General features: G+C 73.5%; 39 protein-coding genes and 1 pseudogene (1 of these 40 cut by a window edge). 17 read left to right on the plus strand and 23 right to left on the minus strand.

Annotated elements, in window-relative coordinates:
• The 4 genes from ACZ5D2_RS06260 to ACZ5D2_RS06275 form a co-directional block, all read right to left on the minus strand.
• Positions 1-125, minus strand: the 5' end (the start) of a protein-coding gene (locus ACZ5D2_RS06260) for a YlbL family protein (RefSeq protein WP_371676752.1). The gene continues 964 nt to the left of window position 1, outside the view; 125 of the gene's 1,089 nt are visible here — the first part of the coding sequence; the start codon lies at positions 123-125; its stop codon lies beyond the left edge, outside the window.
• A 199-nt stretch (positions 126-324) separates the two neighbouring features.
• Positions 325-531: a hypothetical protein gene (locus ACZ5D2_RS06265; RefSeq protein ID WP_266842160.1), complete on the minus strand. Its 207-nt coding sequence runs from the start codon at positions 529-531 to the stop codon at positions 325-327.
• A gap of 167 nt (positions 532-698) precedes the next feature.
• Positions 699-1,160 (minus strand): molybdenum cofactor biosynthesis protein MoaE, encoded by a 462-nt coding sequence (locus ACZ5D2_RS06270; protein WP_371676753.1) that lies wholly within the window; start codon positions 1,158-1,160, stop codon positions 699-701.
• 119 nt (positions 1,161-1,279) lie between these two features.
• Complete coding sequence (locus tag ACZ5D2_RS06275) at positions 1,280-2,446, minus strand: SDR family oxidoreductase (protein WP_356211373.1); 1,167 nt, start codon at positions 2,444-2,446, stop codon at positions 1,280-1,282.
• 192 nt (positions 2,447-2,638) lie between these two features.
• On the opposite strand from ACZ5D2_RS06275, the gene ACZ5D2_RS06280 reads away from it, so the two are divergent.
• Positions 2,639-4,039, plus strand: a complete 1,401-nt coding sequence (locus ACZ5D2_RS06280) for a zinc-dependent metalloprotease (RefSeq protein ID WP_468927514.1) — start codon at positions 2,639-2,641, stop codon at positions 4,037-4,039.
• Entirely contained in the window at positions 4,036-4,566 is a 531-nt protein-coding gene (locus ACZ5D2_RS06285) for an NUDIX hydrolase (protein WP_371676755.1), read from the plus strand. Before ACZ5D2_RS06280 ends, ACZ5D2_RS06285 begins: the two co-directional genes overlap by 4 nt.
• Positions 4,567-4,638: 72 nt before the next feature.
• On the opposite strand, the gene ACZ5D2_RS06290 is transcribed toward ACZ5D2_RS06285, so the two are convergent.
• The 4 genes from ACZ5D2_RS06290 to ACZ5D2_RS06305 form a co-directional block, all read right to left on the minus strand.
• Positions 4,639-5,394 carry an AIM24 family protein gene (locus tag ACZ5D2_RS06290; protein WP_468927518.1) on the minus strand — a complete coding sequence of 252 codons (756 nt, stop codon included), beginning with the start codon at positions 5,392-5,394 and terminating at the stop codon, positions 4,639-4,641.
• Between the two features lie 17 nt (positions 5,395-5,411).
• Positions 5,412-6,092 (minus strand): AIM24 family protein, encoded by a 681-nt coding sequence (locus ACZ5D2_RS06295; RefSeq protein WP_030225900.1) that lies wholly within the window; start codon positions 6,090-6,092, stop codon positions 5,412-5,414.
• Positions 6,093-6,121: 29 nt separating this feature from the next.
• Positions 6,122-7,828: a TerD family protein gene (locus tag ACZ5D2_RS06300; protein ID WP_468927521.1), complete on the minus strand. Its 1,707-nt coding sequence runs from the start codon at positions 7,826-7,828 to the stop codon at positions 6,122-6,124.
• A gap of 131 nt (positions 7,829-7,959) precedes the next feature.
• Positions 7,960-8,499 carry a M48 metallopeptidase family protein gene (locus ACZ5D2_RS06305; protein WP_468927524.1) on the minus strand — a complete coding sequence of 180 codons (540 nt, stop codon included), beginning with the start codon at positions 8,497-8,499 and terminating at the stop codon, positions 7,960-7,962.
• 285 nt (positions 8,500-8,784) lie between these two features.
• On the opposite strand from ACZ5D2_RS06305, the gene ACZ5D2_RS06310 reads away from it, so the two are divergent.
• On the plus strand, positions 8,785-9,891 hold the full coding sequence (locus ACZ5D2_RS06310) for a ThiF family adenylyltransferase (protein ID WP_468927527.1): 1,107 nt from the start codon (positions 8,785-8,787) through the stop codon (positions 9,889-9,891).
• A gap of 138 nt (positions 9,892-10,029) precedes the next feature.
• Complete coding sequence (locus tag ACZ5D2_RS06315; protein WP_373915905.1) at positions 10,030-11,358, plus strand: ABC1 kinase family protein; 1,329 nt, start codon at positions 10,030-10,032, stop codon at positions 11,356-11,358.
• Positions 11,359-11,389: 31 nt separating this feature from the next.
• On the opposite strand, the gene ACZ5D2_RS06320 is transcribed toward ACZ5D2_RS06315, so the two are convergent.
• The 5 genes from ACZ5D2_RS06320 to ACZ5D2_RS06340 all read right to left on the minus strand — a co-directional run bounded on the left by ACZ5D2_RS06320 (position 11,390) and on the right by ACZ5D2_RS06340 (position 15,256).
• On the minus strand, positions 11,390-11,596 hold the full coding sequence (locus tag ACZ5D2_RS06320; protein WP_371676759.1) for an ADP-ribosylation factor GTPase-activating family protein: 207 nt from the start codon (positions 11,594-11,596) through the stop codon (positions 11,390-11,392).
• 122 nt (positions 11,597-11,718) lie between these two features.
• The gene (locus ACZ5D2_RS06325) at positions 11,719-12,051 is read right to left on the minus strand and encodes a hypothetical protein (RefSeq protein ID WP_371676760.1); all 333 of its coding nucleotides are present in this window, start codon (positions 12,049-12,051) and stop codon (positions 11,719-11,721) included.
• Positions 12,048-12,419: a WhiB family transcriptional regulator gene (locus tag ACZ5D2_RS06330; protein ID WP_030225917.1), complete on the minus strand. Its 372-nt coding sequence runs from the start codon at positions 12,417-12,419 to the stop codon at positions 12,048-12,050. Before ACZ5D2_RS06330 ends, ACZ5D2_RS06325 begins: the two co-directional genes overlap by 4 nt.
• Before the next feature lie 183 nt (positions 12,420-12,602).
• Entirely contained in the window at positions 12,603-12,920 is a 318-nt protein-coding gene (locus tag ACZ5D2_RS06335; RefSeq protein WP_371676761.1) for a hypothetical protein, read from the minus strand.
• 167 nt (positions 12,921-13,087) lie between these two features.
• Positions 13,088-15,256, minus strand: coding sequence for an ATP-dependent DNA helicase UvrD2 (locus ACZ5D2_RS06340; RefSeq protein ID WP_371676762.1), 2,169 nt, complete (start codon positions 15,254-15,256; stop codon positions 13,088-13,090).
• 229 nt (positions 15,257-15,485) lie between these two features.
• Here ACZ5D2_RS06340 and ACZ5D2_RS06345 point away from each other — a divergent pair, with 229 nt between their 5' ends.
• From ACZ5D2_RS06345 to ACZ5D2_RS06390, 10 genes and pseudogenes are all read left to right on the plus strand, one after another.
• On the plus strand, positions 15,486-15,746 hold the full coding sequence (locus ACZ5D2_RS06345; protein WP_266842139.1) for a mycoredoxin: 261 nt from the start codon (positions 15,486-15,488) through the stop codon (positions 15,744-15,746).
• A gap of 194 nt (positions 15,747-15,940) precedes the next feature.
• On the plus strand, positions 15,941-16,147 hold the full coding sequence (locus ACZ5D2_RS06350; RefSeq protein WP_468927534.1) for a hypothetical protein: 207 nt from the start codon (positions 15,941-15,943) through the stop codon (positions 16,145-16,147).
• Entirely contained in the window at positions 16,131-16,628 is a 498-nt protein-coding gene (locus tag ACZ5D2_RS06355) for a DUF6879 family protein (RefSeq protein ID WP_468927537.1), read from the plus strand. Before ACZ5D2_RS06350 ends, ACZ5D2_RS06355 begins: the two co-directional genes overlap by 17 nt.
• Positions 16,625-17,455, plus strand: coding sequence for a helix-turn-helix domain-containing protein (locus tag ACZ5D2_RS06360; RefSeq protein ID WP_468927540.1), 831 nt, complete (start codon positions 16,625-16,627; stop codon positions 17,453-17,455). The genes ACZ5D2_RS06355 and ACZ5D2_RS06360 overlap by 4 nt, the downstream gene beginning before the upstream one ends.
• Positions 17,456-17,546: 91 nt before the next feature.
• Positions 17,547-17,777, plus strand: a complete 231-nt coding sequence (locus tag ACZ5D2_RS06365; protein ID WP_468927543.1) for a hypothetical protein — start codon at positions 17,547-17,549, stop codon at positions 17,775-17,777.
• Positions 17,774-18,043, plus strand: a complete 270-nt coding sequence (locus ACZ5D2_RS06370; RefSeq protein WP_468927545.1) for a DUF7848 domain-containing protein — start codon at positions 17,774-17,776, stop codon at positions 18,041-18,043. Before ACZ5D2_RS06365 ends, ACZ5D2_RS06370 begins: the two co-directional genes overlap by 4 nt.
• A complete protein-coding gene (locus ACZ5D2_RS06375; RefSeq protein ID WP_468927548.1) occupies positions 18,021-18,407 on the plus strand; it encodes a hypothetical protein in 387 nt (128 codons plus the stop codon). Before ACZ5D2_RS06370 ends, ACZ5D2_RS06375 begins: the two co-directional genes overlap by 23 nt.
• Positions 18,408-18,673: 266 nt before the next feature.
• Complete coding sequence (locus tag ACZ5D2_RS06380) at positions 18,674-19,219, plus strand: hypothetical protein (protein ID WP_468927551.1); 546 nt, start codon at positions 18,674-18,676, stop codon at positions 19,217-19,219.
• A 590-nt stretch (positions 19,220-19,809) separates the two neighbouring features.
• Positions 19,810-20,271, plus strand: a complete 462-nt coding sequence (locus tag ACZ5D2_RS06385) for a hypothetical protein (protein WP_468927554.1) — start codon at positions 19,810-19,812, stop codon at positions 20,269-20,271.
• Positions 20,272-20,292: 21 nt separating this feature from the next.
• Positions 20,293-20,391, plus strand: a pseudogene (locus ACZ5D2_RS06390) (NrdH-redoxin); the annotation flags it as partial.
• 82 nt (positions 20,392-20,473) lie between these two features.
• Here ACZ5D2_RS06390 and nudC read toward each other — a convergent pair.
• From nudC to ACZ5D2_RS06415, 5 genes are all read right to left on the minus strand, one after another.
• Complete coding sequence (gene nudC / locus ACZ5D2_RS06395) at positions 20,474-21,427, minus strand: NAD(+) diphosphatase (RefSeq protein ID WP_371676763.1); 954 nt, start codon at positions 21,425-21,427, stop codon at positions 20,474-20,476.
• A gap of 70 nt (positions 21,428-21,497) precedes the next feature.
• Positions 21,498-22,907: a dipeptidase gene (locus ACZ5D2_RS06400; RefSeq protein ID WP_468927557.1), complete on the minus strand. Its 1,410-nt coding sequence runs from the start codon at positions 22,905-22,907 to the stop codon at positions 21,498-21,500.
• A gap of 10 nt (positions 22,908-22,917) precedes the next feature.
• Positions 22,918-26,982: a UvrD-helicase domain-containing protein gene (locus ACZ5D2_RS06405; protein ID WP_468927560.1), complete on the minus strand. Its 4,065-nt coding sequence runs from the start codon at positions 26,980-26,982 to the stop codon at positions 22,918-22,920.
• A 43-nt stretch (positions 26,983-27,025) separates the two neighbouring features.
• Positions 27,026-30,748 (minus strand): ATP-dependent helicase, encoded by a 3,723-nt coding sequence (locus ACZ5D2_RS06410; RefSeq protein ID WP_468927593.1) that lies wholly within the window; start codon positions 30,746-30,748, stop codon positions 27,026-27,028.
• A 300-nt stretch (positions 30,749-31,048) separates the two neighbouring features.
• Positions 31,049-31,498, minus strand: coding sequence for an MGMT family protein (locus tag ACZ5D2_RS06415; RefSeq protein ID WP_371676767.1), 450 nt, complete (start codon positions 31,496-31,498; stop codon positions 31,049-31,051).
• 65 nt (positions 31,499-31,563) lie between these two features.
• Here ACZ5D2_RS06415 and ACZ5D2_RS06420 point away from each other — a divergent pair, with 65 nt between their 5' ends.
• The 3 genes from ACZ5D2_RS06420 (at position 31,564) to ACZ5D2_RS06430 (ending at position 37,681) form a co-directional block, all read left to right on the plus strand.
• Positions 31,564-34,470 (plus strand): lysylphosphatidylglycerol synthase transmembrane domain-containing protein, encoded by a 2,907-nt coding sequence (locus ACZ5D2_RS06420; RefSeq protein WP_468927565.1) that lies wholly within the window; start codon positions 31,564-31,566, stop codon positions 34,468-34,470.
• Positions 34,471-34,596: 126 nt separating this feature from the next.
• Entirely contained in the window at positions 34,597-36,006 is a 1,410-nt protein-coding gene (gene hemG / locus ACZ5D2_RS06425; RefSeq protein ID WP_468927568.1) for a protoporphyrinogen oxidase, read from the plus strand.
• Positions 36,007-36,091: 85 nt separating this feature from the next.
• Positions 36,092-37,681 (plus strand): alpha/beta hydrolase, encoded by a 1,590-nt coding sequence (locus ACZ5D2_RS06430; protein ID WP_371676770.1) that lies wholly within the window; start codon positions 36,092-36,094, stop codon positions 37,679-37,681.
• Positions 37,682-37,762: 81 nt separating this feature from the next.
• Here ACZ5D2_RS06430 and moeZ read toward each other — a convergent pair whose 3' ends face one another.
• From moeZ to ACZ5D2_RS06455, 5 genes are all read right to left on the minus strand, one after another.
• Positions 37,763-38,941, minus strand: coding sequence for an adenylyltransferase/sulfurtransferase MoeZ (moeZ, locus tag ACZ5D2_RS06435; protein ID WP_266574063.1), 1,179 nt, complete (start codon positions 38,939-38,941; stop codon positions 37,763-37,765).
• Positions 38,942-39,004: 63 nt separating this feature from the next.
• Positions 39,005-39,760, minus strand: a complete 756-nt coding sequence (locus ACZ5D2_RS06440) for a spherulation-specific family 4 protein (RefSeq protein WP_371676771.1) — start codon at positions 39,758-39,760, stop codon at positions 39,005-39,007.
• Positions 39,748-40,767 (minus strand): NAD-dependent epimerase/dehydratase, encoded by a 1,020-nt coding sequence (locus ACZ5D2_RS06445; protein WP_285535674.1) that lies wholly within the window; start codon positions 40,765-40,767, stop codon positions 39,748-39,750. The genes ACZ5D2_RS06440 and ACZ5D2_RS06445 overlap by 13 nt, the downstream gene beginning before the upstream one ends.
• Before the next feature lie 96 nt (positions 40,768-40,863).
• Positions 40,864-41,898, minus strand: coding sequence for a hypothetical protein (locus tag ACZ5D2_RS06450; RefSeq protein ID WP_468927575.1), 1,035 nt, complete (start codon positions 41,896-41,898; stop codon positions 40,864-40,866).
• Complete coding sequence (locus ACZ5D2_RS06455) at positions 41,895-43,493, minus strand: DUF3492 domain-containing protein (protein ID WP_468927578.1); 1,599 nt, start codon at positions 43,491-43,493, stop codon at positions 41,895-41,897. Before ACZ5D2_RS06455 ends, ACZ5D2_RS06450 begins: the two co-directional genes overlap by 4 nt.
• Positions 43,494-43,666 lie beyond the last annotated feature (173 nt).

Raw genomic sequence — 43,666 nt, forward strand, 5'->3', positions numbered from 1 at the left:
CCGAGCGTGTTCACGGTGGGGCCCGGGCTCATCTCCGAGTACGGGACCCTGACGAACACTCCTACGCAGAGCAGCGCGAACAGCACGAGGAAGGAGGCGAGCATCGTCGCGGTGCGGCGTGGCATGGCTCGACAGTACGTGACGGCCTCTGCGGGCGGCCCCCGGGGCCGGTCCGTACGGGGCCCCCGGGCGGAACTCTCAGGTGATTCTCAGCGGAGCCGAACCTTCCGGCGGAGGGGCTCGCGGTACCCCCGCGGTGCCTTCCCGCGGTGTCTCCCCGCGCAACCGTCCGGCGGTGCTTCCCGGCGGGACTCTCGGGACGCGTCAGACGGCGTCGGAACCGGAGTGCGCCTTTTCTTTCATACGGGCCCGATGGGCCCGGTCGACCTCGTCCATGACCTCGCGGAACCTCGCGTAGCCGGCGAGCTCGGATATGTCGCCTTGAGTGCGGTCGCGTGCCGCCCAGCTGCCCCATATCGCCGCCCCGATCGCGGCGAACAGCGGAATCAGCAACCACGCCAGTGACGCCATGGACGTGCCTCCCTGCCCCGAAAAGTACGTGTCGTCGATGGCTTCAACGCTCGTGCCCGGGAGGGGGTTACGCAAATCGAGGGCGTGTTGCGCGGCCGAACGGGTGTGAGGCTACTCCCCGGCGGGGAGACCCCGGCGCCCGGGGTACCCGTTCGCGGCCGTCCGCGTCAGCAGGCGCCGACCCACTCCTCCGTGCCGTTCGAGAACGTCTGGTGCTTCCAGATCGGGACCTCGTGCTTGAGGTCGTCGATCAGCATCCGGCAGGCCTCGAAGGCCTCGCCGCGGTGCGGGCAGGAGACGGCGACGATCACGGCGAGGTCGCCCACGGCCAGGTCGCCGACGCGGTGGACCGCGGCCAGCGCGCGGACCGGGTACTTCTCGATGACCCGGTCGGCGACGCGCCGCATCTCGGCCTCCGCCGTGGGATGGCAGGAGTAGCCGAGCGAGTCCACGTCGGCGCCGCCGTCGTGGTTGCGCACCGTGCCGACGAAGAGGGTCGTGCCGCCCGTCGCGTCGTCGCCGACGGCCCGGAAGACCTCGTCGATGGAGAGCGGGGCGTCACGGATCTCGAGCAGCCGGATCGGGTCCGGAGCGGCCTGCTCGCCGGGGTGGTCCAAGTGCGGTGCCATGTCTTCCATCGTGCCCTAGCGGCCGGGGTGGTGGAATAGCCGATTCGCCCGGGCCCGGCCCGCCCGGTTGGGAGCCTCCTACAGGTGCCCCGCCCCGCGGGGCGGGGCACCGGTCCGGTTCAGATGCCCCGGCGCCGGCGGGCCCGGCGGACCGCGGCGGCGGCGCCCAGCAGGGCCACCGTCGCACCCGCGGCGCCGGCGGCGGTGGCGGCGTCCTTGCGCCCCAGCCTGCGGCCCGCGACGGTGTGCCGGCCCGCCACCTCCTGAAGCAGCTCGGCGAGCACCTCCTCGTTGGTCCAGCGGGGCCGCCAGCCCGCCGCGTGCAGCCCGCTGACGCTGACCACCCACGGGTGCATCGTGTACGCGAGGTCCCCGGCCGGGGAGGGGGTCAGGCCGATCCGGTGCAGCCGCGCGGCCGCGCCCAGGGCGACAGCCGAGGGCAGCTCCATGCGGCGGATGCCGCTCAGCTCCTCGACCTCCTCCTGCTCCAGCCAGCCCTCGCAGCCGACGGCCAGCTCGCCCTCGGCCTTCTCCAGCGCCGCGTACTCCAGGGCGCTGACCAGGTCCTCCACGTGGCAGAACTGCCAGGTGGGCCGGGATCCGGCGACGACGAGCAGGCGCGGGGACTCGAAGTACCGGGTCAGGGCGGTGTCGGTGCCGCCGACCAGCACCGCCGGGCGGACCACCGTCACGTTCAGCCCGGGGTGCGCGCGCGGGGCCCGGCGGCCCAGGCGCTCGATCTCCAGCAGGTCGCCGACACCGGTCGCCTCGGCGGTGGCGCGCAGCTCGGAGTCCTCCGAGAGCGGGATGTCGTTGTCCGGGAGGGCCCCGTAGACCATCGCGGAGGTGCACAGCACGACCCGGTGCACGCCGGCCGCCGCGGCGGCGGTCAGGACGGTCTGGGTTCCGCGTACGTTGTACGCGGTACGGGCCGCGGGGTCGGTCTCCAGGTCGAGGTCCAGCGCGAGGTGGACCACGACGTCCGCGCCGCGCAGCTTCTCCGCGATCGCGGGGTCCCGTACGTCCAGCACGTGCCACTGCGCGGACGCGCAGTCCCCGCGCCGCTCGTCGATGGCGACGACCTGCTTGACCTCGTCGGACACGGCGAGCCGGGCGACCAGGGCCGCGCCGACCCCGGACGCGGCGCCGGTCACCGCGATCACGGGGCTGCGCCGTCGCGGTTCGGCCTGGTTTCGCGACTGGCGAACGCCGGGGGCGCTGTCGCCGTGCTCGGGGCGGATTTCGGCGTCGTGCGGCGCGCGAGCCTGCGGATCTGGGGAACTCACCGGGCGTCTCCAGCGGTTGTCTTCAGTGGGGACGCGTCGTGACGCGTACCCACCAGGTGATGTCCATCCTGCCGCAGCCCAGGAGTCGGCGGAGCACCGAGCCCGGAAGCGGGAGTGGTGTCTACGCTGGGTGGTGTTGTCGGACCATTGCCCGTCGGCTCCCGCCGACGGCCCTACGAGCCGAGGAAACCCGTGAGCGACACCCCATTCGGATTCGGCCTTCCGCCGGAGGAGCCGGAGAACGGCGACGAGGGCAAGAAGGGCGGGCAGGGCGGTCCCGCGAATCCGTTCGGGTTCGGCCCTGGCGGCCTCCCCGGCGGTGCGGACAACCCCTTCGCCGCGATGTTCGGCTCGATGAACCCGAACGACCTCGGCGCCGCCTTCCAACAGCTCGGCCAGATGCTGAGCTACGAGGGCGGTCCGGTCAACTGGGACATGGCCAAGGACATCGCCCGCCAGACCGTCGCCCAGGGCACCGCGGACGGCGTGAAGGACGTGAGCGTCGGCGTCGCCGAGAAGTCGGCCGTCGAGGAGGCCGTGCGCCTCGCCGACCTGTGGCTGGACGGGGTGACCTCCCTCCCGTCCGGCGCCAACGCGGCCGTGGCGTGGAGCCGCGCCGAGTGGGTCGAGGCGACCCTGCCCGTGTGGAAGGAGCTCGTCGACCCGGTCGCCGAGCGCGTCGGCACGGCCATGGGCAGCGTGCTGCCCGAGGAGATGCAGGCCATGGCGGGCCCGCTGCTCGGGATGATGCGCTCCATGGGCGGGGCCATGTTCGGCCAGCAGATCGGCCAGGCCGTGGGCACGCTCGCCGGCGAGGTCGTCGGATCCACCGACATCGGGCTGCCGCTCGGTCCGGCCGGGCGGGCGGCGCTGCTGCCGCTGAACATCGAGGCCTTCGGCAAGGACCTCGGCGTCCCCTCCGACGAGGTCCGGCTGTACCTGGCCCTGCGCGAGGCGGCCCACGCCCGGCTCTTCGCCCACGTGCCGTGGCTGCGCTCGCACCTGTTCGGCGCGGTCGAGGGCTACGCCCGCGGCATCAAGGTGGACACCTCGAAGCTGGAGGACGTGGTCGGCCAGCTCGACCCGTCGAACCCGGAGCAGCTGCAGGAGGCGCTCCAGGGCGGCATGTTCCAGCCGCAGGACACCCCGGAGCAGAAGGCCGCGCTGGCCCGCCTGGAGACGGCGCTCGCGCTGGTCGAGGGATGGGTGGACGCGGTCGTGCACGAGGCGGCCAAGCCCCGTCTGACCTCGGCCGACGCGATGCGCGAGACCATGCGCCGGCGCCGTGCCTCGGGCGGCCCGGCGGAGCAGACCTTCGCGACGCTGATCGGGCTGGAGCTGCGTCCGCGGCGGCTGCGCGACGCCTCGCGGCTGTGGGCCTCGCTCACGGACGCGCGCGGGGTGGACGGCCGCGACGGACTGTGGGAGCACCCGGACATGCTGCCGACCGCCTCCGACCTGGACGACCCGGACGGTTTCGTCCACCGCGAGCAGCTGGACTTCTCCGAGATCGACAAGATGCTCGGCGAGGCCGCCCGCAAGCGCGACGAGGACGGCCGCGGCGGCGACCAGGACGGCGACGAGAAGAAGTGAGCCTGCACGAAGACGCGGTCCTCGTCCTGAAGCGGTACGAGGACCAGCCCGAGCTCCGCGACCTGTACCTGGAGCACCTGGCCGCCCACCCGGACGGGGTCTACAAGCCCTGCGGGGCCGGTCACGTCACCGGCAGCGCGCTGGTCGTCGACCCGCAGCGCGGGCGCGTCCTGCTGACCCTGCACAAGAAGCTCGGCATGTGGCTCCAGATGGGCGGGCACTGCGAGCCGGGCGACGCCACGCTCGCCGGGGTGGCGCTGCGCGAGGCCGCCGAGGAGTCGGGGATCGCCTCCGGGCTGACCCTGCTGCCGGGCGGGCCGGTGCGCCTGGACCGGCATCCGATCCCGGCGCCCTGCAACTGGCACCTGGACGTGCAGTACGCGGCGCTGGCTCCGGCCGGTGCCGTGGCGGAGATCAGCGAGGAGTCGCTGGACCTGCGCTGGTTCCCGTACGAGGAGGTGGCGGCAGTGGCCGACACCTCGGTGGTGCGGCTGCTGGAGGCGACCCGGGCGCGCCTGGGCGCGTAGGGCCGCCGGTACGGCGGAGGGGGCCGGTCCGGGCGGACCGGCCCCCTCCGCCGTCGCGCGGGGTGCGATGGCTCAGTTCCAGGCGTTGTTCTGGTTCTGGGCGTGGGCGCCGTGCTGGCCCATGCCGTACTGGGCGGCCATGCCCTGTCCGAGCTGGGCGTTCTGCGGCGGGAGCAGCTCGCTGGGCTGGACCAGCGCGAAGCCGGTGCCGAGGAAGCTGAGCTCCCAGCCCTCTCCGGTGTTGCCGCGGCGCCGCCACACGCCGGTGGAGTGCGTCTGGGCCTGCATCTGCACGCGCAGGGAGGTGGACCAGGCGACGATGGCGTCGGCGTCGGCGTTGACGTACTTGTCGGGGGTGACCTGCATCATCAGCGGCTGGCCGGAGGTCATGAGCGCGACCTTGCCGCGGCCGCTGATGTTGAGCTGGTACTTGCCGGAGCCGGAGATGCCGTACTGGCTGTCGACGGCGATGGCCTCGGTGTGCAGGGTGGAGTCCAGGGCCAGCACGTAGCTGTTGTCGACGGTGAGGCCGTCCTGGTCCACGTCGACGACGTGGACGTGCTGGGCGAGGTTGGCCAGGTAGACGGTGCCCTGCCCGGAGCAGCGCATCAGGTCCAGGCCCTCGCCGGTGCGGGCGCGGGCGGTGCGCTGGGTGGTGCTCTGGTACTCGCCGTCGAAGTCGACGATGCCCTGGTAGGCCACCATCGCGCCCTTGCGGGCGAGGACGTCGTCGGAACCGGTCAGCGAGACCCGCAGGAGCTGCGGGTTCTGGACGGTGTACCGGTCCTGGGACTGCGCTTCCGCGTAGCCGAAAAGTGAGCTCTGCATGATGTGTCCGCTCCCCCTCAGCCCCGGGTCCGGAGCCGGTCGGTGCTGTCCTCGCTGGGCTGTACGACGACGATGCCCTGGCCCGAGAAGGCCATCTGGTAGGCCTCCCCGCTGCCCCGGCCGATCATCGACGAGGCCTTGAAGCTGCGCTTCCCCTTGACCTTGAGGTTCGGGGACCAGGCGACGAGCGCGTCCGGGTCCACGTAGGTCTCGTCCTCGCCGCGGCCGCAGTCGACGACGATCGGGGTGCCGCGGGAGGTGATGGCGACCCATCCGGTTCCGGACACCTGGACGTTGAACAGGCCCTGGCCAGCGAACTTCGCCATGCCCTTGACCCGCTCGACGCCCCACTGGAGGTGGGCGTCGAAGGCGAGGAGGTTGGTGCCGTTGACGGACAGGGCGTCGTTGTTGAGGTTGACGCAGACGACGTCGGCGCCGTAGTCGGCGAGGTAGAGCAGGCCGTCGCCGGTGCACTTCATCAGCGGGGCGCCCTCGCCGGTCAGCCACTGCGAGGCCATCTGGCGCACGGCCGGGGGGTTGGGCTCGTACTGGACGAAGCCCTCGTAGGCGACCATCGAGCCGGTGCGGGCGAAGAGGTCCTGGCCGCTCTGCATGGCGACCTTGAGCATGGCGCGGCCGTGGTTCTCCATGCGGGCCGTGACGGGGGTGGGGGCGTAGCCCGCGAGCTGCTGGTTCATTGCGTTCATGGCGTTCATGTGGGGCTCCCTCAGACCTCGTACGGCTGGACGACGATGAAGTTGCCGGGAGCGCCGCGGAACTGGAGGTTCACGGTCTCCCCGCTGTGGCCGGGGTAGGCGTTGCGCCGCAGGCGCACCTGGCTGGAAATGATCACCTGGGAGGCGGCCGACCACGCGACGATGGCGTTGCTGTCCGCGAAGGTGGTCGGGGTGACGGGGAGGACGACGGGGGCGCCGTGCGTCTTGACGATCACCGTGCCGGAGCCCTGGAAGAGCATCGTGAACAGGGCGCCGCCGGGGATGCCGTGGCCCTCGATCCGGCGGACCTCGTGCTGGAGGGACTCGTCGAAGGCGAGGACGCTCTCGGCGGAGACGCAGATGCCGTCGCCCTGGAGCTCGATGGCGTGCAGGTGGGCGCCGTTCTCGGCGAGGAAGACCTGGCCGCGGCCCGAGCAGCGCATCAGCTGCATCTCCTGGCCGGTGGCGTTGCCGACGATGCGGCCGGCGAAGCCCGCGCCCTTGTAGCTGAAGTCGACCTTGCCCTGGTAGAGGACCATGCTGCCCTGGCGGGCGAGGACGGGCTGGCCGCCCATCGACAGGTCGACCCGCATGAGCTGCTGGTTCTGCGGGGTCCAGCGGGCGCCGGTGGGGGCTTCCTTGTACGGCTGGAGGGCGGCGGCGAGGCCGTGGCCGGCGGCCTGCGGGGCCTGGCCGTAGGCGGGCGGGGGCTGCTGGCCGTAGGCCGGCTGCTGCTGGCCGTAGCCGGGCTGCTGACCGTACTGCCGGCCCGGGACCTGGCCGTACGAGGGCTGCGGCTGCTGGCCGTAGGGCGCGGGGGCCGGGGCCGGCGGCGGGACCTGGGCGCCGTACGAGGGCTGCGGCTGCTGCTGGCCGCCGTACGAGGGCGGGCCGGGCTGCTGCGGCGGGTGGGGCGGCTGGCCGTACGGGGCCGCGGGGGCGGGCGGGGCCAGCGGGGCGATCATGGTCGGCTGCGAGTGCACCGGCGCGGGGGCCGGGGGCTGCTGCTGCGGTGCCGCGTAGGGCGCGGGCTGCGGCGGCTGGGGCTGCTGCGGCGGCTGTTGCTGGGCGGGCGCGGCGAAGGCCGGGGCCGGGGCGGCCGTCTGCGGGGGCGGGGCGAAGCCGGGCGCGGCGGGCTGCGGCGGGGCCTGGGCCGGCACCTGCTGCTGCGCCGGCTGCTGCTCCTCCTCCTCGGCGACCTCGCCGCCGAAGTTCTTCAGCAGCGCGGCGAGTCCGCCGTCGAAGCCCTGGCCGACGGCGGCGAAGCGCCACGCGTCCTTGAAGTAGAGGTCGCCGATCATCAGCGCGCGTTCGGTGCTGAACTCGGAGCCGGTGAACGAGTACCGGACGACTTCCTCGCCGCCGGCCACGATGCGGATGTAGCCGGGGCCGATCTGCGACATCTGGCCGGCGCCGTCGAGGGTGGCGCTGAAGGACAGCTTCCGGACGGCCGTCGGCACGCGGTCGAGGGTCACCCGGAAGGATTCCGTGTCACCGGCCTGCGGGCCGAGCTGCTGGATGGACTCCTCGGGCGACTTCGGCTGGTTGTAGAAGACGAAGTAACGGTCGTCCGAGAGCTGCTCGTTGGCGTCGAGGCCGAAGCAGCTGATGTCGAAGGTGAGCCCGGGCCCGGCGATCTGGACGCCCACGTACAGATCGGTGCCCGCTGTCAGATCACTGATCTTGGCCTTGTGGCCGCGTTGGAATTCCCTGGCCATACGTCCGACCGTCCCCCATCCCGACTGTGAATGCGTACCGCTGAATGCGTGCCGCTCAGGCTAACGGCTCCTGCGGACATCCGGCCAAGCCGGTACCGACCCGGTACACAATCGCGTTCCGTGACAGAAGGTCATTCCTCGCGGGCGCCCGGAATCCGGGGGAGGCGTTCCGCGGCGACCACGCCCTCAAGGAATCCGCGGGCCCGCTCCGTCTTCGGGTAGGCGTCCAGCAGCTCCCAGAAGCGGGGGCCGTGGCCGGGCACCAGGAGGTGCGCCAGCTCGTGGAGCAGCACGTAGTCGACGACGTACTCCGGCATGCCCTGCAGGCGGTGCGAGAGGCGGATGCTGCCCTCGGCGGGGGTGCAGGAGCCCCAGCGGGTGTTCTGGTTGGTGACCCAGCGGACCGAGCGGGGGCGGGCGCGGCCGGCGAAGAACTGCTCCGACAGGTGTTCGGCGCGTTCGGTGAGTTCCGTGTCGCCGAGGGTGCGCTTGCTCTCCTGGGCGGCGAGCTTGTCCAGCATGACGCCCACCCAGCGCCGCTCCTCCGCCTCGGACATCCGGGCAGGGATCAGTACGACCGTCCGGTCACCCTCGCGGTAGGCGGATACGGTCCTGCGGCGGCGCGCGCTCCGGCGGACTTCCACGGCGCGCTGGGGTGGGTCGGCGGACACGCCTCGAAGGTACCCGGTCGTCGTGTCGGAAGTCCCGCGCGTCCGCCGTTCGAACAGGATCGAGGCGCGGGCGATGCCGGAGGGGGCCCGAACGGGGTGCCGGAGGGGGTCCGTTCTCCCTCTCACAGGCCACCGATATCCATCTCATATACCTAATACACCTCGCCTGTGGACAAACTCCCGCACGCCCGGCGGAAGACGGGCATGGTGTCGGAAGAAGAGAAGGCGCGGCGGAGGGACGGTGGTCCCCGGCCGCGCGTCGGGACGCACCACGAGGGGGAAGCCGTGTATCCGAAGGTGAAGCCGGCCCTGGCCCGGGCCTGGAGGGATCTGCAGACGGTCCAGTTCGGTGTGACGCCCGCGCACGCGGTGGTGCTCGGGCCGGTCGACACGGCCACGGGCTCTCTGATCGACCGGATCGACGGCACGCGGGGCATGGACCTACTGCGGACCGAGGCCCGGGGGATGGGGCTCCCGGACGGGCAGGTGGACGAGCTGGTGCGGCGGCTCGCGCGCGCCGGGCTGCTCGACGACGTCACCGCGGGAGGGCCGCGGGCCCAGGCGGTGCGGCGCCGCCCCGAGGCCCTGGAGCGGCTCGGGCCCGATCTGGGCTCGCTCTCACTGGTCCACCGTGAACCGGGCGGTGACTTACGGGGCCTCGCGGCACGCCGGGCGATACGGGTCCAGGTGCGCGGGAGCGGCCGGGTGGGGGCGGTGGTCGCCGCCGTCCTGGCGTCGGCGGGGGTCGGGGCGGTCGACGTGCTCGACGGGGGCCGGGTGACCGTGGCCGACGTGGCGCCCGGCGGGCTCGGTCCGGCCGATGTGGGCCGGCTGCGGGCCGAGGCCGCGAGGGCCCTGGTACGGGGGTCGGCGCCGGGGAGGCCTCCGCGCGCCGGGGATCCCGAAGGGCCGGAGCCCGGCCCGGCTCTGGTGGTGGTCGCGCCCCGGGACGGGCTGCAGGCGTGGGCCCCCGATCCGGCCGCCGCGGCCGACTGGGTCACCACGGGCACCCCGCACCTGTACGCGGGGGTGCTGGAGGGGACGGGGCTGGTCGGCCCGCTGGTGCTGCCGGGTGCCACGGCCTGCGCCGGATGCATGGAGCGCGACCGCGTCGACCGGGATCCGGCCTGGCCGAGGATGCTGGTCCAGTGGCGGTCGGCGCACCGCCGCCGGGATTCGGGGGCCTGCGACGTGGGGCTGTCCACGGCGGTGGCGGGGCTGGCCGCGGCACACGCCCTGGCCTTCCTCGACGGAGAGCTGCCCGCCTCCACCGCCGCCCGCTGGGAGGCCGCCCTTCCGGGGGCGCACTGGGAGCGGTCCCCGCTGCGCCCCCATCCGGACTGTCCCTGTGCGGCGGCGCCCGCCGTGGCCGCCCCGGCGGTGCGGTCGTGAACGGCCGGAGTCGCGGCGGACCGGGGGCGGGTGCCCGGGTCCGCGGGCGAGGGGGCTCGTGACAGGATGCGTCGGGGGCCGAGGGGCCGTCCCGGATCCGCCGCTCGCGGCGCAGCCGTCTGGGAACTGGAGGGGCATATGTCTGATCTTCCCCGGAAGGCGGTCACCCGTACCGTCAAGCTGGCCGCGCTGCCGCTCGGCATCGCCGGCCGGGCGACCTGGGGGCTGGGCAAGCGGATCGGCGGGAAGTCGGCCGAGATCGTCGCCCGGGAGCTCCAGCAGCGCACCGCCGAGCAGTTGTTCCGCACGCTCGGCGAGCTGAAGGGCGGTGCCATGAAGTTCGGGCAGGCCCTGTCGGTGTTCGAGTCGGCGCTTCCCGAGGAGGTCGCGGGCCCGTACCGGGCGGCGCTGACGAAGCTTCAGGAGGCGGCCCCGCCGCTGCCGACGGCGCGGGTGCACCAGGTGCTGGCGGAGCGGCTCGGCGAGGACTGGCGGGAGCTGTTCGAGGAGTTCGAGGACAAGCCCGCCGCGGCCGCCTCCATCGGGCAGGTGCACCGGGCGGTGTGGCACGACGGCCGGCAGGTGGCGGTCAAGGTCCAGTACCCGGGGGCCGGAGAGGCGCTGCTGTCGGACCTCAAGCAGCTGAGCCGCTTCGCCGGACTGCTCGGGCCGCTGATCCCGGGCATGGACGTGAAGCCGCTGATCACCGAGCTGCGCGACCGGGTCGCGGAGGAGCTGGACTACGAGCTGGAGGCCGAGGCGCAGCGCGCGCACGCGGACGCCTTCGACGCCGACCCGGACGTGGTGGTCCCGGACGTGGTGCACCAGGGCGACCAGGTGCTGGTGACGGAGTGGATGGAGGGCACCCCGCTGTCGGAGGTGATCGCCGACGGCACGCGGGAGGAGCGTGACCGAGCAGGGCAGTTGCTGGCCCGGTTCCTCTTCTCGGGGCCCGCGCGCACGGGGCTGCTGCACGCCGATCCGCATCCGGGCAACTTCCGGCTGATCGAGGGGGCGGACGGCCGGATGCGGCTGGGCGTGCTCGACTTCGGCACGGTCGACCGGCTGCCGGGCGGCTGGCCCAAGCCCATAGGCCGGTCGCTGCGGTTGACCCTGGACGGGGACGCCGAAGGGGTCTACGGCCACCTGTGCGCCGAGGGGTTCGTGAAGGAGTCCATCGAACTCGACCCGGACGCGGTGCTCGACTACCTCAAGCCGATCATCGAGCCCGCCGAGGCGGACGAGTTCACCTTCACCCGGCCGTGGCTGCGCGGGCAGGCGGCGCGGATCGCCGATCCCCGCTCCCCCGCACACCAGTTGGGGCGGCAGATCAACCTGCCGCCCTCGTACCTGCTGATCCACCGGGTGACGCTGAGCACCATCGGGGTGCTGTGTCAGCTGGGTTCGACGGTGCGGCTGCGCGACGAACTGGAGTCCTGGCTGCCGGGGTTCCTGCCCGAGGACTGAGTCCCCGGGGCCGGCCCGGTGGCGGCCGGGGTCACCACCAGGAGGAGTCGAGGCGGCCCTCGATGGCCCGGAGGTTGGCCCGCGCGCAGTCGACGCAGAAGTACTGTCTGGTGCCGTTCTCCACCGAACAGGTCCAGGTGGGCGGGGCTCCGTCCGGGGAGCGGGCGCCGCAGCGCGCGCAGACGACGGGCTGGGCCCCGGGTCCCGGAGGGTCGGGGTGGGGAGTCTGCTGGTCCACCTCCAGACGATATCCCCGCGGAGGGCGTCCGGGGCCCGCAACGCACCGGGGGGACCGGTCCGTTCGGACCGGTCCCCCGGGGGCCGGGTCACCCGCTCGGTGACCCGGTGGCTCGGCGAGCCTCAGTGCATGACGGCCATGGCGAGCGCGCGCCGGGCGCGCATGGAGACGCGCTCGGCCCTGCGCTGCATGCGCCGTGCTGCGACCAGGCGCAGGGCGTGACGCTCGGCGTCCGCCTCACGCATGCGGTCGTCCATATGGGCACGGGCCATGGCTTCTGGAATGAGTTGCATTTCGCGGGTCCTGTTCTGACGCGAGGTGATCGCGCCGGCGGTGATGAAGTCTGCGGTGGCGGAGCCGTGCGGCTGCTCGCTCGTGGTGGCGTAGGGGGACATGGGGGCCTGCTTCAGGGGGTCGCGCGTCAGGGGGCGGTCGATGGTTCCGATGGCGGTCATGCCGCTGCAACCGGGTTCTTGCGCGGACGGCCACGGGGACGCTTGCGCGCCACCACGACGCCCTGGACGAAGAGCTCTCCGCCCCAGACGCCCCAGGGCTCGCGGCGCTCCTGGGCGCCGGCGAGGCAGGCCTCGACCAGCGGGCAGGTGCCGCAGAGGGACTTGGCGTACTCGACGTCGGCCGGGGACTCGGCGAAGAAGACCTCGGGGTCGAAGGTGCGGCAGGGGACGGGTACGCCGAGGTTCTCGATGGCGTCGTCGAGCGCGGTGAGCGCGGTGAGGGGGGTCAAGGTGGAGTCCTCCGGGACTGCGGGCGGGGAGATCGTTCGGTTCTGCGGTACGGACGGGGCGTGCGCTTCGAGTTGCACGGTGTTTTCTTCCTCGTCTTGTTCGACTAGTCGTTCCGGCCGGTTGGCCGGTCGCGGCTTGGTACCTGGTCTTGCCAGTCCCGAGGCCCCTTCGCTCCGTCGTCCCCGTTCGGGGACAAACAGAAGGGCCGCGGATCCCGGGTGGGGTTCCGCGGCCCTGAAGGCGCCGGCCTGATCATGCGATCAGGCTGGATCACTCCAGGGTTCGAGCCCGCGGAAGGCCCACATCAGGTGGTGCTGGTGCTTCTTCGTCTGCGTCTGGGATCCGGCACCGGCTGCGGCCGCGAAGCCATAGGCGCCATGCGCCTGGGCTTCCAGTACTGCCACCGGTGCCTGGGTCGGTCGCTCATTGCGCTCGCTGACCGCAAGGGTCGCCAGCAGGGCGGGCCGGTCAGCGGAAATCGCGGACAGACCGGTACCCAGGAGGGAGACGGAACCGAGCAGGCAGGAAGCGTCGACCGAGCGATCGGTCATTTTGGTGAAGGTCATGAAGCTGGTCACTGGTCTCGCCTCCTCTCGGCGTCTCGGGGACTCGGCCCGGAGGCCTGTCCCATGCGTATTCGGATAAGTACAGCACGGATCCGGGGCTTCGGAGAAGCCACCGTTTCCGTTGCTAAGAACCTATGGGGATTCGCCGGGCATGTGCAAACTATTTTTCCGACGAGTTTCTACGCGTCGTCAGGATCCGCGCCCACAGGCTCCTGGCCTGCGCAGATGGCCAGGACATCGGCCCCGTACCGCTCAAGCTTGCGGCCACCCACGCCGGAGATCATCGAGAGCTCCCCCGCCTCGGCGGGCGCGGCCTCGGCGATGGCCATCAGGGTCTTGTCCGTGAACACGCAGTACGCGGGCATCCCCTGGAGCTTCGACTGGCCGGCACGCCAGTCGCGCAGCCGTTCGTAGAGGCCCTCGTCCATGTCGGACGGGCAGTCCTCGCAGCGCATCAGCTTGATCTCGCCGGCCTCGGTGAGGGTCCTGCCGCAGACCCGGCACAGCGCCGGTCCGCGGCGGCCGCGCTTGCGGGCGGCTCCCGCCTCGGGCCCGCCCGGCCGACTGCCGGGGGCCACGGAGCCCGGCCGCAGGCCGTTCAGGAAGCGGCTGGGGCGACGGGAGGCCCGGCCCCCCGGAGCCCGGGAGAGCGCCCAGGAGAGGGTCAGGTGGTGCCGCGCCCGGGTGACCCCGACGTACAGGAGCCGGCGCTCCTCCTCGACCTGCTCGTCGGTCTTGGCGTAGGTGATCGGCATCATGCCGTCGGTGAGGCCGACCAGGAACACGGCGTCCCACTCCAGGCCCTTGGCGGCGTGCAGCGAGGCGAGGGTGACGCCCTGGACGGTCGGCGCGTGCTGGGCGGCCTTGCGCTCGTCGAGTTCGACGGCGAGGTCGGCCAGGGTCACGCCCGGCCGGCTGCGGGCGAAGTCCTCGGCGAGGCGGACCAGCGCGGCCAGGGACTCCCACTGGTCACGCACGGCTCCGGAGCCGGCGGGCGGCTCGGCGGTCCAGCCGGTGGAGCTGAGCACGGCCCTGACCTGGGAGCCCAGTTCCACCACGTCCTGCAGCAGGGGGTCGTCACTGCCGCCGGAGCGGGCGGCTCCGCGCAGGGCGAGGACGGCCTTCTGGACCTCGGCCCGCTCGAAGAACCGCTCGGCCCCGCGCAGCTGGTAGGGGACCCCGGCATCGGCCAGGGCCTGCTCGTACACCTCGGACTGGGCGTTGATCCGGTAGAGGATGGCGATCTCGCCGGCCGGGACGCCGGCCGCGATCAGGTCCCGGACCCGGCCGGCCACGCCCTCGGCCTCGGCGGGCTCGTCGGGGTACTCGGCGTAGGCCGGGTCGGGGCCGGGCTCGCGCTGGGAGACCAGCTCCAGGCGGTGCTCGGCGGCCCTGCCCCTGGCCTGGCCCAGCAGGCCGTTGGCCAGGTGGACCACCTGGGGGGTGGAACGGTAGTCGCGGACCAGCTTGACCACGGTGGCCTGCGGATAGCGGGTGCGGAAGTCGAGCAGGTGGTCGGGGGTGGCCCCGGTGAAGGAGTAGATGGTCTGGCTGGCGTCGCCGACGACGCACAGGCTGTCGCGGTCGCCGAGCCACAGTTCGAGCAGGCGCTGCTGGAGCGGGCTGACGTCCTGGTACTCGTCCACCACGAAGTGCTGGTACTGGGCGCGGATCTGATCGGCGATGTCGTGGCGGTCCTGGAGGACGCCGACGGTGAGGAGCAGCACGTCCTCGAAGTCGATCATGCCGCGGTCGCGCTTGAGTTGCTCGTACGTGCCGTAGATCTGGGCGATCTCGGCCAGGTCCCGGGGGGCCTCGCGGCCGGCCTTGAGGGCGGCGGCCGGATAGTCGGCGGGCACGGTCTGGGTGACCTTGGCCCATTCGATCTCGCCGGTGACGTCGCGCAGCTCGTTGCGGTCGAGGCGGATGCGGCAGCGGGCGCCGGCCTCGGCCACGAACTGGATCTTGCGCTCCAGGAGCCGGGGCAGCTCGCCCCCGATGGCGCGGGGCCAGAAGTACTGGAGCTGGCGCAGGGCCGCGGAGTGGAACGTGCGGGCCTGGACCCCGCCCGCGCCGAGGGCGCGCAGGCGGCCGCGCATCTCCCCGGCGGCACGGTTGGTGAAGGTGACGGCGAGCACGCTGGCCGGCATCAGCCGCCCCGAGCGGACCCCGTACGCGATGCGGTGGGTGATCGCGCGGGTCTTGCCGGTACCGGCTCCGGCCAGCACGCACACCGGGCCGCGCAGGGTCGTGGCGACCTCGCGCTGCTCCGGGTCCAGGCCCAGGAGCACGGCGTCCGCGGCGTCTGCGTCGGCCGGGGAAACTGAGGAGTGCGTTGCTGCTGTCACCCCGCCATGCTGCCAGGTCCCGAGGGGCGGACGGGATGACCGTCCACAGGTGAGGGGCGTCCGTCATACCGTCGCACCGGCCCCACCAGCCGGAGCGTCTGCAGCAGTCGGATCCGTCACACCGGCCGTCCCGTCCCCCGTGCCGGGAATGGCTCGGGGGCGGGGGACGTTCGATTGTTCGGACCGATCACCGAGACCCGGTCCACCGAGACCTCCCAGAGGAGCGAGCATGCAGGACACGGGCACCGTCACGATGTACAGCACCACCTGGTGCGGCTACTGCAACCGGCTGAAGAAGCAGCTGGACCGGGAAGGCATCGCGTACAACGAGATCAACATCGAGCTCGACCCGGAGTCCGCGAAGTTCGTGGAGCAGGCCAACGGCGGCAACCAGACCGTCCCCACCGTGCTCGTGAAGTCCTCCGCCGGCAGCGAGTCCGTCATGACGAACCCGTCGCTTGCCCAGGTCAAGCAGGCACTGGCCGTCTGACCCGATCCCCCTCCTTACATACAGACTGGCCCCCGCTCCGGCGGGGGCTTTCTGCTGTCCCGTCCGAGAACGCTCAGGGGCGGGTTTATGCGAAGACGCGCATAGTCGCGTTCACGCATAGACGGTCCCCGTGGCCTCTCCGTACGGTCATGGTCATCAGGCCCAGCGGGGGCCTGGCACCGAGGGGGCTCCACATGGCACGTGAGGAACTGACCCGGCTCACAGGCAACGGAAACGGCGAGTGTGGGCAGGGCGACTGCCCGAACGTCTACCGGACCGCGTCCGGCTCGTTCATCGTCCAGGGCGACACGTCGGACGCCTTCACCCCGCCCACCGGCGAAGGGCTCGTGGAGATCCCCGAGGCAGTGCTCATGGAGGCTTTCCGTGCTCTTGGATGGTGAGGGCTGGGCGTCGAAGTTCAAGACGTTCCAGACGGAAGCCTGGCGGCTTGAGACCCTGCCCCAGTACCTCGTACCGCAGGAAGCGGAAGAGTTCGCAGCCTTCAAAGCGGGGGCCCGGTTCCCCGGACCCTACGAAGACTCGTGGACGGAGATGGTCCGTACCCGCAGCGTCGGGCGTGTGCACGTTCTCACGCGGCCGCTGACCGACTACCTGCGGTTCGAGTTCGAGCGGTACTACCAGCACCAGGCCCCGGCCGGAGAAGACATCCGGATTCTCGACGTGACCGACCAGCCGAACCCGCTGCCGGACTTTCAAGACTTCTGGATGTTCGACCGCTCCACCGTCGTCCTCATGCACTACGAGGCGGACGGCAAGCAGATCAGCCGCGAACTCTACGAGGGCGACCCCGCCCCATTCATCGAGTACCAGCGCATCGCCGTAGCCGCGTCTGTGCCGTTCCTGGAGTACGTCGGTACGTGAGTGTCGAACCAGAGGAGCTTGGCCAGTCAGGCGAGGAACTGGCGGCCCTGCTGAAAGCGGTACGCAAGCGGTCCGGGCTCTCAGGGGCTCGGGCCGCTGCCCGCTGCAACATGTCTCAGTCAAAGGTCAGCCGGATCGAGAACGGCAAGGTCCGCCCGTCCCTCGTGGACGTGGAACAACTCCTGAGGGCCTGCGATGCGGCCCCCACGCTGGTCACACAGGTCATGACCCTGGCGCGTCTCGCGAACACGGAGTGGCAGGGCTCCCGGGGCATGCGGCGCAAGGGCCTGGACAAGAAGCAACTGGAGCTGGCCGGCCTCGAAGCATCGTCGGCCGAGTTCCGCTTCTTCCTGCTGTCGATGATCACGGGCCTGCTCTCGACACCGGAGTACATCCGGGCGAGTCTCGCCCACATCCCTGGTGACCACTCGAAGACCATCGCCAGGAAGCTGGAACGGCAACAGGTCCTGTACGACCGCTCGAAGTGCTTCACCTTCATACTTACTGAGCAGGCGGTCCGGTGGCCCCTCGTCGGCCCGGACGCGCTCGCGGTGCAGATCGACCACCTGGCCTCGCTCACGCACCTGCCGAACGTACGGCTCGGGATCATCCCGCTGACCGTCCCCACCGGGCCCGCACCGCTGAACACCTTCACGGTCTACGACGACCGCATCGCCACGGTCGAGCTGTCCACGGGGGTCATGGTCTTTCGGGACCCCAGGGACGTGGTGAGCCACCTGGAAGAGTTCGCCCACCTTGAGGACCGGGCCATCTTCGGAAGCGACGCACGGGCCTTCTTGAGCGGGTGCGCAGCAGCCCTCAGATGATCTTTAGTCCATGACGCGCATGATCGTGGAATGCGCACCATGGCGGTGAGAGCCTGCATCGAATTCGGAGGATGCGGCGAAGGGGTGCGTGATGGCTTCGAGTAGGACCGACAGCGCGAACGACACTGACGCGCGACTCTGGGAGTACGAGACGTTCGCCCCGCCGAACGAAACCTGCCCCGCCTGCCTGACACGGCTCAAGTCCCTGGATCGTTGCCGACGCGGGTCCCTCGTGAAGGACTCCGTGCCCGTGGTCGTCTACCGGCACATCGACTGCGCCGACCCCGACCTGTCGGAGATGCGTCGGAAGGCCCGGCGATGATCCGCAGCGTCTACCGGTTCGAAGACCTCTCGATAGAGCACGTGCCCGAGGGCGGCGTCATATGGGAAGTCTTCTGCGCCGCCTACCAATGCGGCCAGGGCTCCGGCGCGCAAGACGACCAGGACACGGCCCAACGGTGGGCCCTCAGCCACTCCGGGGCCACGGGCCACAACCTCTTCCGCCGAGTTGTCACCGACCACGCGGACGTGATGTACGCCGACGCCCCCGCAGCGGAGAAGGAACGTGACTCGCCACTACGTCGGTGACAAGGTGATCGACCGCGAGCGGCAGTTACGGGGAGAGGTCATCAAGCTCTACCCATCGCCAGAGGTCATCCGCCTCGTGGACTCGGGCGGCTTCCAGTGGATCGCCCATACCGGGGCCTGCCTCAACCTGCGCAAGCGGGACCCCCGCACCAAACCCGACCAACAGATCCGTGCCCCGCGCGGAACGGCCCCCGTGGACTGTCCGCCGCATCAACTCCAAGTTGGCGATCTCGTCCTTGCCGGGGGTGCACTCCTCCCCATCGCAGACCTGCGATACAGGACCGGCGCCACCCGGACGATGATCCTGCACAACGGGTCCGTGTGCGTCGCCGAGAAGACCATCCGCGTCTACCGCCGCTGCTGAGAGACCGCCCCATCCGGCCGACCGGGTGGGTCTTCCATACATCGAGTTGTAAACGTTTCCTCGGAAACCTGGCAGGTCAGCGCCTCCGCCGGCCCGGGCGTAGAGGCCCGACTGCATACCTTCCGAATGGCCCCGTGACTGGGGCAAGTAGGTCGCAGGTTAGCCGGAGAACGAGGACCACCCGTTCGACACGCCCCGTGTGCGGAGCATGAGCCCACAGACCTATTTTGTAGATTCCCGCACGCCCTCGCATCAGGGAGTTGGCTATGTCGAGCTCAGTCATCGACGAATGGGGAGCTCAGGACTTCCTGAACCGAGGCGTGAGCCTGATCATGTCCGATGCTCTGTGGACGCGATCTCTGGACAACCCCGAGCTGAGTCCTGAGGCCGTCGGAGAACTTGCCTCAACTGGGATGACCTACGTCTTGAAGCCCTGGCTAGACCTCACCGACCCGGACGCGCTTGAGCCCGTCCGACGCTTCGTCGTCGAACACGCGGAGCCAGCATCAGAGGAAGTCCGGGCATGGTTCAACGGAGAAGTCCCAGAGCAGTGGACGTCACTGGCGGACTCCGGCTCCTTCGGCGAGGTCATGAGCGACGCATTCACCCGGCTGGCTAACCGCCACCATGACGAGGCCAGCATCCTCAGGGACAAGCTCAAGACGCTCGAAGACGGCCGCTGGACATCCGGAGACCTGACCACCCAGGGGTTGTGCAACTTGATCTTGTCTCTGCTCGGGGCCGCCTACGCCAACAAGAATCATGCCGCCGTAATGTTCCTCATGTACATGTACAACCATGCAGGCTGCTAGCGGGGCTCGGAGCGGCTTCCCCAGTTGTGGCTGCTCATCTGGCACCCACAGGGCGCAGCTCGTACAGCGAAGCGTGGGGCGCGGCCATCGGTCGTTGCCGTGCTTGGCGCTGTGGCACCACTCGAAGCCGGAACGAGGAGCGAACGTTACCTCTCGCTCGTTCGGCCGCGTCGCGATCAAGGACGGCGACGGCTTCACGCTCGGACTGTGCCCCGAGTACGGCCCCGTCCTCCTCGAAATGATCCGGCTGTTCATCGCCGCGAAGTCGTTCACGGTCGTCTCGGACTGGCTCAACGCAGGCAAGGTGCCGACGACTGCGGACATCGCCCGGATGCGTGCGGCGGCAGGGACGTCCACTACCCGGCTTGACGAGTCCAAGGCCAAGGCTCGTGGCGCCGTCTGGTCCCCCACCTCGGTTCAGGCCGTACTGGTCTCCCGGTCACTGCTCGGGGAGTACGAGGGATGCCCGGGGCACTCGTTCGTTGGCGAAGACCTCTACGGGGTCATTGGGATGACGTTGAAGGCACAGATAGGCCGGGGAGTCCGTCAGGGAGCGGAGGACCGTCACAGACGACTCCAGGGCCGTCCGCGTGGCCATTCTCGACGCACGCGCCGACCAGCTCATGAAGGAGCATCGCGCGGGCAAGCTCAGCCGTGCCGAGTACCGGCGGCTTGAGGACGAAGTCTTGGATGAGCGGGAAGCGATCACCAGCACTCCAGCTGCCAAGCCGGTGGAAGCCTGGCATGTCGTCCAGCACCACGCCGACGACTGCAAGGGCGGCGTCTGCGCGTGCCCGCCGCTGACCTACGGCGAGTGGTGGGACAACGCCACCCGCGACGAGCGGAGAGAGAAGCTGATCGAGTGGGGCGTGAAGGTGTACGCCTCTCCCGAGGCTGTGAGGTTCGAATACGGCGACAGCTTCCCGGCCACCCGGGCAACGTGGGCCGGGATCGACTTCTCGAAGCCCAAGGGTGAGCGGATCAGTCTCCACACCGCCGATGGGGGCACGCGCCCTCTCCTCTGGGGGGATCAGGTGACGCTCGCCGCATGAGCCCCCGTGGTGGAAAAACTCAAGACCGTCCCCACGGTGCTCGTGAAGTCCTCCGCCGGCAGCGAGTCCGTCATGACGAACCCGAGCCTGGCCCAGGCCAAGCAGGCCCTCGCCGTCTGACCGGCCCCGGCCCCGGCCCCGGCCCCGGCCCCCAGAATGGCCCCCGCCTCGGCGGGGGCCTTCTGCGTGCCGGTGGCGGCCGTCAGACGGTCGTGGACGGCTTCGGGAGGGGCTGGCCGTACCAGAGCTCGACCAGGCGGGCCGCGATGGAGATGCCCGACGGCGGCAGGACCTCGCCGGCCTCGATCGCGGCGCGCAGGTCCTCCCGGGAGAACCAGCGGGCCTCCTGGATCTCCTCGCCGTCGACCGTGATCTCCGAGCTGACGGCCCGGGCGGTGAAGCCCAGCATCAGGCTGTACGGGAACGGCCAGGGCTGGCTGGCGACGTACTCGACCGTGCCGACCTTGACGCCCGCCTCCTCCCACACCTCGCGGATCACCGACTGCTCGATGGACTCGCCCGGCTCCACGAACCCGGCCAGCGTCGAGAAGCGGCCCTCGGGCCAGTGCACCTGGCGGCCCAGCAGCGCGCGGTCCTGCTCGTCCGTGACCAGCATGATCACGGCCGGGTCGGTGCGCGGGTAGTGCTCGGCGCCGCAGCCCGGGCAGCGGCGGATGTGCCCGGCGGCCGCGACCACCGTGCGCTCGCCGCAGCGGGAGCAGAAGCGGTGCATGCGCTGCCAGTTCTCCAGCGCCACCGCGTGGACCATCAGCCCGGCGTCGCGCGGGCAGAGCAGCAGCCCGGCCTCGCGCAGTCCGGCCGGGCGGGCGGACTGGTCCATGCGGCCCGGCAGGGAGTCCTTCTGCAGCGCGAAGTACCGTACGCCGTCCTCGTCCGTCCCCAGGAAGTAGCGGTGGGTCTCGGTGACCGGGGCCTCGAAGGCCGGGGTCATCACGATGGCGGTGCCGCCGTCGGGGGTGTCGTCGATCAGGACCTGGCCGCCGGAGACGACGAAGACGCGGGTCGTCGGGTGGCTCCAGGCGGCGGCGAGCCACGCCTCGTCGAGGCGGTGGTGCGCGGCGCGGTCGATTCCGCTGGGCTCGGCGAGCGAGATCGGGCGCTCGGGCTCGGTATGGGTGCTCACAGGTACTTCCAACTCCCCCGGTGTGTGGGACAAGGCAGGCTGCTCGGGTGCGGTGCGGTGCGTGCGGTGCGGTGCGGGTGTGTCAGGCGGTCGCGGGCTTCCAGTGCTCGGCGAGGTCGCCCCACAGGTAGGCGGTGGTCTCCACGCCCTTGAGGAGGAGGTCGAGCTCGACCTTCTCGTTCGGGGAGTGCCAGCCGTCGGACGGCACGGAGATGCCGAGGAAGAGGACGGGGGCGTCCAGCACGTCCTGGAGGTCGGCCGCCGGGCCCGAACCGCCCTCGCGGGTGAAGCGGACCCGCTGCCCGAAGGCGCGGCCCATGGAGCGGACGACCGACTGCAGCGCGGGGTGGTCCAGCGGGGTCAGGCAGGGCCGGGTGGGGGCGCCGAAGACGATCGAGTGCCGGATCCCGGCGGGCACGCGGGCCGCGACCCAGTCCCGGACGGCCGCCTCGACCTCGTACGGGTCCTGCCCCGAGACGAGGCGGAACGACAGCTTCAGGTGCGCCGAGGCGGGCACGATGGTCTTGCCGCCGGGGCCCTGGTAACCGCCGCCGATGCCGTTGACCTCGGCGGTCGGGCGGGCCCAGACGCGCTCCAGGGTGGAGTACCCGGCCTCGCCGGCGGCCGCGTGGGACTTGGCCGTACGGAGCCACTCGGCCTCGTCGAAGGGCAGCTCGGCGATCAGCGCGCGCTCGGTGTCGCCGAGCTCGGCGATGCCGTCGTAGAAGCCCGGGATCGTGACCCGGCCGTCCTCGTCGTGCAGGGCCGCGACGAGGCGGGCGGCGGCGGTGGCCGGGTTGGGCACGGCGCCGCCGAAGGCGCCCGAGTGGATGTCCTGGTCGGGGCCGTGGAAGTCGATCTCGCAGTCGGCGACGCCGCGCATGCCGGTGCAGACGGTGGGGGTGGTCTCGGACCACATGCCGGTGTCGGAGACGATCACGACGTCGGCGGCGAGGCGCTCGGCGCGCTCCTCGACGAGGGCGCGGAAGTTCGGGGAGCCGGACTCCTCCTCGCCCTCGATCAGCAGCTTGAGGTGCACCGCGGGGGCCGCGGCGCCGGTGGCCGCGAGGTGGGCGCGCACGCCGAGGGTGTGGAAGAAGACCTGGCCCTTGTCGTCGGCCGCGCCGCGGCCGTACATGCGGCCGTCGCGGACCACCGGCTCGAAGGGCTCGGTGTGCCAGCCGTCCGCGAGGGCGGCGGGCTGGACGTCGTGGTGGCCGTAGACGAGGACGGTCGGGGCCGCCGGGTCCTCGCTGGGCCACTCCGCGAAGACCGCGGGCGCGCCGGGGGTCGGCCAGACCTCGGTGACCGGGAAGCCGGTCCCCTTGAGCTTCGCCGCGAGCCATTCCGCGCTGCGGCGCACGTCGCCCGCGTGCTCGGGCTGGGCCGAGACGGACGGGATGCGCAGCCACTCGGCGAGGTCGTCGAGGAAGGCCGCGCGGTGGGTGTCGATGTACGTGCGGACGACGCTGTCCGGCAGGGTTTCGCTCATGGCCCCGAGCCTATCCGTCCGCCTGAGCATCACCGTCCGTGCCCGTTTCGCCTTGGAGGATCCGCTCAAGGCGGGCCCGTCCGGGCAGGTCACGGGGGCGGATGACGCGGCCGCTGCGGACGTGGAGGAAGGCGGCGGAGACCCGGTCGAGGGGGGTCCCGGTGGCTTCCGCCCAGGCGAGGCGGTACACGGCGAGCTGGAGGGGATCGGCCTGGGTGGTGCGGCCGGTCTTCCAGTCGACCACCTCGTACGAGCCGTCGGGGTTCCTGTACACGGCGTCGATCCGGCCGCGGATCACCCGGCCGGCGAGGGTGAGCTGGACCGGGGCCTCCATCCGGTACGGCGTCCGCTCGGCGTACTCGCTGCGCTCGAAGGCGGCCTTGAGGGCGTCGAGGTCGGCCTCGTCGGCGACCTCCTGGTCGGAGCCGGGCAGCTCGGTGGCGGGGTCGAGGAGGTCGAGGAGCGGCAGGGGCAGCTCGTCGAAGCGGGACTCCACCCAGGCGTGGAAGCGGGTGCCCTGGCGGGCGGCCGGCTGCGGAGGCCTGGGCATGGGGCGGGCGAGATCGCGTACGAAGCCCTGCTCGTCGGCGGCCAGGCGCATGAGCTGGCTCGCGGAGAGGGCGGAGGGCAACTCGACGTCGCGGACGGCCGCCCGTGCGCGGCGGAGCTCGCCTTCGAGGGCGTCGAGATCGCGGTCCCAGGAGGCGATGGCGCGGGCCTCTTCCGGGGTCGGGGGCGGGGCGGCGGAGCCGTTGCGGGCGCCGGTGGCGGAGGAGCCACCGGGCAGGCGGGGGCCGGGCAGCCGTGCGGGGCCGCTGCCGCGGGGGGCTTCGGTGGGGTGCGCGGTCTCCCCGGCCCAGAGGTCGTCGGGCCCGCCGGGCTCCACCGCCGGGGCGTCACCGGCCGAGGGCTCGGCAGCCGGGGCGTCACCGGCCCGGGGCTCCGCCGCCCAGGCGTCGTCGGCCCAGGGCTCCATCGCCCAGGGGTCGTCGGCCGAGGGCTCGGAGGCCCAGCCGTCACCAGCCCGGGGCGCCACCGCCCGGGGGTCACCGGCCCAGGGCTCGACCGCCGGGGCGTCGTCGGCCCGGGGCTCCGCCGCCCAGGCGTCACCGGCCCGGGGCTCGGACGGCCAGGCGTCGTCGGCCCGGGTGCCCCCCGGCCGGGGGGCGTCGGTGTCGGCGGGGCCGGGCGGAAGGGGGACGTCCCCCACCCCGCCGGGGCCGTCGCCACGGCCCGCCGCAGCGGGGCCGGGCGCGGTGGAGCCGCCCGGTGGGGCCTCGCCGGGCCAGGGTGCGTCGTACCAGGCGTCGTCGGGCGCGGACCCGGCGCCGCCCGCGGTGGGTTCCCCGCCGTGGGCGGCCGGGGCCCGGCCCGGCCGCGCGGTGGTCCCGCCAGGCCGGGCCTGTCGGGGCCCGGAGGGGGACCCGGCACCGGAGGAGTCCGGCCAGGAGCCGCCGTCGTCGGACGGGTCCGGCCACGGCTCCGTGTCGTACGACGGGTCCTCGCAGTCCGGGGGCCACAGGTACGGGTCCTCGGAGGGCGGGGGGCCGGCGGCGAGGTGGGACTCGACCAGGGCCGCCGCCCGGCGGCGCAGGGTCAGGGAGGCGGGGTCCAGGGGCAGGGGCCAGGAGTGGTCGGGGGCCCCGGCGGAGGCCAGGGCGGGGTTCTCCGCGTCGGCGTCGGGCTCCGGCGCCCAGGCCTCGATCTCCCCGGATCCGGCCTCGCAGTGCGCGCGCAGGGCGTCCAGGAACGCCGAGGGGCCGCGGCGGCGCTTCTGCGTCGGGCCCCACCAGTGGCCGGAGGCCAGCAGCAGGGAGCGCGGCCGGGTGAAGGTGACGTACCCGAGGCGGAGTTCCTCGGTCTGCTTGTGGGTCTTGAGGGCGGCCTTGAAGGACTTCAGGCCCGCCGAGGTCCACTCCGGGTCGGCGGGAAGGGTGGGGGCGTCGCCGCGCAGGCCGTACGGGAGGACCTTCGCGTACGAGGTCCAGGCCTCCGGCGGCTTCTCCTTCGGGAAGGAGCCGGCGCACAGGTCGGGGACGACGACCACGTCCCACTCCAGCCCCTTGGACTTGTGGGCGGTCAGGACCTTGACGGTGTTCTCCCCGCCCGGCAGGGCGTGGTCCAGGCCCTTCTCGTACTGGGCGGCGGTGCGCAGGAAGCCCAGGAAGGCGAGGAGGGTCGCCTCTCCGTCGAGCGCGGCGAAGCCGGCCGCGACGTCCATGAAGTTCGACAGGGTCTCGCGGCGGCGGGCGGCCAGCGCGTGCGGGGACGCGGAGAGTTCGACCTCCAGGCCGGTGGTGGCCAGCACCCGGTGCAGTACGTCCATCAGCGGATCGGCGAGCGAACGCCGCAGGTCGCGCAGCTCCTGCGCGAGGTGCGCGAAGCGCACCCGGGCGGCGGCGGAGAAGGGCAGGTCGTCGGGGGCGGCCTGGCCGGCGCCGTCGAGGAAGGTCTCCAGCGCGTCGGCCAGCGAGACGATCTCCGCCGGGTCCACGCCCTCGACCGCCGCCGCGAGCCTCCCGTCGGGGCCGTCGTCCGCGGCGGCGCGGGCCACCAGCTGCCGGGCCCGGCGGCCGAGCAGGGCCAGGTCCCGGGCGCCGATGCGCCAGCGCGGGCCGATGAGGAGCCGGACGAGGGCGGCGTTGGCCCCCGGGTCCTGGAGCACCTCACACACCGAGACCAGGTCGGCGACCTCGGGGAGGTGGAGGAGGCCGGACAGGCCCACGACCTCCACCGGCACGTCACGGGCCACCAGCACGGCCTGGATCTGCGCGAAGTCCGCGGCGGAACGGCACAGCACCGCGATCTCGCCCGGTTCGGTCCCCGTCCGCACCAGGTGGGCGACGGAGTCCGCGAGCCACTCCAGCTCCTCGGCGTGGGTCTCCAGCAGGGCGCAGCGCACCACGCCGTCGCGTTCGGCGCCCGGGGCGGGACGCAGCGCCTCGACCCCTTCGTGCAGGGCGCGCAGCGGGGCGGCGAGGCCGTTGGCCAGGTCGAGGAGGCGGCCGCCGCTGCGCCGGTTCTCGCTGAGGGAGAGCCGGGTGGCGGGGCGCCCGTCGGCGTGCGGGAAGTGGGCGGGGAAGTCGTCGAGGTTGGCCACGGAGGCGCCGCGCCAGCCGTAGATGGCCTGGCAGGGGTCGCCGACGGCGGTCACCGCGTGCCCGGTGCCCCCGCCGAAGAGCCCGGAGAGCAGCAGTCGCTGGGCGACGGAGGTGTCCTGGTACTCGTCGAGGAGGACCACGCGGAACTCCTCGCGCAGCAGGGTGCCGACCTCGGGGCGGGTGGTGGCGAGCCGGGCGGAGAGGGCTATCTGGTCGCCGAAGTCGAAGAGGTCGCGGGAGCGTTTGGCCGTGCGGTAGCGGGCGACCAGTTCGAGCAGCTCCAGGCGGCCGCGGACGGCCTCGGGGACCTTGCGCAGGTCCTCGTTGGTCAGTCTGACGTCGGCGAGGGAGTCGAGCAGTTCCGTGTCGTACGCGCGCAGCCCGTCCGGCTCGACGAGGTGCTCGGAGAGTTCCCCGTCGAGCGCGAGGAGGTCGCTGACCAGGTCGGGGACGGATTTGGTGAGGGAGGGGTAGGGGCCGGGGGCTTCGCGGATCACCTTCGCGGCGAGCTGGAAGCGGGTGGCGTCGGCGAGGAGGCGGGCGCTGGGCTCCAGTCCGATGCGCAGGCCGTGGTCCTTCAGGAGCTGGCCGGCGAAGGCGTGGTACGTGGAGATCCGCGGCTCGCCGCCGGCCGCTTCGGATTCGGCCGGGGAGGGGTCGGGGTCGGTGACGCCGGCCCGGGCGAGGGCCTTGCGCACGCGTTCGGCGAGCTCGCCGGCGGCCTTGTTGGTGAAGGTGAGGCCGAGGACCTGCTCGGGGGCGACCGCTCCGGTGCCGACGAGCCAGACCACGCGGGCGGCCATGACGGTGGTCTTGCCGGAGCCGGCCCCGGCGACGATCACCTGGGGGGCGGGCGGGGCGGTGACGCAGGCCAGCTGTTCGGGCGTGAAGGGGATCCCGAGGAGCTCCTTGAGCTGCTCGGGGTCGGTGAGTGCGGGCGCGCGCCCGGACTCGTACGCGGTCACGGCGGTCACCTCGAAAGGCTAGCCGCCGGCACCGACATCGCGGTCCGGCGTCTCATTCGACGGTCTGCCGGCCCTCGGGACGGGCACTGCACGCGCTGCGGAAGGAGCAGCGTTTGCAGTGTTCGCCGGTGGCCGGGGCGAAGCGTTCGTCCAGGACCCGGCCGGCGGCGGTGGCGAGCAGGTCGCCGACCCAGGCGCCGGACGGGCCGCCGTCGAGGGGCTGCTGTGCCTGGACCTTCGGGACCTCGTCGCCGCCCTCCTTCTTCGCGGCGCCCTGGCGCAGCTGCACGAGCTCGGCCCCGCCGGTTGCGGGGCGCAGGCCGTCGAAGACCTCGTCGACGGCGCCCTCGCGGACGGCGAGCTGGTAGACGGCGAGCTGGGGGTGGCGGGCGACCTCGTCCCTGGTGGGCGCGCCCTTGCCGGTCTTGAAGTCGACGACGTAGGCGCGGCCCTGCGGGTCGGCCTCGACGCGGTCCATGGAGCCGCGGATGCGGACGGCGTACTCGCCGGCGTCGAGGGTGACGTCGAAGTCGTGCTCGGTGGCCACGGGGGCACGGCCGGCGCGGTCGGTGGTGTGCCAGCGCAGGAAGCGTTCCAGGGCGGCGCGGGCGTTGTCCTTCTCCTGGCGGGACTTCCAGGGGGCGTCGAAGGCGAGGGCGTCCCAGACGGAGTCGAGGCGTTCCATCAGGACGGCGAGGTCGGCGGGGGTGCGGCCGGAGGCGACCTCGTCGGCGAGGACGTGGACGACGTTGCCGAAGCCCTGGGCGGCGGTGGAGGGGGCGTCGGCCTTGACCTCTCGGCCCAGGAACCACTGGAGGGAGCAGGTGTTGGCGAGCTGGTCCAGGGCGCTGCCGGAGAGGGCCACGGGACGGTCGCGGTCGCGCAGGGGGACGGTGGAGGCGGTGGGCTCGTATAGGCCCCACCAGCGCTGGGGGTGCGCGGCGGGCACCAGGGGGCGGTCCTCGTCGTCGGTGAGCGCGGCGAGGCGGGCGAGACGTCGGGCTGCGGCGTCGCGCAGGGCGGGCGAGGCGTCGGGGTCGACGGTGGTGGCGCGCAGTTCGGCGACGAGGGCCGGGACGGCGAGGGGGCGGCGGGGACGGCCGGTGACGTCCTTGGGGGTGACGCCCAGTTCGGTGAGGAAGCGGGAGGGCTGGTCGCCGTCCTCGGCCGGGGCCTTGACGGCGGTGACGACGAGGCGGTGGCGGGCGCGGGTGGCGGCGACGTAGAACAGCCGGCGCTCCTCGGCGAGGAGGGCGCCGGGGGTGAGGGGCTCGGCGAGGCCGTCGTGTCCGATGCGGTCGGCTTCCAGGAGGGAGCCGCGGCGGCGCAGGTCCGGCCAGAGGCCCTCCTGTACGCCGGCGACCACGACGAGGCCCCACTCCAGGCCCTTGGAGCGGTGTGCGGTCATCAGGCGTACGGCGTCGGTGCGGACGGCCCGGGTGGTGAGGGTGTCGGCGGCGATGTCCTCGGCTTCGAGCTGTTCGAGGAAGTTGAGGGCGCCGCGGCCGCCGGTGCGTTCCTCGGCGCGGGCGGCGTTGTCGAAGAGGGCGCAGACGGCGTCGAGGTCGCGGTCGGCGTTGCGGCCGGAGGTGCCGCCGCGGCGGGCGCGGCGCTCCAGGCGCTGCGGCCAGGGGGTGCCGTCCCACAGGGTCCAGAGGGCCTCTTCGGCGGTGCCGCCGCCCTGGAGGAGCTCGCGGGCCTTGCGCAGGAGCAGGCCGAGGCGCTGCGCTCCGCGGGCGTACGCGGGGTCGTGCGCGATGAGCCGTTCGGGCTCGGCGAGGGCGCGGGCCAGCAGGACGTCGGAGGGTGCGGGGACGGTGAACCCGGCGGCCCGCTCCTCGTCGCGCAGGGCCCGGCCGAGGCGGCGCAGGTCGGCGGCGTCCATCCCGCCGAGCGGGGAGGAGAGCAGCTCGATGGCGGCCTCGACCCCGACCCACCCGTCGCCTCCGGCGGTTTCGGGGGCTCCGGGGCCGGCGTCGGGCCCCGCGGCGTCGGCGTCCGGTGCCCCGCCGGGGCCGGGCAGGCCCGGACCGCCCGGGGAGTCCTGCACCGCCCGCGGCTCCTCCGCGGAGGCGGCCGCCGCGTGGGCGGCGGCGTCGGCCGCAGGAGCGGCGTCGGCCGGGTCGGCGTCGGCCGCGGCCGTCCCGGAGACGAGGTCCGCCGAGGGCGCGGCCGTGACCGTGGGGGCGCCGGCTCTGGTGCGAGGGGCCGGGACCCCGGCCGGAGAGGCGTCCGACCCTCCAGCCCCTGAAGCGCCTTCCGCGGGCGCCGTGCCGTCCGGGCCCGCCCCCGACGGTGCCGTCCCGGTCACGCCGTGGGCCGGTCCCGTGTGCTCGACGGTCCCGGCGGTCCCGGTCGTCCCGGCGGTCTCGGCCGTCTCGGCGGTCTCGGCGGTCCCGGCCGTCCCAGCGGTCTCCGCCATCTCGGCGACCCCGGCCGTGGGAGTCAGCCCGGCCGTGGGGGTCAGCGGGGCGTCCGTGCCCGGCGGTGGGGTCTGGGACGCCGTTGCCGTGATGCGCAGGGCCGTCAGGAGGGGGGCGACGGCCGGCTCGTGGCGGAGGGGGGTCGCCGAGGCGTCCGTCTCCGCGGGAACGCCCGCCGCGATCAGGGCACGGCGCATCGCCGGGAGGGTGCGGCCGCCGGAGCGGACCAGGACGGCCATGTCCCGCCAGGGCACGCCGTCCTCCAGGTGGGCCCGGCGCAGGATGTCGGCGATGTTGTCGAGCTCGGAGCCGGCCGTCGGGTACGTGTACACCTCCACGCGGCCGCCCTCCCGTACCGGCTCCAGCGCCCGGTGGGCCCGTACCGCGGCGGCGGGCAGGCGCGGGACGGCCATGCGGGTGGTGAGCAGCCGGGTGGCGGCCAGCAGGGCGGAACCGGAGCGGCGGCCGACGGTCAGCGCGCGCACGGCCGCGCCCGGGAAGGAGGTCTCGAAGCCGAGGATGTTGTTGAGGTCGGCGCCCCGGAAGGCGTAGATCGACTGGTCGGGGTCGCCGAAGGCGACCAGGGTCCCGCCCGGACCGTTCAGGGCGCGCAGCAGCCGCAGCTGGGAGGCGTCCGTGTCCTGGTACTCGTCCACGAGGATCACGTCGTAGGCGGAGGACAGCGCCGGGGTGGTCTCGGCCAGCAGGACGGCCCGGTGGAGGAGCTCCGCGTAGTCCAGCGCCCCCTGGAGGTCGAGCACGTCGAGGTACTCGGAGAGGAAGGCCGCGGCCGCCTTCCAGTCCGGGCGGCCGATCCGCTCGGCGAAGGCGGCCAGGGCGCGGGGGCCGAGGCCCAGCTCGCGGGCGCGGGCCAGGACGGCGCGCACCTCGTCGGCGAACCCGCGCGTGGTCAGCGCGGCCCGCAGGTCGTCGGGCCAGCGGATGGAGCGGAGCCGGCGCTGGCCCTCCAGCAGGGTGCGGACCATCACGTCCTGCTCCGGGCCGGAGAGCAGCCGCAGCGGGTCGGCGAACAGTTCGTGGTCCTGGTGGGCGCGGACCAGTCCGTAGCAGAAGGAGTGGAAGGTGGTGGCCTGCGGGGCGCGGGCGCCGCCGAGCCGCAGGGCCGCGCGGTCGCGGAGTTCCACGGCGGCCTTGCGGCTGAAGGTCAGGATGAGGATGCGGGCGGGGTCGACCCCCGCCTCGACCCGGGCGGCGGCCGCCTCGATCAGGGTGGTGGTCTTTCCGGTGCCCGGTCCGGCCAGGACCAGAAGGGGGCCGCGGGTGTGATCAACCACCGCGCGCTGCGCTGCGTCCAGGACAGGGGGAGCCACCTGTCCCGGCCCGGTGCGCACCAGCCGGTACGCGTCAGGGGTCCGCGTACGCCGCTCTGAGCGGTCGGAAGGAGAGGTGATCACGTGGGGTGCCGGTCCTGGTGGGTCTGCGGTCGCCGCGGTTGCCGCGCTGGCGGTGTCGGGGTCGGTACGGGCGGCGGCCGTGGTGGCCGTCGCGCGCGCCGAAGAGGCAACGCTACGCCAACCGCGTCGGCCGCCGCAGTCCGTCCCGGCGGGGCGGGACGTCGCCCCGGAGGCCTTCCGGGTCGTCCCCCGTACGCGCCTTCGAGCCCGTGCCGGTGTCCGGCATGGCCGAAGCTGTCAGGTGTGAGCCTCGTCGCCTCCGTCCGTCTCGTCACGCCCGTCCCAGCGGGCCCGTCGCATCGCGAGTCGCGGCTCGCCGGAGGGGGTCTCGCGCAGCGGAGTACCCTCGGTCCGGTAGCGCTCCAGGGCCCGCCGCTCGCTGCCGGGCAGGGGTACGCCGTCCGCCCGCACCACGCGCCACCAGGGCACGGCTCCTCCGTACAGGGCCATGACGCGGCCGACTTGGCGGGGTCCGCCCTCGCCGAGCCACTCCGCGACGTCCCCGTAGGTCATCACCCGGCCGGGCGGAATCCGCTCGGCCACCTCCAGCACCCGCTCCGCGTACGCGGGAAGCTCTTCGCTCATTCGGGACATGGTGCCGGACGGCACGGACACCTCGGCGGAAGCTCTCCTTCCGAACCGGCGCGCACCCTGGTGCCCCCTTCGACCGCCGGTCCGTGCCACCATCTTCCGGGCGGTGACTGGTGATACGTGATCAAGAAGAGACGGATGTGACGGCTAAGGAGCAGGGTGTGAGCCCTCCGGACGGTGCGACGAGAGACGAGGGCGCGCGGCCGGGAAACGGCGCGCCCGCGGACTCCGGCGCGCCCGCCGAAGGCGACGCGCGCCCTGACGCGGCCCTCCCGGACGCGGCCCTCCCGGACGCGGCGCTCCCGGAGCCCGCGCGCCCGGAACCCCCACTCCCGGAACCCCCGCTCCCGGAACCCGTGCGCCCCGGGCAGCCGCGCTCCGGCGCCGTGCCCGAGGGGTCCGAGGGTCACAAGGGGCCCGAGGTGCCCGAGGTGCCCGTCTGCGATCCGCACCCTGACGACCCGCCCGGTCACACCCCGACGGCGGCCGACCGGGTCGAGGTCGACGAGCCGCTGCTCGCCGCGCGCGTGCACCGGCCCTCCGACCTCGTACGGCTCCTCGTCGGCGTCCTCGGCATCGCCGTCGTCCTGTGCATCGCCGCCTTCGCCCACGGCACCACCGCGGGCCTGGAGCAGGACATCAGCGCCGGCACGGGCCAGGCACCCGATCTGCTGATCAAGGTCGCCGGGCTGGTGTCCTCCATCGCCGTCCTCCTGGTGCCCGTCGCCTTCGCCATCGAGCGGCTGATCAAACGCGACGGGCTGCGCATCGCGGACGGCGTGCTCGCCGCGGTCCTCGCGCACGGCGTCACCCTCGCCACCGACCTGTGGGTCTCCCAGGCCGCCCCCGGGACCATCCAGGAGGCGCTGACCCGGACCACCGGCACCACCGGCACCCTCACCGACCCGGTGCACGGCTACCTCGCGCCCGTGATCGCGTACATGACGGCCGTCGGCATGACGCGCCGGCCCCGCTGGCGGGTGGCGCTGTGGGTGGTCCTGCTCCTGGACGCCTTCGCCATGCTGGTCGGCGGGTACACGACACCGTTCTCGATCATCCTGACCGTACTGATCGGCTGGAGCGTCGCGTACGGCACCCTGTACGCGGTCGGCTCCCCGAACGTCCGCCCCACCGGGCAGAACCTCCTCGCGGGCCTGCGCCGCGTCGGCTTCCAGCCGGTCAGCGCCATGCGCGCCGAGGCTCCCGAGGGAGAGGGCGCGGAGGCCAACGCCAACGACCGGGGCCGCCGCTACCACGTCACGCTGGAGGACGGGCCGCCGCTGGACGTCACCGTCGTGGACCGCGAGCAGCAGGCGCACGGCTTCTTCTACCGGGTCTGGCGCCGGATGACCCTGCGCGGGATCACCACCCGGCGCAGCCTCCAGTCCCTGCGCCAGGCCCTGGAGCAGGAGGCACTGCTCGCCTACGCGGCCATCGCGGCCGGGGCCAACGCCCCCCGGCTGATCGCCACCTCCGAGCTCGGCCCCGACGCCGTGATGCTCGTCTACGAGCACCTGGGCGGCCGGACCCTCGACGCGCTGGCGGACGAGGAGATCACCGACGACCTGAGCCGCAACGCGTGGGAGCAGGTACGGGCCCTCCAGTCGCGCCGGATCGCGCACCGCCGGCTCACCGGGGACGCGCTGGTGGTGGATCGTTCCGGCAACGTCATCCTCACCGACCTGCGGGGCGGCGAGATCGCGGCCGGCGACCTGGTGCTCCGCATGGACATCGCCCAGCTGCTGACCACCCTCGGCCTGCGGGTCGGAGCCGAGCGCTCGGTGGCCTCCGCCGTATCGGTGCTGGGCCCGGACGCGGTGGCGGACTGTCTGCCGCTGCTCCAGCCGATCGCCCTGAGCCGCTCCACCCGGGCCACCCTGCGCCGGCTGGCCCGCGAGCGGGCCGACCGGCAGCGCGAGGCCGTACTGGAGTCCTCGCGGGTGGCGAAGGCGGCCCGCGAGGCGCAGGCCGCGGCGGGCGCGGGGGACGCCGCCGCCAGCGCGGCCGCCGACCGCAAGGCGGAGAAGCGGGCTCTGGACGACGCCCTCGAAGGGGCGCGCGAGGAGGACCTCCTCAGCCAGATCCGCCGGCAGGTCCTGCTGATCCGCCCGCAGGCCCCGGTGGAGCCGGCCCGCCTGGAACGGATCCGTCCGCGCACCCTGGTGTCCTTCATCGCGGGCGCGTTCGGTGCGTACTTCCTGCTCACGCAGCTGGCCCACGTGGACTTCGCGACCATCGTCGAGCAGGCGCAGTGGAGCTGGGTCGGGGCGGCGCTCGCCTTCTCGGCGCTCAGCTACTTCGCGGCGGCGATGAGCCTGCTGGGCTTCGTACCGGAACGGGTGCCCTTCCTTCGGACGGTGCTCGCGCAGGTGGCGGGGTCCTTCGTGAAGCTGGTCGCCCCGGCCGCGGTCGGCGGTGTCGCGCTGAACACCCGCTTCCTGCAGCGGGCCGGCATCCGCCCCGGCCTGGCCGTGGCCAGCGTCGGCGCCTCCCAGCTCTTCGGCCTGGCCAGCCACATCCTGCTGCTGCTGTCCTTCGGCTACCTCACGGGCACCGAGAAGACGCCCGAGATGACCCCCTCCCGGACGGTCATCGCGGGCCTGCTCACGGTCGCCGTACTGGTCCTCGTCGTCACGGCGGTCCCCTTCCTGCGGAAGTTCGTCGTCACCCGGGTGCGGGCCCTGTTCGCGGGGGTCGTCCCGCGCATGCTGGACGTGCTCCAGCGCCCGCAGAAGCTGATGACCGGCATCGGCGGCATGCTGCTGCTGACCGGCTGCTTCGTGATGTGCCTGGACGCCTCGATCCGCGCCTTCGGCGGCGGGCAGGCCATCAGCTACGCGAGCATCGCGGTGGTCTTCCTCGCGGGCAACGCCCTGGGCTCGGCGGCGCCGACCCCGGGCGGCATCGGAGCGGTGGAGACGACCCTGACGCTGGGTCTGATCGCGGCGGGCCTGGAGAAGGAGGTCGCCATCTCGGCGGTCCTGCTCTTCCGCCTGATGACCTTCTGGCTGCCGGTCCTCCCGGGCTGGATCTCGTTCAACTTCCTGACCCGCAAGGAATCGATCTAGCACCGCCGGCCCTCTCGGGGGCCGGCGCCCCACCCGCCGGCGGAGCCGCGGGCTCTGACCGAAAGCACGATGCGCCGGCCCGGGACCCTCCCATACCTTCTGAAAGGGGACATACCTTTACGGGAGATGACCATGCGTTCAGTGATCGTCGTGGGTGGCGGCATCAGCGGCCTCGCGGCCGCCTGGCAGCTGCGCGGCCGGGCGGACGTCACCGTGGTGGAGAGCAGGGCCAAGGTCGGCGGCGCACTGCGCACCGGCACCATCGCCGGCACGGCCGTCGACGAGGGCGCGGAATCCCTGACGGCGCTGCGCCCGGAGGCCGTGGAACTGGCGACCGCCGTCGGACTCGGCGGCGCCCTGCGCGACCCGGCCCCGGCCGCCACCGCCATCTGGACCCACGGCGGGCTGCGCACGCTCCCGCCCGGCCACGTGATGGGCGTCCCGACCGACCCGGCCGCGCTGGCCGGCACGGGCCTGCTCTCGGCGGAGGGCGTCGCACGGCTCGCGGCCGAGGAGAGCCTGCCCGCCGCACCGCTCACCGAGGACTGCTCGGTCGGCGCGTACCTCGGCGCCCGCCTCGGCCGGGAGGCCGTGGACCGGCTGGTCGAACCGATACTGGCCGGGGTCCACGCGGGCCGCGCCGACCGGCTCTCCCTGCACGCGGTCCTGCCCCGGATCGCCGCCCTCGCCGAACGGGGCGGCCCGCTGCTGCCCGCACTGCGCCGGATGAAGGCGGCGGGCGGCACGCACCCGGCGGCGGGCGCCGTCCGGGGCCTGGCCGGCGGCACCGGCCGCCTCCCGCAGGCGGTCGCCGGCGCCTGCGGGGCGCGGATCCTCACCGGGACCACGGCCCGCTCCCTGGGGCGTCTTCCCGGCGACCGCTGGCGGGTACGGGCCGTGACGGCCGACGGCCCGCTGACCATGGACGCGGACGCGGTGGTCCTGGCCCTGCCGGCCCACGCGGCCGCGGAACTGCTGCAACCGCACTCCCCCCGGGCGGAGGCCGAACTGTCGGCGATCCCGCACGCCTCCACCGCGGTCATCACCATGGCCTTCCCCCGCGGCCGGGCACACCGCTTCCCCGAGGGCAACGGCTTCCTGGTCCCGGCGGTGGACGGGCACGTCCTCAAGGCGGCGTCCTTCCTCTCCAACAAGTGGTCCTGGACGGACGAGGCGGCGCCCGCCGCCTTCGTGCTGCGCGCGTCGGTCGGGCGGATCGGGGAGGAGGAGCTGCTGGGCCGCCCGGACCGGCACCTGATCCGGGCAGCCGTCGCCGAACTCCACCGGGCGGCGGGCCCCCTGGGCGAGCCCCTCGCCGCCCGCGTGACCCGCTGGGACCGGGCCCTGCCGCAGTACGGCGTCGGGCACCGCGCACGCGTGGCCCGCATCCGCGAGGCCACCGCGGAGCTGCCGTCGCTGGCGCTGTGCGGAGCGGCGTACGAGGGCGTGGGCGTGGCCGCCTGCGTGGCCACGGGCCGGGCCGCGGCCCGCCAGGTGCTGACCCCGGCCCCGGGCGTGACCCCGGCAGCGGCCTGACGCCGCCCCGCCCCTGAGCCCCGCGGGATCCCCCGGACGGGTCAGCGCGCGGGCGGGGTGCGGGGTGCGGGCAGAGGATGGAGGCATGCCCAGAAACGTCGTTCGGACAGCCGCCGCCGCAACCCTCACCGCCGCGCTGCTCACCACCGGCGCCTGCGCCGGCGGCGGTTCCGGTACGGCGGGAAGACCGCAGGGCGGCAGCACCCAGGAGCCCAAGCCCCTGAAGTGGGGCGAGTGCTCCCCTCCCACCGCTGCCGAAGGCGGTGGGCAGACGCCCGGCAAGGACTGGCAGTGCGCCACCCTCGACGTGCCGCTCGACTACGCGAACCCCGGGGGCAAGACCATCCCGATCGCCCTCATCCGCGCCAGGGCCCGGGACCAGAAGCACCGCCTCGGCTCCCTCGTCTTCAACTTCGGCGGCCCCGGCGGCTCCGGCGTCAGCACCCTCCCCGGCGCCGCCCAGGAGTACGCGGCCCTGCGCGCCCGGTACGACCTGGTGAGCTTCGACCCGCGCGGGGTCGGCCGCAGCGCACCCGTGCTCTGCGAGGACGACAAGCAGCTGGACGCGTACTACGCCCAGGACTCCTCCCCCGCCACGCCGGAGCAGGAGAAGGCCTTCCTCGACGGCGTCAAGAAGTACCGGGAGGCGTGCCGGAAGAACTCCGGCGCCGTGCTGCCCCACGTCGGCACCGAGAACGCCGCCCGCGACCTGGACCGTGTCCGCCAGGCCCTGGGCGACGAGAAGCTCAACTACTTCGGGATCTCCTACGGCACGGAACTCGGCGGGGTCTACGCCCACCTCTTCCCGAAGAACGTCGGCCGGGCGGTGTTCGACGCCGTCGTCGATCCGACCCAGAACGCCGAACAGGGCGCGCTCGGCCAGGCGAAGGGCTTCCAGCTCGCCCTCGGCAACTTCGCCCAGGACTGCGTGGACCGCGGCGACGCCTGCCGGCTCCAGGGCAGCACCGCCAAGGAGATCGAGGCGAACGTCACCAAGCTCCAGAAGGCGCTCGCGGCCAAGCCCATCGCCGGCATCGGCGACCGCCAACTCACCGACTCCGCCGCCACGAACGGCATCGCGCAGGCCCTTTACTCCAAGGAGCTGTGGCCACTGCTGGAGCAGGGCCTGGACGAGGCCGAGGGCGGTCAGGGCCAGCTGCTGATGGCCCTGTCGGACGCCCTCAACGGCCGGGACCAGCAGGGCCGTTACAGCAACATCCTGGCGGCCAACACCGCCATCAACTGCGCCGACTCCAAGGACCGGTACACCCTCGCGCAGACCAAGGCGAAGCTCCCCGAGTTCCGCAAGGCCTCGCCCGTCTTCGGGGACTTCCTCGGCTGGGCCATGCTGAGCTGCCTGGACTGGCCGGTCGCGGGCGCCTGGAACACCCCGGACGTCTCGGCCCCCGGCGCCGCCCCCATCCTGGTGATCGGCAACACCGGCGACCCGGCGACCCCGTACGAGGGCGCGCGCAAGATGGCCGAGCGGCTCGGCAAGGACGTGGGCGTGGAGCTCACCTACAAGGGCGAGGGGCACGGCGCGTACAACAGCGGCGACGCGTGCGTGCAGCAGGCGGTGAACTCCTACCTGCTGGACGGGAAGGTACCGGGGAAGGGCACCGTCTGCACCCCGGCCGCCAGCCCCAGCCCCGCCGCCAGCCCCACGCCCGCCTAGAACGCCCAGAACGCCTGGAGCACCTGGAGCGCGCCGAAGGGGCCGTACCCGGCGCGGGTACGGCCCCTTCGGACGCTGCTGCTAGTAGACCGGCTTCTCGGGCTCGATCTGGTGGACCCAGCCGATGACGCCGCCGCCGACGTGCACCGCGTCCGCGAAGCCCGCGGACTTCAGGACCGCGAGGACTTCCGCACTGCGGACACCCGTCTTGCAGTGCAAGACGATGCGCTTGTCCTGCGGCAGGTCCTGGAGGGCGGTGCCCATCAGGAACTCGCCCTTGGGGATCAGCTTCGCGCCGGGGATCGAGACGATCTCGTACTCGTTCTTCTCACGGACGTCGATGATCTCGATGGGCTCGTCGCCGTCGATCCACTCCTTGAGCTGCTTGGGAGTGATCGTCGAACCGAGGGCGGCCTCCTGGGCCTCCTCCGACACGACGCCGCAGAAGGCCTCGTAGTCGATGAGTTCGGTGACGGTCGCGTTCGGACCGCAGACCGCGCAGTCGGGGTCCTTGCGGACCTTGACCTGGCGGTACTGCATCTCCAGGGCGTCGTAGATCATCAGGCGGCCGACCAGCGGCTCGCCGACGCCCGTGAGGACCTTGATGGCCTCGGTGACCTGGATGGACCCGATGGACGCGCAGAGCACGCCCAGCACGCCGCCCTCGGCGCAGCTCGGGACCATGCCCGGCGGCGGGGGCTCCGGGTAGAGGCAGCGGTAGCACGGACCGTGCTCGGACCAGAAGACGGAGGCCTGGCCGTCGAAGCGGTAGATCGAACCCCACACGTACGGCTTGTTCAGCAGCACGCAGGCGTCGTTGACCAGGTAGCGCGTGGCGAAGTTGTCCGTGCCGTCGACGATGAGGTCGTACTGGCTGAAGATCTCCATCACGTTCTCGGCTTCGAGCCGCTCTTCGTGAAGGACCACGTTGACGTACGGGTTGATGCCCAGCACGCTGTCACGGGCCGACTCGGCCTTGGAGCGGCCGATGTCCGCCTGGCTGTGGATGATCTGGCGCTGCAGGTTCGACTCGTCGACCTCGTCGAACTCCACGATGCCCAGCGTGCCCACGCCGGCCGCGGCCAGGTACATGAGGGCGGGGGAGCCGAGGCCGCCCGCGCCCACGGCCAGCACCTTGGCGTTCTTCAGGCGCTTCTGGCCGTCCATCCCGACATCCGGGATGATCAGGTGGCGGGAGTACCGACGGACCTCGTCAACGGTGAGCTCAGCAGCTGGCTCTACCAGGGGTGGCAGCGACACGGGGACTCCGTAGATGGGTATGTCTGAACGGTGGTTCTTCCCGTAACACTGCCACGCCCTTCTTCATTCCGAGACACCCGGTCCGATCCGCGAGACGATTTCGTCCCAGTACCCGGGCATCGAGGCCCACGGGTCCCTGTCTCCCGCCGCCCGCCGGTCCGTGAACCAGATCGTCCCGGCGCCCTGCCAGCGGGCGATCCGCAGCGCCTCCTCCAGGTGGGTCCGCGGCACCCCGTGAACGAGGTGGCAGAACGTCTCGGGCGGATGGTCGGCCGTCCACTCCGCCACCTGCGACCAGCGGTAGTCGGCCCAGGCCCCGGAGAAGGTGACCAGCTGGTCGGCGGCCTCCGTGTAGCCCTCGCACGGGTGCGTGCCGTGTCCGAGGACGATCCGCAGGCCCTCTCCCAGGCCGCGCAGGGTGTCGGTGACCCGGCGGACGCCGGCGAGACCGTCCCGGTCCGAGGGGGCTCCGGCGAGGTAGAAGCCGCCGACGCCGTACCAGTCGCGGAAGCGGTGGGCGTCGGAGACGAGCTCCCCGAAGGACCGGGTTCCGTCCCGCATGGCGAGATGCCCGAGGACCGTGCCGTCCGCCCGGCCGAGCTTCGCGGCGGCCTCGGAGCAGTGCGGGTCGGGGCGTCCGCCGGGGCCGTCGGAGACGTTCAGCACCGCCCAGTGCAGCGGGGTCCCCGGGCGGGTCAGCTCGGCCCACTCCACCGGGGCGAGCAGCGGGTGCGCGTAACCGGGGATGCCCAGGCCCAGCCGGCCGGCCCCGGTCGCGGCCGCCGCCGTGGCCCCCGGCGGAGTGGTCAGATACGGCACGCCGCCTCCATCCAGATGTCCGCGAGGGACTCCTCCAGGTTGATCCGGGGCCGCCAGCCGAGCCGGTCCCGGGCGGTGCGCACGTCGGCCTGCTGCCAGGCGCCGCAGCCGTCGGGGTAGGGGTACGGCTGGGGGGCGGCGGAGGCGATCTGCTCGGCGGTGGCCTCGGAGCGCGGCGAACCGATGGCGGCCAGGCCCTGCGGACGGCCGGGGTGTCCGTGCGCGGGGCCGCCGTGCCGGTCGCCGCCGTGCGGGACGTCCAGTTCGTGCAGGGCGCCGCCGTATCCGGCGACGCGGGCCAGGACGGCCGCCGCGTCGCGCAGCCGGACCGCCCGGCCGGTGCCGATGTTGACGACCCCCTGGGCCGCGGACAGGGAGGCGGCGTGCACGGCCCGCGCGACGTCCCGTACGTCGACGAAGTCGCGCTGGACTCCGAGGCCGCTCAGCTTGAGCTCGCCGTCCCCGGACTGCATGGCGCGCCGCATCGCCTCGGCGAGCCGGCCCAGCGGGGAGCCCGCGGGGGTTCCGGGGCCGACGGGCGAGAACACCCGCAGGACGACGGCGTCCAGGCCGGACCCGAGCACCAGCTCGGTCGCGGCGAGCTTGCTGACGCCGTACGGTCCGCCGGGTCTGGGCACGGCGTCCTCGGCCGTGGACGAGCCGGGCTGGCTGGGCCCGTACTCGGCGGAGCAGCCGAGCTGGACCAGCCGGGCGCCGCAGCCGCTGCGGCGCAGCGACTCGCAGATGGTGGCGACGGCGACGGTGTTGTGCCGGGTCAGTTCCCGGGCCCCGCCGCGGGTGGCGCCCGCGCAGTTGATGACGACGCCGGGGTGGACGGCGTCCAGGAACCGGGTGAGGGCTCCGGGACTGCCGGTGGCGAGGTCGAAGCGGACGTCGGCGTCGTCGCCGCGGCCGAGCGCGGTGAGCTGGACCGCGGGGTCGGCGAGCAGCCGGTCCGCGACGTAGCGGCCGAGGTAACCGTTGGCTCCGATCAGCAGCACCCTCATCGCGCGGCCCCTCGGTTGGTTGGCTGGCCGGTCATCCTGTTTCTCCTTGGGTGGGTGGGTTCGGGGGTCGGGGGTCGGTGGGCGGGGGTACGGCGCTCAGTCACGCGCGTGGGCCGAGGCGCGGGACAGCGCGAGCACGGCGTGTACGAGGAGTCCCGCGGCCGCGGCGGCCACCGCCGCGGGCGCCGGGACCAGGGCGAGGGCCAGGGCCGCCGCCAGGGGGGCGCGGTGCGCGCCGTGCCGGAGCAGCAGCCGGACCAGGAACAGCAGCACCGCGAGCGGTACGGCGGCGGCCGGGTCGGCCCCGGCGAGCGCGGCCGCCCCCGCGGCGGCAGCGCCGAAGGGCAGCAGGACCCCGGCGAGCAGGGGCCGGGCCCCCGCGGCGAAGTCCTCCAGGGCCCGGCTCCCGGCGAGCCGGCGGCGCGCCCGGGCGGCGTAGTACGCCCCGGCGAGGTGTCCGGGGGCCACGGCCAGCGCGAGGGCGGCTCCGAGCGCCGGCCCGTGCCGGTGGACCGCCCATCCGACGACGGCCGCCGCGAGCAGGTGGGCGGCGTAGGGGAAGCGTCCCCCGGCCCACCGGCCGGGCCACACCAGCGCGCCGACGGTGAGGAGCACCGCGAGGGGCCCCGTCCACGGCGTCCCGGTGGCGGCCGCGCCGAACGCGAGGGCGCCGGGCAGCAGGGCGTAGCCGAACCCGCGCACCGCCCGGGGCCCCGCCGGGGTCCGCGCGGGCGGCGGCGTCGGGGCCTCGCCGCGGGGGGTGCGGGCGTACAGCTCCTCGGCGAGGGAGAACACGTCCCGGTGCCGGAAGCGCGCGGCGGTGCGGTCGGTGATGCCGTGCGCCTCCAGTCCGGCGGCGACCTCCAGCGAGTCGACGGCCCGCTCGCACAGCTCCCGGTGCCGGTGCAGCAGGGCCTTGACGGGATCCCCGCCGCCCCTGCGCCGGGCCGTCTGCCCCGTCGCCGGTCCGGCCGCGCCGGGCCCGGTCCCCGCTGCCGGGGGCGGTCCCGCAAGTCCGGCGCCGCCCGTGACCGGGGCGCGGGGGTCCGGCGACGGGGTTCCCTCCGGCGCCGTGCCCGCTGCTTCGGCGACGGGCCCGTCCGCGACGGGGTACGGGTCGACGGTCGTCATGCCGCCGCCCCCGGACCCGGCGCGGGGGTGACGGGCGGGGCCCACGTCGGCGTGGTCCAGTGCCCCGGCACGCGCGCCTCGGCCGGCCGCTCGAAGGGGACGTCCCCGTCGGGCCGTGCGGAACCGCGGGCCAGCAGCAGCTGGTATCCGTCCTGGAAGGCGGCCACGTTCTGCTCGACGGTGAACAGCTCCAGCGCCCTGGCCCGCGCCGCCGCCCCCAGCCGCTGGGCCCGCTCGGGGTCCCGCAGCAGGGCGAGGCAGGCGTCGGCGAGCGCCCGCGGGTTGCGGGGCGGCACGACCAGTCCGGTCCCGCCGATGACCTCGCGGACGGCCCCGACGTCCGTGGACACGGTGGCGCGCCCGCAGAACATGGCCTCGGCGAGGGTGAGGGGGAAGCCCTCGATCACCGAGGACAGCAGCGCGATCCGGCCGGCCCCGTAGGCGTCGGCCGGGGAGGGCGTCTCGGGGCCGCCGATCTCCTCGAAGGTGACCGGGTTCTCCCCCACCGTCCGCGCGTCGGCGGCCTCGTCGGGGAAGAGCTGCGCGGCCAGCGACCGGCAGTCGGCCAGGTAGCCGGGCACGGCGGCCGTCGAGAAGATCCGCAGCCGGGTGTCGGGCGCGGCCCGGCGGACCTCGGCGAAGGAGTGCAGCAGGCCGATCAGGTCCTTGGCGGGCTCGGTGCGCCCGACCCACACCAGGGTGTCCGGGTCGCCGCGGTCCGGGTCCTCGCCGACGGCGGCGAATCGGTCCGCCTCCATCCCGGGGTACACGGTCCGCAGTCGCTCCCGCGGGGCCCCGCAGCGCTCCTGCCAGCGGCGGGCGTGCGCGTTGCCGGGGGTGAGGAGGTCGGCGCCGGCGTAGATCTCGCCGGCCAGCCGGACGTGGAAGGCCGCGAGGAGCGCGCGCAGGGCGGGCCGGTCGTCCTCGCCGTGCTCCAGGTAGTGGGTGCGCAGCCGGACCCCGTACTCGGTGACCAGCAGCGGGACTCCGAAGAAGCGTTTGGCCAGGAGTCCGGGGAGCGCCGCGACACCGCCGGCCGCCGCGTGGCAGACGTCGACGGCGCCGAGTCCGGGCTCCTCGTACCAGTCGAGGGACAGCGGCCGCAGCATCCGTTCCAGGGCGTCGACGAACTCCAGCAGGTCGGGTACCCGGGCCGCCGCCAGGCCGCGGCCCGCGCCCGGGGCGCGGCAGCCGGCCTCCACGGCCCGTACGGCCGTCTCGGAGCGCAGGGCCGCGTACATCCCGCCCTGTTCACGGGCGAGCGCGGCGAGTTCGTAGAGCCCGGTGGCGAAGGCCTCGGCCCCGTCCGCGCAGATCCCGCGGACCAGCTGCTCGAAGCCGGCGGTGAAGCGCCGCCGTTCGCGCCGCGCGTACGTGCGCCCGTCGTCGCCCGGGGCCCACAGCGGGGCGGTCCGCACCCGGGTGACGTGCCCCGGGAGCGGGACCCGGCCGCGTGCCTCCTGGCCGGCGCTGCGGCTCAGCGCGTAGAGCTCGAACTCGTGCTGCGGGAGCCCGCGCACGAGCCGGTCGCACCAGAGCCCGGCCTCTCCCGCCGCATACGGATAACCACCTTCCGTGACCAGTCCGATCCGCACGAGTGGCACCCCCGATCTCCCGTTCCAGGCGGTCGCCGTCGGTCCGTCGACCCGCCGCGGAAGAACTCAAGCGGATGTGCCGGTGGGGGGGGGGGGGGGGGGGGGGGGGGGGGGGGGGGGGGGGGGGGGGGGGGGGGGGGGGGGGGGGGGGGGGGGGGGGGGGGGGGGGGGGG

This window comes from Streptomyces sp. NPDC031479, assembly GCF_055581065.1.

Excerpts from the sequence above, each read along its gene's own strand:
- ACZ5D2_RS06415 (WP_371676767.1), bottom strand. The coding sequence starts at position 31,498 with ATGGTGGCACGGACCGGCGGTCGAAGGGGGCACCAGGGTGCGCGCCGG.
- ACZ5D2_RS06265 (WP_266842160.1), bottom strand. The coding sequence starts at position 531 with ATGGCGTCACTGGCGTGGTTGCTGATTCCGCTGTTCGCCGCGATCGGG.
- ACZ5D2_RS06290 (WP_468927518.1), bottom strand. The coding sequence starts at position 5,394 with ATGCAGAGCTCACTTTTCGGCTACGCGGAAGCGCAGTCCCAGGACCGG.
- ACZ5D2_RS06450 (WP_468927575.1), bottom strand. The coding sequence starts at position 41,898 with ATGACGACCGTCGACCCGTACCCCGTCGCGGACGGGCCCGTCGCCGAA.
- ACZ5D2_RS06345 (WP_266842139.1), top strand. The coding sequence starts at position 15,486 with ATGCAGGACACGGGCACCGTCACGATGTACAGCACCACCTGGTGCGGC.
- ACZ5D2_RS06380 (WP_468927551.1), top strand. The coding sequence starts at position 18,674 with ATGTCGAGCTCAGTCATCGACGAATGGGGAGCTCAGGACTTCCTGAAC.
- ACZ5D2_RS06370 (WP_468927545.1), top strand. The coding sequence starts at position 17,774 with ATGATCCGCAGCGTCTACCGGTTCGAAGACCTCTCGATAGAGCACGTG.
- ACZ5D2_RS06400 (WP_468927557.1), bottom strand. The coding sequence starts at position 22,907 with ATGAGCGAAACCCTGCCGGACAGCGTCGTCCGCACGTACATCGACACC.
- hemG (WP_468927568.1), top strand. The coding sequence starts at position 34,597 with ATGACCATGCGTTCAGTGATCGTCGTGGGTGGCGGCATCAGCGGCCTC.
- ACZ5D2_RS06365 (WP_468927543.1), top strand. The coding sequence starts at position 17,547 with ATGGCTTCGAGTAGGACCGACAGCGCGAACGACACTGACGCGCGACTC.
- ACZ5D2_RS06445 (WP_285535674.1), bottom strand. The coding sequence starts at position 40,767 with ATGAGGGTGCTGCTGATCGGAGCCAACGGTTACCTCGGCCGCTACGTC.
- ACZ5D2_RS06430 (WP_371676770.1), top strand. The coding sequence starts at position 36,092 with ATGCCCAGAAACGTCGTTCGGACAGCCGCCGCCGCAACCCTCACCGCC.
- ACZ5D2_RS06270 (WP_371676753.1), bottom strand. The coding sequence starts at position 1,160 with ATGGCACCGCACTTGGACCACCCCGGCGAGCAGGCCGCTCCGGACCCG.
- ACZ5D2_RS06325 (WP_371676760.1), bottom strand. The coding sequence starts at position 12,051 with ATGACCGCCATCGGAACCATCGACCGCCCCCTGACGCGCGACCCCCTG.
- ACZ5D2_RS06350 (WP_468927534.1), top strand. The coding sequence starts at position 15,941 with ATGGCACGTGAGGAACTGACCCGGCTCACAGGCAACGGAAACGGCGAG.
- ACZ5D2_RS06295 (WP_030225900.1), bottom strand. The coding sequence starts at position 6,092 with ATGAACCAGCAGCTCGCGGGCTACGCCCCCACCCCCGTCACGGCCCGC.
- ACZ5D2_RS06300 (WP_468927521.1), bottom strand. The coding sequence starts at position 7,828 with ATGGCCAGGGAATTCCAACGCGGCCACAAGGCCAAGATCAGTGATCTG.
- ACZ5D2_RS06315 (WP_373915905.1), top strand. The coding sequence starts at position 10,030 with ATGTCTGATCTTCCCCGGAAGGCGGTCACCCGTACCGTCAAGCTGGCC.